The following is a 56,735-nucleotide window of genomic DNA, read 5'->3' as shown; positions in this document are numbered from 1 at the left end:
GGTGGGGGTGCTGACGGCCGGCTACCTCGTGATGGCGGTCGCGCTGGGCGGGCTCGGCCTGCTGGCGGCGAGCGGCACGCGCGCGCCGGTGCTGGTGGGGCTGCTCGCACTGGCCTGGGGAGCGAGCAGTTGGTGCCAGACGCCGCCGCAGCAGCACCGGCTGATCGCCGCTGCGCCGCAGGAGGCGCCGCTGGTCGTCGCACTGAACTCGTCCGCCATCTACGCGGGGATCGGCGCGGGCACCCTGTCGGGCGGCCTGACCGTCCACTCGGGCGCCGCCGCGCTGTACGCGACCGCCACCGGGCTGGCCCTGCTCGCCCTCCTGTACCTGCTCCTCACGGCCGCGACGCTCCCACGCGCGGACCGGCACGGATAGGCAGCTGTCGCGGCTCCGGGGCCGTGATCGTGCACTTCGTCGCCGAGGCCGTACGGCTGGACGATGTCCCGGTGGGTAGGGGCAGGTCCGCGTTCATCGACACCGGGCCGCCTTCCCCCGTCGGGTCCCGCCCGTGGTCGGGTGGCGTCGGCCTGACTATCATGTAATCCATGAATGTCGATTCCAACCCTTACGAGGTGCGGCCGGGTGTGCCGGACGTCGCGACCTTCCGGCACCTGCGCACCGCCTCCGGCATGAGCGACCGCCCGGCCGAGGCGGTGGCCGCCGGGCTGCCGAACACCTGGTTCGGCGTGACGGTGCGCCTCGACGGCGAGCCGGTCGGCATGGGCCGGATCATCGGCGACGGCGGATCGGTGTTCCAGATCGCCGACGTCTGCGTGCTCCCCGCCCACCAGGGCCGGGGCCTGGGCGCACGGATCATGGCCCGGCTCACCGCCGAGCTGGAGGACCGCGCGCCCAAGGGCGCCTACGTCTCGCTCATCGCCGACGGCGACGCCCACCGTCTCTACGCCAGGTACGGCTTCGTGGAGACGGCCCCGTACTCCGTGGGCATGCACCGCCTGGTGTGAGCGCGGCGTCCCCGGTCCGTCCCGCCGAAGGGCGGGGCGGGACGGGGCCCGCGGCCGGTCAGGCGTGGATGCCCTGGCCCGGGGTGAGGATGCCCGCCGGGTCGAAGCGGCGCTTGGCGGCCACCGCGCGCCCCCACCGGGTGCCGTAGTGGCGCCGCCAGTCGGAGCGGGTCATGTCCGGGATCGCGCCGATGAGGTACCGCGTGCCGCCCAGCGCCACCGCCCGGTCGTACAGGCGGCGGTTGCGCCGCAGCGCGGCGGCGTGGTCGGCGCCCGGGGCCGGGAAGGAGAGCAGGTCGAAGTGGAAGCCGACCGGCTCGTCCGGCATCACGGCCATCGGGCGGGTGAGCACGTCCTTCCGGTACGGGTAGAAGAGCAGCAGCCCGGAGCCCAGGTCCTCCGGCGTGAGCAGCGCGGTGGCCTCGCGCATGAACGTCGCGGTCGTCGAGGCGGGCAGGAAGAGGCTCAGCCAGGGCTTGGGCTGCGCCCAGAGGCCGGCGGCCTTCAGGTACCCGGCGAAGCCGTCCACCCGGAACGCGTACTCGCGCGCCGTCTGGTCGACCACCGTCGTCTCGGCCGCGACGCAGCGCAGGCCGCGCAGCAGGGCCGCCCGGTCCGGTACGGCGGCGCCGTCGTAGTGGGCGACGAGTTCCGCCTTGTAGCGCCAGCCGGTGCCGGCCGCGTTCCGCACGACCTCGCCGACCTGGAGGTCGAAGCGACGCTCGGCCATCAGCCTTTCCTGGTCCGCGAGGTAGGCGGACAGGTCGTCGTAGAACAGGTTGAAGACGAGCGCCCGCTCGCGCGCCCGGACCAGGCGCACGGTGGCGCGGACGATGATGCCGGCCTGGCCGCCGCCGGCGAGGACCGCCTCGAACAGCTCGCGCTCGGACGTGCGGGAGGCGGTGACCAGGCGGCCGGTGCCGGTGACCACGTCGACCGACTCGACCGTGTCCACCTGGAGCCCGAACCGCTGGACGCCGCCGCCGATCCCGCCGACGCTCAGGGTGCCGCCCACGGAGAGGTGCAGGTAGTCCGTCAGGCAGGGGGGCGTCCAGCCCTGGGCCAGTGCGGCCTCGGTCAGTCGGGCCCAGGTGACGCCGGCCTCCACCACGGCCCGGCCGGGGGTGATCCGGACGATCCGGTCCAGGCCGCGGGCGTCGATCGCGATGCCGCCGCGGGCGGACGCCTGCCCGTAGCTGGAGTGCGACTCCAGCTCCGCCGTGGCGCCGGTGCCGCTCTGGCCGTTCATCGCCACCGGGATCCGGTGCCGGCGGGCGAAGGCGACCACCTCGGCGACGTCCCGCACCGAGCCGGGGTGCAGGACGGCGCGCGGCGCGGCGGTCACCAGGTGCCCGAAGTCCCCGCCGAACCGCGCCAGCGTGCCGGCATCGGCCACCACGGTCCCGTCCAGACGCGGCAGTGCGGCCAGGGCGGAGCCGGCCGCGACGCCGGGCGCACCGGCGGCACCGGCCCCGGTGGCGGGCGTTCCGGCCGGAGCGGAGTCCCCGGCGGCGACGGCCCAGGAGCGGCCGACGGTGTTCCAGCCGATCACCGTCGCCGCCGCGCCGACGAGCAGACCGCGGCGGGGCAGGGATGACTTGCTCATTTCAGATTTCTCCGATCAATCGTCATATTGTCAGTGTTGTATCGCATTGCCGTCGGCGCGTACACGTGTCATCGGTCCCTCAAGGGCGGCGAACGGGGCCGGTGTTCGGGCGCGCTCCCGGCGGCCGCGGTCGGCTCCGGAGTGGTCTACACCACATGAGGGGGGCGAACGCATTGATCCGGACACGTACATGTCGCCACCGCCACCCGGCTGACCAGCCGGAAAGCCCCTCCGGGGCGGTGTCCGGCACGGAACGGCCGTGGCCGGAAAACCGGTTGTCGGGCCTGGCGGGGCCGGGGGAGAGTAGAGACATCGCGATCGACGAGAGAGACGAGAGCGACGAGAGAGAAACCGAGGGCGAGCTGGGCCTGGGAGAGCCCAAGGGCCTGTAAAGCCCCCGCTTCGGCTGTGGTGGTTCGAATCCATCCTCGCCCACCCTCGGGATGCCCCGGGCCCCACGGCCCGGGGCATCGTCATGTCACGGCCGGCGAATCCGGCCGAACGGCCCTGCGCCGACGGTGCGTGACGTTCCGTCGGGGAGCGGTGCCCGGTGGAGCGGCGCTCACCTGCGCCCGGCTAGCCTTGGCCGCATGTTCGTTCTGGAGCTGACCTACACCGCGTCCCTCGACCGCATCGACGCGGCCCTCCCCGCCCACGTGGAATGGCTCGGCCGGCACTACGCCGACGGCACCTTCCTGGCCTCCGGCCGCAAGGTCCCCCGCGACGGCGGCGTCATCCTCGCCACCGGCGACGACCGGGCCGCGATCGAGGCGGTCACCCGGACCGACCCCTTCGTGGTGGAGGGCCTCGTGGAGTACACGGTGACGGAGTTCCTGGCGACCACCGTCGCCCCCGTCCTCGAAGCGCACCGCCAGCGGCTCCCCGCCTGAGGTCCCGCCCGCCACCGCCGTGCCGGGGGCCGCACGGCCGGTACCGACGCCCGGTCCGGGGCCCGGAGCGGTCCGACGACGCGTCCGCCCGGTGCAGCGCGTCCGCCGGTCCCACCCGACCCGCCTCGCCGGGCGGCCCCGCCCGGGTACGGTCGGCGGTCGTCCACTGGCTACGATCGGTGAGCACGGGGCACGGAAGCGCCGGGCCGCTGGCCGGCGCACGGCGAGAAATCTGGTGGGAGAAGACGATGGCACACGTACGGGCCGGGCAGCCGGCGCAGCCGGGCGACCTGGTGGACGTGGCGCGGTTGGTGACGGCGTATTACACGCTGCACCCGGACCCGGAGGAGCCGGGCCAGCGGGTGGCGTTCGGCACCTCGGGCCACCGCGGCTCCTCGCTGGACGCGGCGTTCAACGAGGACCACATCGCCGCCACCACCCAGGCGATCTGCGAGTACCGGGCCGCGCGGGGCGTCACCGGCCCGCTGTTCCTCGGCGCCGACTCGCACGCCCTGTCCGAGCCGGCCACGGCCACCGCCGTCGAGGTGCTGGCCGCCAACGGCGTCACCGTCCTGCTGGACAGCGCGGACGGCTACACCCCGACCCCCGCCGTCTCGCACGCGATCCTGACCCACAACCGGCGCAGCCCCCGGGCGCTGGCCGACGGCATCGTGGTCACCCCGTCGCACAACCCGCCGCGCGACGGCGGGTTCAAGTACAACCCGCCGAGCGGAGGCCCGGCCCCCTCCGAGGCGACCGGCTGGATCCAGGACCGCGCCAACGCCCTGATCCGCGAGGGCCTGCGGGGCGTCAAGCGGGTCCCGTACGCGCGGGCCCTGGCCGCGCCGACCACCGGTCGGCACGACTACGTCACCGCCTACACCGAGGACCTCGTCTCCGTCCTGGACCTGGACGCGGTGCGGGCCGCCGGCCTGCGGATCGGCGCCGACCCGCTCGGTGGCGCGTCCGTCGCCTACTGGGGGCGGATCGCCGAGACGCACCGCCTCGACCTGACCGTGGTCAACCCGGTGACCGACCCGACCTGGCGCTTCATGACGCTGGACTGGGACGGCAAGATCCGGATGGACTGCTCCTCGCCCGCCGCGATGGCCTCGCTGATCGCCCGCCGCGACGAGTACGACATCGCGACCGGCAACGACGCGGACGCAGACCGGCACGGGATCGTCACCCCCGACGGCGGCCTGATGAACCCCAACCACTACCTCGCGGTCGCCGTCGACTACCTCTACCGGCACCGCGCCGACTGGCCCGCCGACGCGGCGGTGGGCAAGACGCTGGTCTCCTCGTCGATGCTCGACCGGGTCGCGGGCGACCTGAAGCGGCAGCTCGTCGAGGTGCCGGTCGGTTTCAAGTGGTTCGTCGACGGCCTGCTGGAGGGCTCGATCGCCTTCGGCGGCGAGGAGTCGGCCGGCGCGTCGTTCCTGCGCCGCGACGGCGGGGTCTGGACCACCGACAAGGACGGCATCCTGCTCGCCCTGCTGGCCGCCGAGATCACCGCCGTGACCGGCCGCACGCCCAGCGAGTACTACCGCGACCTGACCGAGCGGTTCGGTGCCCCCGCCTACGCCCGGGTCGACGCCCCGGCGGACCGCGAGCAGAAGGCGCTGCTGTCCCGGCTGTCGGCCGACCAGGTCCGGGCCGGCGATCTGGCGGGCGAGCCGGTCACCGCCGTGCTCACCGAGGCCCCGGGCAACGGCGCGGCCATCGGCGGCATCAAGGTGTGCACCGAGAACGCCTGGTTCGCCGCCCGCCCGTCGGGCACCGAGGACGTCTACAAGATCTACGCCGAGTCCTTCCAGGGACCCGACCACCTGGCCCGGGTCCAGGAGGAGGCGCGCACCCTCGTCAACGAGGTGCTCGCGGGCCAGACGGACTGACGATCCCCGCCGCACGTGCGGCCCGGCCGGTGGGCGACGACCGCCCACCGGCCGGACCGCCGGTGGCCCGCGCGCGCCGGTCCGTCGGTCGGGCGGCCGTTCCCCGGGCGGCCGTTTCCCGGGTGGGTGATCCCCGGGCGGCGGTCCCGCAAGGCCGGTCACGACCCGGACCGGCCGGCCGCCCGGGCAGCGGCCGGCGCGGTGTCGAAGGGCCCGATCAGCGCGCGGAGGCCGGGGACGGCTGCTCGGCGTCCCCGAACCGGGCCAGGGTCAGCGCACCGGCCACCGCCGTCAGGAAGCCCGCGACGGCGAGCGGCGTCGCGTCGTGGCGGGTGTGGTCGCCGAGCAGCAACACGCCGATGACGGCCGGACCGAGGGTCTCGCCCAGCACCATGGCCGCCGTCGCGGCCGTCACCGAACCGCTCTGCATGGCCCAGGTCAGCGCGCTGAAGCCGCCCAGCCCGGCGAGGGCGATCGCGTAGGCGGAGGGCTCGACGAGGAGGTCGGGCGGTCGGGCGTCCGGCAGGACCCGCACCGCGACGCCGACGACGCCGAACTGGAGGCCGGCGACCAGCCCGAGGAACGGCGCGCTGCGGCCTCCGGCGAACCGCACCACCAGCCAGCCCACGCCGATCAGCAGGACCGAGGCGAGCAGGACGCCCAGCCGCAGCGCCGGGCTGCCCCGGCCGGGTCCGTCCCGCCCGGCGGTGAGGGCGAGGACGCAGAGCCCGACACAGACCGCCGCCACCCCGGCCCACTCGCTGCGCCGCAGCCGCACCCGCAGGACGCGGGCCGAGCCGACGGCGGTGACGGCGAGGGCCGAGGCCAGGACGGCCTCGACCTCGTAGAGCGGCAGCCGTTCGAGGGCGATCAGCTCGGCGCCGAACCCCAGCATGTCCATCCCGACTCCGACCAGGAACGGCCACTGGCGGAAGGCTCCGGCGAGCGCGGCGGCCCCGCCCGGCCGCCGGCCGGCTGCGGCGCGGCGTGCGCCGACCGCCTGGAGCACGGTGGCCGAACCGGTGAGCAGGGCGGCGAGCAGCGCCGACAGCAGACCGAAGGACATGCGCAGACCGTACGGGCCGACGGTGCGGCGGGTCCTCGCGCCGCGCCGCCCGGGCCTCGGGACGGGAGGCGGGTGGGAGCCCGGGTGGGGTGGCGCGGGGCTGCCGGTCGGGGACCGTCCGGTCGGGTTCGTTCGTCCAGGGACCGTCAGCTCCGGTCGCGGGTCGGGTCGGTGTTCGCGACGGGTGGTGGCGGGGTGGGCGCGCGCCCGGCGTCGAGGTGAGGTCGCAGGCCGGATGGCCTATAGTGTGGCGATATGTCCGGTTCACCCGACTGGAGCAATTAGTCCGTCCGGTGTTTCAGGATCTCGGCGCGCAGGCGTTCGATCGAGATGCGTTGCCCCGTTCGGCTGCCGAGGGTGAGCCGGGTTCGGGCGGTGCGGTGCCGTTCGGAGTGATGCGGTCGGGAGGCCAGATGGACAGGCGTGCGGTGGTCGGCGAGTTTCTCGGAACTCTGCTGTTGGTGCTGCTGGCGGTGGGCGCCGCCGTGGTGGCCGGGGATGCGATCGGATCGGTCGGGATCGCGCTGGCGTTCGGCTTCGTGCTGCTCGCCCTGGCGTACACGTTCGGCCCGATCTCCGGGTGCCACGTCAACCCGGCGGTGACCTTCGGGTTCCTGCTGGCCCGCCGGATCGACGGGCGTACCGCCGCGTCGTACTGGGTCGCGCAGTTCCTCGGCGGGATCGCCGGCGCGGCCCTGGTGCTGGTGCTCGCCAAGCAGATACCCGGCCTCCAGACCCACGAGAAGCTCGGCACCAACGGCTGGGGCGACCGCTCCGCCGTGCACATCAACCTCGGGGGCGCGTTCCTGACCGAGGTGCTGCTGACCTTCCTCCTGGTCTTCGTCGTTCTGGCGGTCACCCACCGCCTGGCCGCCACCGGATTCGACGGCCTGCCGATCGGCATGGCGCTCGTGGTGGTGCACCTGGTCGGGATTCCGCTCACCGGGACGTCCGTCAACCCGGCGCGCAGCTTCGGTCCGGCGCTGTTCGCGGGCGGCGCGGCGCTGTCCCAGCTGTGGCTGTTCATCCTCGCGCCGCTGGTCGGCGGCGCCCTCGCCGCCGGTGCGCACCTGCTCACCCACCCGCAGCCGAACATCGCCGCCGCCGAGGCGCTCGCGACGGACCGGCGGGCGGCAGCCGCCGACCGCTGACCTCGCGGTCGCTGCCGGGGCGCCGCCCCGGCGCCCGGTGCGTGAGCCTCCCGGAAGGCCCGGCCCCGACGCTCGAACGAGCCGTCGGGGCCGGGCCTTCCGGCGTGTCCGAGGCCGGGCGCGCGGCCCGGCTTCGCCGCCCCGGCGCGCGGCGGCCATGTGGCGGGGGTCGGACGGCGGGTGCGAATCAAGCCCGGTGGCTCATTGTCATGCACAAATTGGACGGGATATTACTTCTCGGTAATCTCAGGTCGTCCCACGGGTGAACCATGAGCCACCCGTCACGCCCTGAAGGAACGTCACGTGCTCCGACCCTCCTCCCGCCGCCCCGGCCGCGTCCTGCGCGCCGCCCTCGCCGCCGCCGCGGCCACCGGCCTGCTGGCCGTCGTCCCGCCCACGTCCGCCCGTGCGGCCGCACCCGCCCCCACCGCCCGGGCCGACGGTGACACGGGCACCGCGCACCTCGACGCCGTGGAGCGCGTCCTGCGGGAGGTGTCGCCCGGGCTGGAGGGCACCGTCTGGCAGCGCACCGAGGGCAACAGCCTGGCCGGTGCCGGTGCCGGTGCCGGTGGCGGTGCCGGTATGGGTACGGGGGCGGAGCCGGCCGGCTGGCTGCTCCAGACGCCCGGCTGCTGGGGCGACGCCACCTGCGCCGACCGGCCCGGCACCCGCGCGCTGCTGACGAAGATGACCGCCGATGTCGCCGCCGCGACCCGGACCGTGGACGTCTCCACCCTCGCGCCGTTCCCCGACGGCGGCTTCGAGGACGCCCTCGTCGCCGGACTCAAGGCCGCGGTGGCCGCCGGGCACCGCCCCGTCGTGCGCATCCTGGTCGGCGCCGCGCCGCTCTACAACGCCAACGTCCTGCCCTCCCGCTACCGCGACGAGCTGGTTGCCGGGCTCGGCCCGGCGGCCGGCTCGGTCAGTCTGAACATCGCCTCGATGACCACCTCGCGCACCGCGTTCTCCTGGAACCACTCCAAGCTCCTGGTCGTCGACGGACGGACCGTCATCGCCGGCGGCATCAACGGCTGGAAGAACGACTACCTCGACACCGCCCACCCCGTCTCGGACGTCGACCTGGCGCTCAGCGGCCCCGCCGCCACCTCGGCCGCCCGCTACCTGGACACCCTGTGGGAGTGGACCTGCGGCCGGACCGGCCTCTTCGACAACGCCTGGTTCGCCTCCTCGGACGGCGGGGCCTGCCGCCCGTCGATCGAGCGCGACCTCAACCCGGCCGCCCCCGTCACCGGGACCGTCCCGGTGATCGCCGTCGGCGGGCTCGGCGTCGGCATCAAGGCCGCCGACCCGGCGTCCGGCTACCGGCCCGGCCCGGTGGTCGGGGCCGCCGACGCCAAGTGCAGCCCGCTCACCCTGCACGACAACACCAACGCCGACCGCGACTACGAGACGGTCAACCCCGAGGAGAACGCCCTGCGGGCCCTCGTCGGCAGTGCCCGGCGGCACATCGAGATCTCCCAGCAGGACATGAACGGCACCTGCCCGCCGCTGCCCCGCTACGACACCCGCCTCTACGACCTGCTGGCCGCGAAGCTCGCCGCCGGGGTCAAGGTGCGGATCGTGGTCAGCGACCCGGCCAACCGCGGCGCCGTCGGCAGCGGCGGCTACTCGCAGATCAAGTCCCTGGCCGAGATCAGCGACGTGCTCCGGGCCCGCCTCGCCACCCTGACCGGCGACCGCACCAGGGCCACCGCCGCGCTCTGCGGCAACCTCCAGCTCGCCACCTTCCGGGCCGCCCCCACCGCCACCTGGGCCGACGGGCACCCGTACGCGCTGCACCACAAGCTGGTCGCGATCGACGACTCGGCGTTCTACATCGGATCGAAGAACCTCTACCCGGCCTGGCTCCAGGACTTCGGCTACGTCGTCGAGGACCGCACCGCCGCCGCGCAGCTCGACCGCGACCTGCTCGCCCCCGAGTGGCGCCACTCCCAGGCCGCCGCGACCGTCGACTGGGCCACCGGCCTCTGCCGCGCCTGACGCCGGCGCCCCGGGCCGGTCCGTCCGGCCGGTCCTTCGGGCCGGATCTAGGAGCCGGGCCGGCCGTCGTGGCCCGCGGCGGCGTCGCGGGCGGCCCGTTCGCGGGCGCGACAGGGGAGGTGGCGGCTGAGCGCGTCACTGCAGTTGGCGGCGGCCATGCGGCGCAGCAGCTCGGCGGTGCGGGCCGTGAGCGGGCGGGCCCAGGCCCGCAGGGCGGCGTCGGCGCGCGCGTCGAGGCGCTCGACGGCCGAGCGGATCCGGGCGAGGAGACGGACGGTTGTGCGGAGCGGGTGGTTGAGGCGGTTCACGCGAATGCAACCTGACCTTCACCTGTGCGGTTCCGCCCGTCGGTCGCCCGGCCGATGGCAGGGGCCGCGTCGCGCGCCCCTCGGCCCGCGCTCGCGCCGACCGACGGCGCGGGTCGGCAGGAGAGCCGGGAGGAGCGTCGGGAGGAGGGCCGGGAGAAGGTCCGCAGGCGGTGCTGCTACCGTTCGGCCGGGCGCGGGACGTTCGGCCGGCGGCGCCAGCCGGGAGGCGGCGAGCCAGGCGGCACCGAGCAGTGCGGTCGCGGCGAGCGGCACCAGGACCTCGGGACGTGACGACGGACGCCACGGTACGAACAGCACGGCCGCCAGGGCCGAGGACCCGGCGAGCACGGCGGCGTAGCCCGGACCGGACGTCCAGGCGGTGGCCCGCCGGCCGATCCGGTCGGGCGGCGGCCGGTGTTCCACCGGCGGCCGGTCCGGCTCGTTCAAGGCACCCCCCGCGCCCGTCGGTCCCGCGGGGCCAGGCCAGGCGTCGACCGGGGGTGGCGCCAGGTGCTGTCCGGGCTCTGAACCGCCGTCTCCGTGCGGAGGGACGCAGGCCGGTTCACGGTTCCACGCCCTGACCGAGGCGGTGCCGGATCAGTGTGGTGGCGACGGCGACCTGGGACGGCTCCAGGGCGGTCCGGCCGTCCTCGACGTCCCAGAGGGCGTTCTGCAGCACGCGGCCGAGCGTCCAGCCGGCGGCCCGCGAACGGTCCAGGCCGAGCGTGCCGGTCAGCAGGTCGAACCGCCGGAGAACGGTCCGTTCGGTGGCGGAACCCCGGTGCGCGGCGTCCCACCGTTGGTCGATGGCCGGGAGCAGGTCGAATCCCGGGTCGCCCGAGAGGGGTTCGGGATCGATGGCGAGCCACGGGTGGCGCTCGCCGGCGAGCACGTTGCCGTCGTGGAGGTCCCAGTGCAGCAGCCGATCACCGGGCTCGTCGAGCAGTGCGGCCACCGTCGAGGCGCAGGTGCGGAGGAGGCGTCGCTCGTCGGGGTCCCGGAGGGAAGGGACGGCCCGGGGTGCCTCGTCGACCATGGCGGCGGCGAGGTCCCCGAGGCGGCGGAGCCCGGCCGGGGCGGGGACGGCCGTCAGCCGGGCCATCAGGCCGGCGAGGACCGACAGCGCGGTGTCGTCGTCGGCCACCACGCCGAGCGGCCGGGCCGCGTCGAGTCGTTCGAGCAGTTGGGTGCCGGTGGCGGGGTCGTCGTCGAGCAGCAGGACGGCGCCCTCGCCCCGCCAGGCGCGCAGCCCGGCGGCGACGCCGGCCGTCTCCTCGCGCACCTGTTGCAGCCGCAGGACCGCGGGGGAGCCGTCGGCCCGCAGGACGGGAAGGACCAGCGAGGCCATGCCGTGGGCGGGCGGGCCGTCCGGTCGCAGGGTCCAGCGGTCCAGGAACTCGGCTGCGAGGGAGGGGAGTTCCCCGATCCAGGCGCGCTCGGCGACCCCGTGTGCGCCGTAGGCGGCGGCGAACTCCTCGGGGACACGAACGGGGGCGAGGGCGCGAACGGGGACGGGGGCTGTATCGGGGGCGGCGTCGCGGCTGCTCAAGGGGGCCTTCCTCGTCGGGGCCGGGCAGGTTGTGCCCGGCGGGTCGTGCCGGTTCGGTCGCTGCACGGGGTTCCGCCGCGCAGTGGTTCCGACTCTCGCACGTCGGCCGGGAGGGTCGGCCGCCGGGTGTTCCGTCCCCATTCGGTCACCTGACGGAGTTTCGGCCTCCGGGTGCGCGGAGACTGGGGGCCGACGCCCCGGTCCCGGGGGCCGAGGTGCCGTGCCCGTGCCGTGCCGCCGATGCCTCGGCGCCGAAGCGGCAATGTGCATGCCATTGTTACAAAATGTCCCGACCCGCTTCAGAGTCGCCCGTGGGGGCCTAACATCCTGCGCGGGACACCTGGGGCTGCTGCCCCGGCTGTGCTCCGCCGCGCACTCTCGTGCCGCAACTGCCTTGTGAGGAAACGTGTCTGACTGGTCGTTGGCCATAGATTTCGGTACCTGCTTCACCACCGCGGCGGTTCGCGTGGCGCAGGCCGGTCCGGTGGTGGCGGTCGAGATCGAGAACAGCCGCTACCTTCCCTCGCTGGTCTGCCTGGACGACGCCGGGGCGCTGCTCACCGGCCGCGCCGCCGTCCAACTCGCCGCCCAGCGGCCGGAACGGGCGGAGCTCGGCCCCAAGAGGGCGCTGCTCCGCCAGCGGGCCGTCCTGCTGGACGGCCGCGAGGTGGCCACGGTCGACCTCGTCGCCGCCGTACTGGCCCGCGCGGCGGCGGAGGCCCGTGCGCAGAACGGCGGCGGCGCCCCGGCGCGCACCGTGCTCACCCACCCTGCGGACTGGTCGCCGGTCGATCTGGGCCGGCTCGTCGAGGCGGCCGTCCGGGCCGGTATCGACGACCCGGAGCTGCTGGCCGAGCCGGTGGCGGCGGCCCGTTTCCACGCCGCCGCGGCGGCCCTCGGGGCGGACGCCGGTGAGGCCGGGCACGCCGACGGCTCCGCGCCGTACGAGGACCGCCCGATCGCCGTCTACGACCTCGGCGGCGGGACGGTGGACATCGCCGTACTCCGCCGGGAGGGGGGCGGGTTCAGGGCCGTCGCGGTCGCCGGCAACCCGGACTTCGGCGGCCGGGACCTCGACCAGGCCCTCTTCGAACTGCTCCGCGACCGCGCGTTGGACGTGGACCCGGCCCCCTGGTACCGGCTCTGGCCCGATCCGGCGTCCGCTGCCGCTTCCGATTCCGCCGACGCTTCCGACGCGTCCGACGCTGCCACCGCCCACCAGCGTTTCCAGCTCGCACGGGAGTTGACCCTCGCCAAGGAGTCCCTGTCGAGCACCGGGACGGTCTACCTCGCGGTGCCCGGCTACCGCGACCCGTTCGTCGTCCAGGGCGGCGAGTACCGGGCGGCCGTCACCCCGGCGCTCACCGCCTCCGTCGAACTGCTGGAACGGGCGCTGGCCCGGGCCGGAGTGTCCCCGGAGGACCTCGCCGCCGTCGTCCTGTGCGGCGCGGCCGGCCGGACTCCGGTGGTCGCCGACCTGATCGCCGCCCGTCTGGGCCGGCTTCCCGAACTGGCCGCCGATCCCAAGGCCGTGGTCGCGCTCGGTGCGCTCACCGACCCGCCGGCTTCGCCCGGACCGGCGGACGGCGCCGGCGGTGCCCACGACGGCGCAGACGCCGGCCAGAGTGCCAAGCGCTGGGCCGTCACCCACTATCCGGACGAGGACGACCCCCGTCTGGACGGGCGCCGGCCCCTCTGACCCCTGATCCGAACCGACCCGCCCCGGAACGAACTGCCGGGCCGGGACCGGACACCGCACCCCCAACTCCGTGTCCCGCCCGTCGGGAGCACTCCGACCGGACCCGCCCGCCTCCCGAGGAGCCGCGAGGAATCGCATGGACATCGTGATGCTCGGCCACCATGCGGCCGGGAAGACCAGCTACCTCTCCCTGATGTACGCGGCCATGTGCGACGGCGTCGAGGGCATGACGCTGAGCACCGCCGACACGACCGCCCACCGCGTGCTGACGTCCGGCGCACGGGACATCCTGAGCGGCCGCTACCCCCGGCCCAGCGACCGGCCCCGCGCCTACGACTTCGTCCTGCGCCACGACGGGGCCGACGTCTTCCCGTTCCGCTGGAAGGACCACCGCGGGGGAGCGCTCACGGAGCACCGCAGCGACAGCCGGCAGGCGGCCGACCTGCACGACGACCTGGTCGCCGCCGACGGCATCGTGCTCTTCGTCGACGCCCTCCGGCTGGACACCGACCCGGAGGCGGCCGAAGCCGTCCGGCGGCTGACGGTCCGGGTCCACCAGGCCCTCGCCGACCGGGAGGAGACGCTGACACCGCTGGTGATCGCCCTCACCAAGGCCGATCTGGTCGACCTCGGGGCCGACGACGCGGAGGACCGGTTCGTCGGACCGTTCCGGCCGCTGATCGAGGCGGTCGCCGAAACCCGCCACATCCAGGGGGCGTTCATCCCGCTGGTCTGCGGACCGGAGCCGGAGAACGTGGCGCTGCCGGTGCTCTGGACGCTCCGCTTCGGCATCATCGGGCGGGCGATGCGACTGTCCGCCTCGATCGACAGCCTGATGGCCTCCGCCCAACTGGCCGATCAGCGCGACACGTTGTGGGACCGGGTCAGCAGCTGGTGGGACGACGTGCCGTCCTGGGCGGCCCTCCGGGACCGTGACCGGGCCCTCGCCGCCTCCGAACTCTCCCTCCTGCAACCACTGGTGGAGCCGGCCGACCGGTTGGGTGAGCTGTTGGAGGACATCCTCTCGTTCTGAGCCGCGGTCCGCCCCCGCCACCGTGGGACCCCGCCCCGACTCCCGATCCGATCCCTCCCAGGCACCACCGGCAGCGCCACCACCATCGGAAGCACCGTGACCCTCGACCTCGCGAACAGAGGACCGCGTCCATGGACGTTCCCAGCATTTCCGTGACCATGATCGGAGCCGCCGGCTCCGGCAAGACGGCCTACCTGCACGGCATGTACAACCGGTTGTCGTCCGGTCTGAAGGGCTACTACCTCTACACCACCGACCCCGACCGGGACCTCGACCTCGCCGAGCACTGGGCCAGGCTCCGCCGCACCGGCGAGATGCCGAAGCCCACCCCGGACGACGTGCCCGTCACCTACGAGTTCGTGTTCCGCCGTGGCATGCGCGACCTCATGCAGGTCGACTTCGTGGACTTCCGCGGCGACTCCTTGGCCGCCCCCCGCGGCTCGGCGCCGGACGTCTCGCGGCTTGCGGAGCGGCTGGAGGCCACCGACACCATCATTCTCGCGCTGGCCTCCGAGCACGTGGCCGAGTGGGTCAAGGCCGGGGCCCCGGGCAGCCTCGAACGGGCCGGAGACCTGATGGAGATCCCCCGGTGCAGCATCGCGATCTCCAGGGTCTTCAGCAACCGCTTCCGCGCCCGCCAGCCTCCCCCCGGTGTGGTCGTGCTGCTCACCAAGGTCGACCTGTTGGCCGCGCGCACGGGGATGAGCGCCGCCGAGGCGCTCCAGGTGGTGGCGAGGAACCTCGGGAACCTCGTCCCCGCCCTCGCCGGGGAGGAGGCCGAGGGCGTCACGGTGGCGCTCTGCCCGATCCAGCTGGGCGCCTTCGGCGAGGGCGATAGGACCATCGTCGACGCGACCCGGATCAGCCCCAAGAACCTCCACCTGCCGATCGTCTTCAGCCTTCGCCACTACCTCAGCGAGGGCATCGCCCGGAACGAGCACGAGATGGCGAGGCTCTCCGCCGGCCTCGACTCCTCCCGCGGCGAACTCGCCGCACTCAGCCAGGGGCTGTTCGGCGGCATCTTCAGGGGAGACCGGAAGAGTTCCGCCCGGCAGCAGATCGAGCGGCTCGTGGCCGACAGCCGGGCGACCTCGGCCGACCTCCAACGGGCCCAGGACCGGTGCGCCGAGCTGGACCAGGAACTGCGAGGGATCGCCATCTACCGCGACGGCCGATTGCTGACGGACTGACACCATGACGAATCCTCCGTACGGGCCGTTGCCCGACCACACCTCCGACGCCACACCGGCGGCCGACCCCCGGCCCGCCGGAGCCGATGTGTCCGCCACTCCGCCCGGCGGCTGGTCCGCCGTCGTCTACGGCCGCACCCTGCGGATCGACCAGTGGTGGCGGGCCCTGCCCGCCGGCGTCGACCGGCAGGGCCCGCTCGCCGAGGCCGTCCGCACCGCGGTGGCGGGCGGGGACCGCCTGGAGGACGGGCCGCGCTTCGTGCTCCACCGCGACGAGCACGGCGTGCTGCTCGGCGCGGCCTGCGAGTTCGGACTGATCAGCGACACCATGGTCCGGGACAAGTTCGACCGTTTGCTCTACGGCTTCGTCGGCTGGTACAGCGCGGCGCCGGTGCCCGGGCGACTCCCCGAGCTCGCCGAACTGGAGGACCATCTGGTCCCCTGGGGCGGCCGGGTGTACCGCGACTGGACGGCGCCGACCTGGGAGGCGGCCGACCGGCGGGAGGCCGAGCCGCGGGCGACCGTGCCGGTGGCCGCCCCGTGGCCCGACGGGGCCCCCGGGACGGTCGGCGAGCTGCCGCCGACGGGCCGATGGCTCCCCGCCCGCGCGGACGGGGCCCACCTGCTGCCCGAGTCGGAGGCGGGGGCGCTCTGGTCGGCGGCGGCGTCCGTGCCCGATCCGTGCCTCCTGGTCACCGGCTGGCGCCGCCGCACCGACGCCGACCTCGCTCGGCTCACCCATCTGACCAGCCGGGACGGCCGGGCCTACGAGCTGTTGTTCCGCCCGCCGCCGGCGCCGCCGACGGCCACGCGGTTCACGCCGAACCAGGCCGCGGGGGATTCCGCCGGTCCGGCGGCGTCCGGCTCCGGCCGGTCGAAGCGCGGTCCGTCGAAGCCGGGTCGGTCGAAGGCGGGAACCTTCGGGCCCGGGGCGCCGCACCCGTCGGGCCCGGGAACCGTGGATCCGGCGTACGGCGGACACGGCGGGTACGACAGATACGACGGGGGGCGACGCGGGGCCGTCCACGGGGCGGGAGGCGCCGGACACGACGGCCCGCGCCCGGGAAAGGGCCCGGACCCGGCGGAACCGCCCGGGCAGTCGGTCCTCGGCCAGCTCCTGGGCCAGGCCGGTCGGTTCCTGACCGAGGTCGGCCGCAAGGTGGACTCCGCGCTGGCCCCGCGGAGGAGGAACGGCGGGCGCCCGGCCGACCCGTACCCGGACACGGCACCCCGTGACCCGTACGCCGAGGTGCCGCAGCACGGCGCGCCGCACGGCGCTCCGGAGGGGGAGGCCCACGACGACGGGAGGCCGTACACCGGGAGGGCGAGCGGGGACGACTACGTCTCTCCCGGCCCCAGCGTCGAGCGCCCCCTGTTCGGGCAGACCCGCTCCGTCACGCCCCAGGATGCCGACTACTCCGGCAGGTTCGGCGGATTCGACGACCCGGAGCCGCCCGCCGCGCCGTCGGGTCCGGCTCCCGGGCCGGACGCCTCCGGTGCCCCGTCGTCCGTCCCGACGTCAGGCTCGGTGCCCGCTCCGCCGACCGTCCCGCCGTCCGTTGCGTTGCCCGACCCGCCGGCCGACCCGCCGCCTGCCCCGCCCCGCCGGCCGTCCGACCCGCCGACCGGCGGTTCCGCAGGGCCCGCCGGGCGGCGCGCGAACCCGCCGGCCGACCCCGGCGACCGGACCGACTCCACCACGGGAGAACCCTCATGACCACGCCCCGGGCCGAAAGCCCCTCCCGCGCCCGCGTGCTGGACTTCGCCGGCCGCACCGCGGACCTCCTCGAACGCGCCTCCAGGGCGGCCGCCGCCGAGCCTGCGGAACCCACCGACGACGCCGGAGCGGGCGGTGCCGGTTCGACCGCCGAGCACGCCGCCCGACGGGTCCGGCAGGAGGCCGCCCGGGCCGCCGACGGCGCCGCCTCGCTGGTCGTGGTCGGGGAGAAGAAGCGCGGAAAGAGCTCCACGATCAACAGCCTGGTCGGCGTCTGGGACCTCCTCCCGGTCGACGCCGACGTCGCCACCGGTGTGCACGTCGTCGTCCGCCACGGCGAGCGCCCGCGCGCCGAGGCGTTCCTGCTGCCCGCGGCGGGGTCCACCACCGGGGCCGGGGCCGGGCCCTCCGACGGCACCGACCCGCTCGGGAACCCGGCCCCGGCGGGGGAGCCGGACGGGCGGCCGAGCCCCGAGCCGATCCCGCTGGAGCGGATCGCCGAGTACGCCGCGGTGGACCCGCTCACGGGCCGGCCGCACCGCCTCGACGTCCACCACGTGGAGGTGGAGCTGCCTGTCCCGATGCTCGCCGCCGGCCTCGAACTGGTCGACACTCCCGGTGTCGGCGGGCTGGTCAGCGGTCACGCCGAACTCGCCCTCGCCGCCCTTGAGTGGGCCGACGCACTGGTCTTCGTGGTCGACGGATCCGGCGAACTCACGAGCTCCGAGCTGGAGTTCCTGGCCCGCGCGACGGAGCGCACCGTCGAGACGGTGTTCGTCCTCACCAAGACCGACAGCCACGACGCGTGGCAGGCCGTCCTCGCCCGCAACCACGAGCTGATCGCCCGGTACGCACCCCGGCACTCCGGGGCCTCCTGGTTCCCGGTCAGCAACCGGGCCCGGCGGGACGCCGCCGAGGCCGCCGACTCGGGCTCGCTCCAGGAGGCCGCCGAACTGCTCTCGGAGAGCGGCTTCGAGCCGTTGGAGGAGCTGCTGCGCCGTCGGGTCGCCGCCCGGGCCGCCGAACTGCGGCTCGCCAACCTGGTCCACGTCGCCCTCACCGCGATCGCCGGTCCGCTGGCCGAGCAGGAACAGCGCCTCCGCTCGCTCCAGCAGGACCCGACGCTGGCCGCCGAGGTGCAGGGTGCGGAGGAGGCGCTGCGGCTGCTCCAGCCGGAGAGCGCCCAGTGGCGGCGGGTCCTGTCGACCGGTGCCCGCGATCTCAAGAACGCCCTCCAGCTCGGCTTCCGGCGGAGCGTCAACGACGTCCGGCAGTACGCCGAGGGGCAGATCGCGACCTCCGAACCGGGGACGCTCGCCCAGGAGTTCCCGGCCGACCTGGAGGCCCAGGTGGAGGCGGTCTGGCTGCAGCTCGACAATGCCGCCCGGAGGGGCCTGGCGGTGCTGGAGGAGAAGGTCCGGCAGGAGTGCGCGGCCGTCCTGGACGCCGCCGCAGGTTCCGGTCCGGAGGGGGAGGCCCCCGGCGCCGAGCTCGTGCCCGTGGACGGCTCCGCGGTCGTCCTCCGGTCCGAACGAGCCGGCCTGCTACCGGAGATGGTGCACTCCAAGCACCGCGAGGGCGGTCCGCTCGGGGTGATCGAGAGCGTCGCGCCCTCGCTCGGCACCGCCGCCACCTTCGGCACCGTGCTCAGTCTGCTGACCGGCGGCATCCTCGTCCCGGCCGTCGCCAGCTACGCGATGCTGGCCGTGCTCACCCGTCGGCGCCGCCAGCGCACCGAACTCGGCCGGGTGCGCGGCGACGCCACCCGCCACCTCAACCGGGTGCTCACCGAGCTGAGCACCGAGATCCCCGCGCAGATCACCAGCCACGTCGACGAACTCACCGACCGGCTCGGTGTCGTCCTCGACCGGGCCATCGCGGACGAGCGGGTCCGGCTGGAGAGGCAGCTCGCCGACCACCGCCGCAACCTGGCCGCCTCCGCGGCCGACCTCGCCGCCGCCCGGGACCGCACCCGGCGGCGGATCGCCTCGCTCGTCGTCCTGCGGGACGAGGGCGCCGCCCTGGCCCGGTCGCTGGGCACTCCCGGCGACCCCGGCGCGTCCGGTGCCGACGGCGCGTCTGGTGCCGACGGTGCGTCCGGCTCCCCGGGCCCGGGACGGAGCTGATTTCGTGGACCTGATGAACCTGCGGCTGGTCGCCCTCGGCCACAGCAACGCGGGCAAGACCACCTACCTCTCCTCCATGTACGCCCAACTCGCCACCGGGTACAAAGGGTTCACCCTGCGCGACGTCAGCGAGGAGGACGGGCACGATCTGCTCCGGGCGGGCCGGGCGGTGCGCCGCGGCGTCTACCCGCCGATCTCCTCCCGCCGCACGGACCACCGATTCCTGCTCACCCACGGCCGCCGTGACGTTGCGGCCTTCGACTGGACCGACTACCGCGGCGGTTCGCTCACCAGCACCGCCGCGGACGATCCCGAGACCACCGGACTGCTGGCCCGGCTCACCCGGGCCGACGGGCTGATCGTCTTCGCCGACGCCCAGCGCCTCGCGGCCGACGTCGGCAGCCACGAGGAGCTCCGTCGCACCGTCGTCCTGCTCCAGCGGGCGGTGCAGCCGCAGTCGGCGCCGCTCCCGATCGTGCTCGCCTTCACCAAGGCCGACCTGGTCACCGACCCTGCCGCGTGGGCCCTGGCCAGGGAGGCGACGGCCCCGCTGGCGGACCTGATCGCCGGTGAGGAACGGATCCTCGACCTGTCGGTGGCGGTCTCCTGCGGGTCCAGGCCGGCCGGAGTCCTCGTCCCGGTGCTCTGGTGCCTCTCGGGCCTGCTCACCCACCGGGTGCAGGCGGTGGAGTCCGAACTCGCCGACTCCCGGCGTCTGATCAAGGAGACCCGCACGGACGCGCACGCGGTGAACAGCATGGTGTCCTGGCTCAAGGGCGTCGAGAGCGCCACGGCCAAGCTCAAGCGGTACGAGGAGTGCGCGCGGATCGAGAAGGAGGAGCTCGGACGGCTCCGCCGGCCCGCCCAGCGGCTGGCCAGGGTGCTGGCCCGCGTGCAGCGAGGGACCGTACCGCCGGTCGGCGACCTCCTCCCGGCGGAGGCGCGGTGACCGGAGTCCCCCCGCCCGGGCCCGCGTCGACGGGCGGACCGAGGTCCGTGGAACTCGCTCCCCTCGTGGGCGAGTTCTGCGCGGAACTGGCGGCCGGGTTGCCGCCGGGTCCGGCCGTCGGGGCGGTGCGCGCCGTGCGGGAGCGCCTCGACGAGCGGACCCTGCGGATCGCCGTCGGCGGCCGGATGAACGCGGGCAAGTCCACCCTGGTGAACGCCCTGCTCGGGCGCCGGCTCGCCGCCTCGGCCGCGACCGAGTGCACCACCGTGGTGGCCTGGTTCCGGCCCGGCCCGCTCAACCGCGTCCAGGTCCGGCGGCTCGACGGGACCTCCCACTGGCTGGCCGGCGGCCTGCCGCGCGATCCCCGCGGCCTCGGGACGCCGACCGGGGAGATCGCCGAGGTGGTGGTCGAGGCCGCCGGACTCCGGCCGGCCGGGGACTGCGTGCTGGTCGACACCCCCGGTCTCGACTCGCTCAGCGGTCTCGACGCGCCCGCGCTGGCCGCGCTCGCCCGCGCCGACGCCGTGATCTACGTCATGCCGCACCCGGGCGCCGGGGACGCGGAGGCGCTCGGCGCCCTACGCGCGCAGGCCGACAGCCGGATGACCGCGCTCAACGCGGTGGGCGTGCTCAGCCGGATCGACCTGCTCGGCGACGGCCACGGTGACCCCTGGCCCCGGGCCCGGCAGGTCGCCGACCGCAACGCCGAACGGCTCGCCGGGCTGGTGGACTCCGTGCTCCCGGTGGTCGGCCTGCTCGCGCAGACCGCCCTCGGCGACGACTTCACCGAGTCGGACGCCGCCCTGGTCCGCCGGCTCGCCGAGACCCCCGCGGCCGAACTCCGCCGGGCCCTGTACACCGGCAGCCGCTTCCTGGGCTGGGACGACGCCCCGCTCACCCGGCCCGAACGCGAACGGCTCCACGGCCTGCTCGGCGTCTACGGCATCGACGTCGCGCTCCGGACCGCCGACCGGGCCAGGGCGACGGGCGGTCACGTCGGCGCCGCCGTCCTGCTGGAGGAGTTCCGGAGGACCTCCGGCATCGGTGCCGTCGTCGACCACCTGCGACGGCAGTTCGTCGACGCCGCCGACGTCCTGCGCGCCGCCGCCGCCCTCGGCGCGGTCGAGGCCGCGCTCGGTGCGGGCGACGGCCTGCCCGCCGACCTGGTCCGCCGGGCGCGCACCAGGATCGGCGAGCTCCGGCAGCATCCGGTGCTGCGCCGACACGAGTTGGCCCGGGCGCTGGCCGCCGTCGCCTCCCGGCGGCTCGAACTCGCCCCGGACGCCGTCGACGCGCTGATCGCCCTGGCCACCGGGCGCACCCCGGCCGCCCAGCTCGGGCTGGAGGCCGGGGCCGGGCCGGAGGACCTGCGCCGGGCGGCGGCGCGGGCGGCCGGGTACTGGCGCCGGCTGGAGGACGGCCCGCTGCGCGACGCCGGCCGGTACGCGCGGATCGCGCGCGAGCTGTGCGAGGCGATCTACTTCGCCGCACCGCCCGGGCCGCCCGCCTGACGTCCGACCGGGTCCGACGTCCGGCCGGGTCCGACGTCCGACCGGGGGTCCGACCCGGTCGGGAACCGGTCCGGACGGTGTTCGGGCCGGTGGAGAGAAGGGAACACCGCCGTGACCGACCCCGAGCAGACCTGGGACGACGGCCGCCTGCACCCCGACGACGTGATCGAGGCGGCCGACCACACCGCCTACGAGTCCCCGTCCGACTACTACTCCGGCCAGAACGGCCACGAGCCCGACCCGGCGGCGGTGCACGATGCGGGCGACGACGGCTGGTGACGCCGTCAAGGCCCCGCCGGGACGACTCGTCGACGTATGTGAGTTCTTCTCAAGTCGGATTCCTGTACCGGAGTTCGGCACGGTCGGCCTCCGACTTGAGGAGGGCCGACACGCCGGAGGGGCATCCACCCGTGGGTGGAGCCGCTGTGCCCCTGTGGGTGGACGACCGGTTCGTGCCCGGCTGACAAAGTGTCAACCCCTCACACTTTTCGGGTGTTGCGAAAGCCGTCGGCACGGACACAGGAGGACTCATGAGGGTAGCGGAGCGCCGGGGCGCGTCGCGGACGGCGAGGGGCGTGCGGATCGTCGCGCTCGCGCTGGCGGGGGTGGGCCTGGTGGGCGTGACCGCCCCGACGGCCGGTGCCTTCGGCACCGGGCCGGGCGGAGCGACGGCCGTCGGCGAGGAGCAGCCGGGGAGCGGCCCGGAGGCGGCCGGCCGCGGCCCGCACCGGGGTGGCGTGGACGCCCGGGCGCTGAACGAGGCGCTGGAGGGCGTGATCGAGGTCGGCGGGGCGTCCAGCTCCCTCGCCCGGGTGACCGAGTACGGGCGCACGGTGTGGAAGGGCGCGAAGGGCGTGGGCGACTTCTCGACCGGCGCCGAGCCCTCGGCGAGCGGCCGGTTCCGGATCGCCAGTGTGACCAAGACCTTCGTGGCGACTGTCGTCCTCCAACTGGTCGGCGAGGGGCGGTTCGGGCTGGACGACAGCGTGGAGAGCCTGCTGCCGGGTGCCGTCCCGGGCGGCGGCTCCGTCACCGTGCGCCAGCTGCTCAACCACACCAGCGGGCTGTTCGACTACACCGCGGACCCGGCCGTCGACGTCGACAACGCGACCTGGCTCCGCGAGGGGCGCTGGCGGAGCTGGACGCCGCAGCAACTCCTCGCGGTGGCCAACAGCCACCCGCCGTACTTCGCGCCCGGCACGGGCTGGCACTACGCGAACACCAACTACCTGCTGGCCGGCATGATCGTCGAGCGGGTCACCGGCCACGACTGGCGCCGGGAGGTGGAGCGCCGGATCATCGACCGGCTGGGACTGAGCGGGACGTCGATGCCGGCCCACGCGACGGGGATCCGCGGCCCGCACGCGCACACCTACCTCGATCTGCCCGGCGGCCCGGTGGACGTCACCGAGATGGAGCCGAGCGAGATGGACGCGGCGGGCGTCGGCATCTCGACCACCGGGGACCTCGGCACCTTCCTCCGGGCCCTGCTCGGCGGGCGGCTGCTCCCCGCACCGCTGCTCGCCGAGATGCTGACGGTCGCCCCGCTGAGCGGCGACGCCCAGTACGGCCTGGGGATCGGCCGGCTGACCACGCCCTGCGGCGAGGTCTGGGGAAACAACGGCAGTACCGGCCGCGGGCACAACAGCGCCCTCTACGGCACCCTGGACGGCCGCCGACTGGTGGCGGTCTCGACCAACGGCTACCGCAACACCGGCCAGGGGTGGAAGACCTCGCAGAAGCTGCTGGCGACCGCCTTCTGCGGCCGTCAGCAGGCCACCGCAACCGCCGCCCCGACCGGCTGACCGCCGCCGTCCCGCCGTCCCGCCGTCCCGCCGTTCCGCCGTCCCGCCGTTCCGCCGTCCCGCCGGACACCGGACCGGCCGGGCGGCGGGCGTGCCGTTCCGCCCCCGCCGGGCAGTCGCCACGAGGAGGGGCGAGCAACGCCGGGGCCGTTGACCGCCGAGGTGGTCGACGCCGTCCACGAGGCGTCCTGCCCGCCGTCGACCGGGGGTGTTCGTCCCACTGAACGGCGCCCGGATCGGCGCCGGTTCGCCGGCCGAAGCCGAAGGCGAAGCCGGCGCCCTCGGCCCGCCGGGCATGCGGGTGCCGCCCGGCTCGCCGGTCGCCGGCGTCCCGGCCCGGATCCGCCGCGAGCTGACCGCGGAGGAGCGGACCGGCATCGAGGCCGGCGCCGAGGGCTATCTGTTGCCGGCCGTCGGCGCCGGCGTAGCCGGACGGTGTCTCTTCGAGATGCTCCCGAACGCGTGGGGGCCGCCGCATCGTCGGTGGCGAATCCGGCTTCCGGGCGAACGGCCCCGTCCGGGGCGGCTGTGTAGAAGTCGATGACGTCGCGCCCGAGTCCGGGACCACCGACACCGGGCCGCCTGCCAGGACGTGATCCGGAACGGCGAAACGCCCGGAGCGTCGCCTCGTCGTCATCCTCGACTCCCGGGCACCCGCCACCGCCCTCGCCGACCTCAGGCGGCGGATCGCCGACCTCCCGGGCGTCGAAGGCGTCGGACTCTGCGACCCACCCGCCGAAAGCTGTCGATGAACCCCCACCGGCGCACCATCCGCGCAGACCTCCGGGCGGGCCTCGGGCCTCCGGTCCCGGCGGCCCGCGCGGCCGACGAGTGCGCGAGGGCCATTCCGGAGGGCCGGTGACACGACCCACGGAATCGGACTTTCCGCTTCCGTTCTCACCTGTCGATCACTGTCCAATTTGGTCTAGACAAGATCTGAATATTTCAGTTACGTTTCCCCGCACGAGATCTCGTCAGTAAGTGCACAGCCACTCGTATCCATCTGCCCAGTGTGGAGGAACAATGGTTCAGGCGATGCTCAACCTGGTCGACCGGGCGTTCTCGCGCGGTCTCCGGACGGAGACCGCGGAAGCGGCCTGCGCGTGCCCGGCGGGTACGTTCTACACCTGTGTCGGGGAGACGCTCTACGTGAAGACGTGCTGTTCCTGGAACTGCGCTTCCGCCCCCACCTGTGAGACGTACGCCATCCGGGGCGGTTGCTGACCGTCCGGGTCTGACCGGGCGGGCCTCCGTGGCCCGCCCGGTGCCCGGCCGGGAGTCCCGGCCGACAGAGTCCGCCGGCATGCCCGCTCGCCCGGGGTGCCGGCACGGGGGAGGAACCATGCACGCCTGCCTGCTGCTCGGCGGCCGCTGTGTCGTCGCGCTCGTCTTCGCCGTCTCCGCGCTGGCCAAGCTGCGCGCGCCCGGGGACTTCGCCTCGGCGCTGCGCGCGATGGCGGTTGTCCCGCGCCGGCTGAACCGCCCGGTCGTGATCGCCGTCCCGCTCGTCGAGGCGGCCGTCGCCCTGCTGGTCTGGCTGCCCGGACCGGTCGCCACCTGGGCGTTCGCGGCGGCGGGCGGACTGCTCGCGCTGTTCGCGGCGGTCCTGGTCTCGGTGCTGTGGCGCCGGATCGACGTCTCCTGCCCCTGCTTCGGTGCGGCCGGCGTGCCCGTGGGGCGGGCGCACGTGGTGCGCAACCTGCTCCTCGCCGGCGTCGCCGCGGCCGGTCTGGTGGCGAGCACCGCGCCGGACCCGGGGGGTCTGGAGCCGGCGGCCGTCGCCCTGGTCCTGCTGGTCGCCGTCGGCGCGAGCGCGCTGGCCATCGCCACCGACACCCTGGTCGAGCTCTTCTCTCCCGCGCGCTGAGTGCCCGCCCGGGCGGCTGCGCGCCGAGCACCCGGCCCCGGCGGAAGCGCCCCGGCGACACCGTTCCGCCGGCCCCTCGAAAGCTCCCCGAACGCCCCTCGAATTCGTCCTTCCCCAGTGTCCGGAACGAGGCCCACTGCCATGTCAACGGTATTCACCGTCGTGATCGGCTGTCTTTCCGTATTCAATCTGCTGCTTACCCTGGCACTCGCCAGAAAGGTGACCGGAAACTCCGGTCACGGTTCCCACGGTGACATCGTCAAGGGCGTGTCCATCCCGGAGAACCGAATTCCGGACGGAACTCCCGTACCGGAATTCCGGGCCGTCTCCCGGCAGGACGGACCGGTGTCCCGCGCGGACTTCTCCGGGGGCCGCGCCGTCGTCGGATTCTTCTCCGCGAGCTGCGGGCCCTGCCTCGAACAGGCTCCGGACTTCGTCAAGGCCGTCACCGACCACCCCGGGGGCCGCGACCGGGTCGTGGCCGTCGTCAAGGGCGGCGGCGCGGTCGCCGAGGAACTGGCCGCCATGCTCGCGCCGGTCGCCAAGGTCGTGGTCGAACCCGCCGGGGTGGTCGAGGGCTCCGTGGCCGAGTCCTTCGGCGTCGTCCGCTGGCCCAGCTACGTCGAGGTCGGCGCCGACGGGCGGATCACCAACCGCCTGCTGCCCGGAGAGCTCGACGTCCAGCCCGCCGTTCGGTGACGGCGACCCCGACGGCGGGCACGGCCGGAGCCACCGGCACCGCCGGAGCGGCGGGTGCGGTCCCGCCCCCGACGGCGGGCACCGCCCCGGCGCCGCGTCCGCCCGGCGAAGGCCGCCAGGCCCTGCGCTCGGCCGCCGCCGCGACCGCGCTCGCCTGGCGGTCCGGGCCCGGTGCGCTGCTGGTCTCCCTGCTCTGCGGCCTGGTGGCCGGACTGCTCCCGGCCGCCACCGCACTGCTGGTCAGCGACCTGTTCGACGCGCTGACGGCCCCGCCCGGGGCGCCCGGCGGCGGCTCCGGCGTGCCGGTCGGCACCTGCGTCCTGCTGGTCGCCGCGAGCCTCGGACTGGCCCTCGCCCCGGCCGCCAGCGAGTACGCCCGGGCCCGCAGCAGCCGGGCCATCCGGCTGCGGGTGCAGGACGAACTGTTCGAGGCGGTCAACCGGCTGCCCGGGCTGCGCCCCTTCGAGGACCCGCGGTTCCAGAACGAGCTGCGCCTCGCCCAGCAGGCCGGCGGCGTCGCCCCGGACCTGCTGACCGGCTCGGCGTTCAGCAGCCTCCAGGCGCTGGCGACGGTCCTCGGCTTCCTCGGCACCCTGTTCGCGGTGAACCCGCTGCTCGGCGGCGTCACCCTGCTGCTCACGCTCCCACTGGTGCGCGTCCAGCTGGTCGCCGGCCGCCGGCGGGCGGCGGTGCTGCGCGACACGATGGCGCACAGCCGCCGGCAGATGTTCTACGGCAGCCTGATCGCCGACGTCGACGCGGTGAAGGAGGTCCGGCTGTTCGGCCTCCAGGACTTCTTCCGGAAGCGGGCCCGCACCGAACTGCTCACCGTCTCCGGCGCGGAGGAGCGCACCGACCGGCGCAACCTCGCCCAGCGGCTGCCCGCGTCCCTGCTGGGTGTGGGCGTGTACGCGCTGGGTCTGGTCTGGGCGGTGCGCGCCGCCCGCAACGGTGAACTGTCGCTCGGGGACGTCTCGGTGTGTCTCGCCGCCGTCGGCGGCATCCAGAGCGGGGTCGCCCAGCTCGCCGCGACCGGATCCGCCGCCTACCAGGCGGCCATCACCTTCGACCACTACCGCGCGCTCGGCGCGGCCGAGCCCGACCTCGCCCTGCCCGAACGGCCGGTGTCCCCGGACCGGCTCACCGGGACGATCGAGCTCCAGGACGTCTGGTTCCGCTACCACGAGGACGCCCCCTGGACCCTGCGCGGCGTCGACCTCGTCCTCCCGGCGGGCTCGGTCACCGCCCTGGTCGGCCTGAACGGCGCGGGCAAGAGCACGCTGGTCAAGCTGCTCTGCCGGCTGTACGACCCGACCCGCGGCCGCATCCTCTGGAACGGCACCGACATCAGGGATTTCACCCCCGACGCGTACCGCGAGCGGGTCGGCGTGGTCTTCCAGGACTACGTGCGCTACGACCTCACCGCCGGCGAGAACATCGGCCTCGGCCGCCTGGACCACCTCGGCGACGCCGGCCGGATCACGACGGCGGCCCGCGCGGTCGGTGTGCACGAGCGGATCTCCCGGCTCGACGCCGGCTACGGCACGCTGCTCAGCCGGATCTTCGCGGCCGACGGGCCGGGAGCCGGCCGCGGGCACGCGCTTTCCGGTGGCGAATGGCAACGCCTCGCGGTGGCACGGGCGTTCATGCGGAGCGACGCCGACCTGATGATCCTCGACGAACCCAGCTCCGGCCTCGACGCCGAGGCCGAGAAGGAGGTGCACGACAGCCTGCGCGGCCTGCGGCGCGGGGCGACCAGCGTGATCGTCTCGCACCGGCTCAGCGCCGTCCGGGACGCCGACCGGATCGTCGTCCTCGGCGCCGGGCAGGTGGTGGAACAGGGCACCCACGAGCGGCTGTTGGCGCGCGGTGGCCGGTACGCCGAACTGTTCGCGCTGCAGGCGGCCGGGTACCACGACACGCCGGTCGGGCCACCCGCAGGACCGCCGACCCCGGCACCGCTCGGCCGCACCGCCCCGTAGCCGTACTGCGCCGTAGCCGTACTGCCCCGTGGCGCCCACTGCCCCCCGTGGCACCGTTCCGTCACGACCCCGTAGCACCAGGAGGTTCCACCGTGCCGCTGCTGCTCGCCGCCGTCGCCGGCGTCCTCGTTCTGGCCGCGCTCGCCGCGCTGGCCCGCACCGTGTTCTCGGTGATCGTGGTGTCCGGGCCGAGCATGAGCCCCGCACTCCGCCCCGGCCGCCGGGTGCTGGTCGTGCGACGGGGCCTGGCCCGGCTCCGGACCGGCCGGATCGTCGTGGTCGTCTCGGACGAGGACGGCCGCCCGACCGCGTCGCCGGTCGGCGCCGGCCCGCGACGGCTGCTGATCAAGCGGCTCGCCGCGCTGCCGGGCGAGCCGGTTCCGGACCAGGTCCGCGACGCCGTCCCCGGCCCGGCCGTGCCCGGCGGCCGGCTGATCCTCCTCGGCGACAACCCCGGCCTCAGCACCGACTCCCGGGTCTGGGGCGCGGTGCCGGTCGCCGGCGTGGTGGGCGTCGTCCTGGAGGGCGTCCGGCTCCGGGACGCACCCCTGGGCCCGGGGCGGCCGGTCGGTCGCTGACCCCCGGGCCGCCGGGAGCCGCCAGGGCCGGTGCGGGCCCTCAGCGGTGCGGTCCGTGCCAGCCGTCCCCGTGGGTGTCCTGGCCGAAGTGGACGTCCGGTGGGTCGTGCCCTTGGTAGCCGTCGTATGCGTCGTACCCGCCGTGCTCGTGGTGCGGCTCCGGGACGTCGTGGCCGTGGGTCGTGTCGTGCACGCCGTGTCCCTCGTGCACGTCGAACGGGTCGTGCACGTCGTGCACGTCGAACGGGTCGTGCACGTCGTGCACGTCGAACGGGTCGTGCGGGGCACGACCGTCGTACGGGTCGTGCGGGTCGCCCGTGCGGGACGGGTCCACGGCGTCGCCGTGGTAGGGGTGACGGCCCTCGCCGCCGTACGCGCCGGACTCGTGGGAGTCCTGGTGCCGGGGGTGCGACGCCTCCCACGGATCGTGCGGGTCCGAGCCCCCGTACGTCGCCCCGGTGCCGTTCGGGTGCCACGGGTCGTCGTGGTGGACGGCGTGGTCCACCGGTCCGTGCGGGCCGTGTCCGTCCCCGTTCGGGTGTGCGCCTCCGTGTCCGTGTCCTCCGTCGTGCCCGGCGCCGTGGCCGTCGGTGTCGCCGTGGTGGCTCGGAGCCTCCCACGGGTCGTCGCCGTCGTGGTGTGCGGACGGGCTCGCGTTGCCGCCGGCCTCCTGCCCGCCGCCGTGTCCGTGACCCGGACCGCCGTCCCCGCCGTGGTGGACCGAGGGGGTGACGCCGAGTCCGGCGCCCGCGAGGAGGTCGAGGGCGCCCTGGAGCACCGCCGAGGTCGCCGCGCGGCGCCGGGTCCCGGGTGTCCGCGGAGGGGGCAGGGCGACGAGTTCGCCCCGCCGGGGCGTGGCCAGCCAGGCGTGTGCCTCGAAGCGCTTGTCCTTGATCCTCACCGTGGTCCGGGTGAACTCCCCGGCGGCCAGCCCGCCCACGCCCGCCTCGAAGACGTCGGTGTACAGGTCGTCCGTGACGACCAGGACCAGGTCGGCCTCCGGGGTGTCCTTCAGCGCGGCCCGGGCCTGCGCGCAGTCCAGCAGCCGGCAGGCCGTCTCGACCGAGCGGGCCGTGAAGCCGAGCGCGGCCCGTTGCACCCCGCCCTGGGCGAGCGCCACCCTGATCCGCAGCCGTCCGGTGGTGCCGGGGGAGCGGTTGAGCGTGTGCACCGCGTCCCGCAGGCCGAGGACCAGGCCCGGCAGCGCGACCGCCTCGTTCGTTCCGGGGGGCAGCAGGAGCAACTGGCCGTCGCCCCGGTCCTGCGCCTCGCACCGTCCGCGTTCGACCCGGGCCCGGACGAACGCGTGGTCCAGTGCCCGGTGGAGGCGGTCCTGGATGTCCCCCTGCACCGGGTACAGCCGGCCGCTGTAGGCCTCGATGTCGACCACCAGGCAGACGCGGCGCTGCCGGGCCGGGGTTCCTTTCGCGCTCATCGTCCGTCACCTCCGTGCGGGGGGAGCGGGAGGCCGGCCGCCTTCGAGAGCAGCGTCCGGTCCTTGACCACGAGTTGGCGGTAGCTGGTGCGGACGGCGCCCTGGTTGCGCAGGGTGCGCAGGGAGCGTTCCACACTGGCGGGGGAGAGCTGGGACAGGGCGGCGAGGTCGGCGTGGCTGAGCGGTATGTCGATCCGCAGGCCGTCCTCGGTCGGGGTGCCGTAGGAGCGGAGCAGTGTGGTGAGGGTGCGGGCGAGGCGGACCAGGACGGTCCCGCAGCCGGCGTCGACCCGGTAGCGGGTGGCGGCGCGGAGCTTGTGGCTGAGCGATCGCTGGACGGCGAGGGCGGCCGCGGGCCGGTCGGCCAGGAAGGCGAGGAAGGCCGGGCCCGCGATCTCGCGGGCGGTACTGGTGCGGACGGCGAGCACCGTGGCCGAACGCGGATCGCCGTCCAGCACCGCCATCTCGCCGAGCAGTTCGCCGGGGAGGCGGACGGCGAGCAGGGCCTCGCTGCCGTCCTCGGTGGCGGCCACGACCTTGACGCAACCGGTCAGGAGGAGGGCGACCCGGTCGCCCGGCTCGCCCTCGATCATCAGGGCCTCACCCGGGGAGTAGATCCGCCGGGTGCCCAGGCGGCCGAGTTCCCGCAGGTCGGTGTGGTCGAGCCCGGCGAACGGGCCTCGTGGGAACGGGGTGGGCGGGGGTCCCGGTGGCCGGGCCCCCGGGGTTCTGCCGGATTCGGGTGCGCTCCGCGACGCGCTCTCCATGGTGCCTGCCCCCACAGGTCGGCGGCCCTGCCCCGAACGGGGCGATTCCGTACGGAAGATAGCGCACGGCCCGAGGTGCTGTCAGTCTCCGGGAGCCGGGGCCCGGCCTGCCGCGTTGGGTCGTCGGCGAACGGCAACCCGAGCTGATTGCACGTGATCTGACGATCAGTCAGGCTTGTCGTCCGGGGGACTCGACATCGGAGGGGCGGGCGGGCATGCACGGTGGAGGGCGACTGCGCAGGGTGTTCGCGGTTCTCGGAACGGCCGCGGCGCTGGCGATCGGTGCCGGAGGGGTGTTCCCTGCGTCGGCGGCGGCGCCGGAGGGGGTGGTGCAGGGCGCCCGGTCGCCGGACGCCCTGCCCGGGAGCTACCTCGTCATGCTCAAGTCGCTTCCCGGGGGCGACCGTCCGGCGGCCGGCGCGGGCGAGGTGGCGGACGCCTCGGCCACCCTGGCCCGGGCGTACGGGGGCACCGTCCGCCGCACCTACGACGCGGCGCTGCACGGTTTCGCCGCGGACCTGACCGAGCGGCAGGCACGCCGGCTGGCCGCCGACCCGTCGGTGGCGCTGGTCTCGGCGAACCGCCGGGTCCGGGTCGACGGGGAGCAGACCTCCCCGGAGGCCTGGGGCCTGGACCGGGTCGACCAGCGGCGGCTCCCGTACGACGACCGCTACACGTACCCGGACACGGCCGGGGCGGGCGTGACGGTCTACGTCGTCGACACCGGGGTGCGGATCACCTCGGAGGAGTTCGGGGGCCGCGCCTCCCACGGCTACGACGCGGTGGACGGCGACGCGGTGGCGGACGACGGCCACGGCCACGGCACCCACGTCGCGGGGACGGTGGCCAGCACCACGTTCGGCGTCGCCAAGGCGGCGAAGGTCGTCGCGGTGCGCGTCCTGGACGACAACGGCGAGGGCACCACCGAGCAGGTCGTGGCGGGCATCGACTGGGTGACGCGGAACGCCGCCCGTCCGGCCGTCGTCAACATGAGCCTGGGCAGCGACCCGGATCCGGTGCTGGACGCGGCCGTCGCCCGCTCGATCGCCGCCGGGCTGACCTACACCGTCGCGGCGGGCAACCAGGCCGTCGACGCGAACGAGCACTCGCCCGCCCGGGTGCCCACGGCGATCACGGTCGGGGCGACCGACTCGGCCGACGCGCAGGCGTCGTTCTCCAACTACGGCCCGCTGGTGGACCTCTACGCACCAGGCGTGGACGTCACCTCGGTGTGGTACGTGATCGACTTCGAGGGGATCGGCGTCACCATGTCCGGCACCTCGATGGCCGCCCCGCACGCGGCCGGCGCCGCCGCGCTGTACCTGTCGACGCACCGCACCGCCACGCCCGCGCAGGTCACCGCGGCGCTGACCGGCGCGGCCACCGTCGACTCGCTCTACGAGCTGGGTCCGGGTTCGCCCGACCGGCTGCTCTACACCGGGACGGTGCCGAACCGGCCGCGCGGTCCGAGGTTCGCCGCCCCGGCCCCGGTGGAGTTCGACGGGATCGGCACGGTCGAGGCCCCGATCACCGTCACCGGCGTGCCCGGGAAGGCGCCGCGCGATCTCGACGTCGGCGTGGACATCGGCTACTGGTGGCGGAGCGACCTCAACGTCGAGGTGGTGGCGCCGGACGGCGCGGCCTTCCTGCTCCACGCGGCGGGCAACTACGACATCGCCACGGACCTCGTCGCCCTCTACGGGGTCGACGCCTCCGGGCACACCGCGAACGGTGTCTGGCGGCTGCGGGTGACCGACACCGGGGGCTACTTCCCCGGCACGATCAGGGGCTGGTACCTGAGGTTCTGACGGCGGGGGAGCGTCCGCGCGGCTCAGCAGGTCTCCAGCGCGGACGCCTCCTCCCGGATCAGCTCGCGCAGCGCGGCGAGTCCGGGCCGGCGGTCGTCCAGGCGCCACTGGAGCTCCAGCGGCAGGGTGGCCCGGTCCGTGAGCCGGACGGTGACCACGTCCTCGGTGAGGTGGCCGGTCATCGAGGCGGGGAACAGCGAGAACGCCCGGCTCTGCGCCAGCAGGTAGAGCCGGGAGCCGACGATCCGGGCCGGGCCGACCAGCACCGGCGGCTCGACCCCGCGCTCGGCGCAGAGCGCGAGCACGTGGTCGTAGTAGCGCGGGTTCTGCTCGCGGGGCCAGAGCAGCAGCGGCAGGTCGCCCAGCTCGTCCAGCCGGACGGACGCGCGCCCGGCGAGCGGGTGGTCCCGGCTGAGGGCGATGTGCACCGGCTCCTCGGCGATCCGCTCGCGCCGGTAGCCGGGCACGTCGTCGAGGAACCGGCCGAGGCCGATGTCGGCCAGTTCGGCGGCCAGCGTCGGGGACACCCGGCCGGTGTCCACGGACAGTTCGGCCAGGAGCAGGTCGGGCAGCTCGCGCTCGGCCCGGCTGACCACGGCGGGCAGCAGCCGGTTGACCACGGTGGGGGAGGCGACGATCCGGGCCGTACCCGTCCGGGTCTCCTCGTGCAGCCGGACCCGGGCGAGCAGGGTGTCGGCCTGGGCGAGGAGGCGGGCGGACTCGGCGGCCGTCACCTCCCCGGCGGAGGTGAGCCGGACCGCCCGCCGGCTGCGGTCGAACAGCTGGACGCCGACGGTCCGCTCCAACCGGGCGACCTCCTGGCTGACCGTCGGCTGCGAGATGTGCAGGCGTTCGGCGGCCCGGCCGAAGTGCAGCGTGTCGGCCACCGAGAGGAAGACCTCCAGCTGGCGAAGCGTGAGACTCATAGCCGGGAGTCTATGAGATGGCCCAGGACTCATTCTGGATCCCGATGTGACCCCTCCCTAGGCTGAGGACACCGCTGCCACACCGTGGTGGCAACGGCCCCCGAGAGAGAGCCTCTGCCATGACCGGACTGCCCATCCGTATCTCCGACGAGGTCACCGAGGCCGTCGCCGCCGGGACCCCCGTCGTCGCGCTGGAGTCGACCATCTTCACGCACGGGCTGCCCCGGCCCCGCAACCTGGAGGTCGCCCTGGAGGCGGAGGAGCGGCTGCGGGCCACCGGCGTCGTCCCCGCGACCATCGGCGTCTACGCCGGCGTGCCGACGGTCGGCCTCTCCACCGACCAGATCAGCGAACTCTCCGGGACCGACGACCTGGACAAGGCCAGCCTCCGCGACCTGCCGGTGGTCGCCGCGCTCGGCCGGCACGGCGGCACCACCGTCGCCGCCACCGCCTTCCTCGCCCACCGCGCGGGCATCCGGGTCTTCTCCACCGGCGGCCTCGGCGGCGTCCACTTCGGGGCGTCCGAGAGCTTCGACGAGTCCGCCGACCTGACCACCCTGGCCGCCACCCCGGTCACCGTGATCAGCGCCGGGGTCAAGTCGATCCTCGACATCCGGGCCACCCTGGAGCGGTTCGAGACCCTCAACATCCCGGTCATCGGCTACCGCACGCGCCAGTACCCCGGCTTCTACGTCACCGACTCCGGCCACGAGATCGCCTACCGGGTCGACACCCCCGAGGAGGCAGCCCGGGTGATCGACGCCCGTGACGGACTCGGCCTGCCGCAGGCCGTCCTGATCGCCAACCCGGTCGACCCGGCCAGGCAGCTCCCGCCGCAGGAGCTGGAGGCGCTGCTCACCCGCGCCTGGGCCGAGGCCGAGCGCCAGGGCGTCACCGGCAACGCCTCGACGCCGTTCCTGCTCGACTTCATCCAGCGCGACACCCAGGGCCGCAGCCTGGAGGTGAACGTCGAGGTGTACCGGGGCAACGTCCGGCTGGGCGGCGAGATCGCCACCGCGCTGGCCGCCGCCCGGAACGGGGCCTGACCGGTGCTCGGGGTCCTCGGTGACCTCGTGGAGGACGTCGTCGTCTGGGTGGACGGCCCGCTGAGACACGGCACCGACTCCGACGCCCAGGTGTTCCGGCGGCGCGGCGGCAGCGCCGCCAACGTCGCGGCCTTCGCCGCCGGCCAGTGTCCGACCCGCTTCCTCGGCTGCGTCGGCGACGACCCGGCCGGGCACGGGCTGGTCGCCGAACTGACCGGCCACGGCGTCGACGTGCGGGTGGCGCGCCGGGGCAGGACGGGCAGCATCGTGGTGCTCATCGACGACGCGGGGGAGCGCACCATGCTTCCCGACCGAGGTGCGGCCACCCTGCTGGAGGGCGTTCCGGACGCCTGGCTGGACGGTCTGACGCACCTGCACGTGCCCGCCTACTCGTTCGACGGCGAGCCGGTCGGGAGCACGGCGGTCGAGGCACTCCGGCGGGTGCGCGCGGCCGGCGGCACCAGCTCGCTGGACGCGTCCTCGACCGGGATGCTCGACCGGTTCGGCCGCGAGCGCTTCCTCGCGCTCGCCGCCGATCTCGCGCCCACCCTGCTGTTCGCCAACCGGGAGGAGTCCGCGTACCTCGGACTGCTGGTCGACGGTCGCCCCGGCCCCGGCCGGGCCCGGCTGGCGGCCACCACGGTGGTCACCAAGTCCGGTGCCGAGGCGACCACGATCGACGTGCCGGGGGAGGCGCCGTTCACGGTGCCCGTTCCGCCGGTCGGCGAGGTCCGCGACCTCACCGGGGCCGGCGACGCCTTCGCGGCGGGCTTCCTGGCGGCCTTCCTCGACGGCCGGCTCACCGGTGGCGGGCTGCGTGAGGCCGCCGCCCGCGGTCACCGGTGCGCCGCCCGGGTCCTGGCCTCGCCGGGTGCCTCCTGCGCGTCGGACTGACCGCCCCCGGAGCGGCTCCCGGGGCTGGCTTCCGGGGGCCGGCTCCACGGCACCCGCCGCCCGCCGCCCGGACCGGACCGCCCACCCCCGGGGCGGTCCGGTCCGGCCCGTTCGGTGCCCCGGTCGTGCCCCCGTCGGCGCCCCGCCCGGGGCCCGGTGCGCCGCGTCCGTCCGTCCGCTTCCCCTCGCCCGGCCCCGCGTACGCTCCGGACACGCCCTCGAACGGCGCAGCGTCCGGCCGCCGGGCCTCCCCGTCCGGTAGGGAATGGCTCGTCCATCGCCTACCCGAAGGGGTCGTCATGAAGATCGTCGAGTCCGCCGTCCGCGCGGTCTGTTCCGCCCTGCTCCTCGCCGCACCGCTGGTGGCCGCGCCACTGGTCGTCGCCCGGCCCGCCGCCGCCGAGGGGCCGCACAACGCGCAGGAGGCCGCCGTCTGCCGACAGGTCCTCGGCACGCTGCTCGGCGGGGCACTCGGCCTGGGCGGCCAGTCCGGCGGGGCGGTCTGCGCCGTCCAGCCGGAGAAGGAGGCGCCCGCCGAGGGCGCGCCCGCCAGGATGTCCTCGGCCGCCGTCACCTACGATCTCCCGGCGATGCGTCAGCAGGTGGCGGACCTCCGTCAGAAGGCCGTCGCGCTCGACCTCCTCGGCGAGCACGCCGCCGCCCGGGAGGCCCGCGCCCAGGCCGACGCGCTGCAGCGGAGGATCGACCGGATCGTCGAGGTCGAGGAACGCGTCTGATCCCGCCCCGCCGGCCGCCGACCCGCCGCCTGCCGCCCGCTCCACACCGCCGACCCGCCGCTCGAGGTCCGGGGCGGGTGTCCGGGGTGGGCGGCGAGGTCCGGTCACTCCTCCAGGAGCGGTGCGAGGGCCCGCCGCAGATCGGCCGGCTCCCGGAAGTCCACCGCCGTCATGCCGAGCCGGGCCGCCGCCGCGACGTTCGCGGGGCCGTCGTCGACGAACAGGCAGCGGTCCGGCGCGACCCCGGCCCGGCGGGCCGCGACGCGGAAGATCTCCGGGTCGGGCTTCGCCACCCCGACCCGGGCGCTGTTGACGGCGCCTTCGGCGAGGTCGCCCAGCCCGGCCGCCGCGAGGTCCTCCTCCAGCCAGAGCGTGGCGTTGCTGACGAGGAGGACCGGCACCCGCTTCCGGGCCTTCCGCAGGAGCCCCACCACGGTCGCGTCCACGCGGGCGGGCGCCCGGGTGAGCGCGGCGGCCAGCGCCCGGGCCCGGGCGGCCGGCACCGTGGCCGTCAGCCCGTGGGCGACCTCGGTGGCCCACTGGTCCCGGGTCAGCGCACCGAGGACCAGGCGCAGGGCCGTGCCGTCGGCGAACGCCACCGCGGCGGTGGTGCCGGGTGACAGCCCGGCCTCCTCTTCCAGACGCCGCACCTCGCCGTGGTCGACGAAGCGGATCACACCGTCGACGTCGCACAGGACGGCTTCGGGTTGCCGAGGGATCGTCATGGACTCTGCGTACCAGCCCGGGGCGGCCACCGCCAGAGGGCCGGTTCCGTGCGGTCCGTGCGAGGAGGTCCGGAGCGCCGGCCGGTCTCGGCACCGGGAGCCAGCAGGAATCGTCGGGAGGCACCGGCAGGTGCCGGACCGGGGCGCGAACAGGCCGGCGCCACCCCGGGGATCCGGCCCGGGCGGCACGCGACGGTTCGTGCCCTTCCCGGGCATGCCCCGCCGGTCCTCCCGGCGGATCCGGTCCCGCCGTGGCGGCCCCCCGCATGGGGTAGGGTGGCGGGCGCCGCAGAAGAACGCGCTCGAACGGGAGGTGAGACCCATGACCGCTGTGCCGGAACGGGTGCTCCCCGGCCGTGACCGCGACGCCTCCGCGTCGTACGCCTAGCAGTACCATCGCAGGCCGTACCACGTGGAGCAGGTCGCCGTACGGCGACGGATGCGCGGGTAGCCCCGAGACGGATGTCCTCACACCTGTTCTCCGAGGGGTTTCCTTGTCTGTCGTTTCCTCCGCCTCGCTGCGCTCGTCCGTGACCGCCCGACTCCGGGCCGCCGGCTGCGTGTTCGCCGAGGACGAGGCGCGCATCCTGCTCGCCGCCGCCGGGTCCGCCGCCGAACTGGCCGTGATGGTCAGCGACCGGGCCGCCGGCCGCCCGCTCGAACACGTCGTCGGCTGGGCCGAGTTCGCGGGTCTGCGGATCGCCGTCGACCCGGGCGTGTTCGTGCCCCGGCGGCGCAGCGAGTTCCTGGTCCGCACCGCCGTCGCACTGACCGCCCCCGCACTGACCGCCCCCGCACTGACCGGCGAGGACGCGCTGGTGGTCGACCTCTGCTGCGGCAGCGGCGCCCTCGGGGCGGCGCTGGCCGCCTCGGCGGGCCGCCCCGTCACCCTCCACGCCGCCGACCTCGATCCGGCGGCCGTCCGCTGCGCCCGCCGCAACCTCGCCGCGGCCGGGGCCGAGGTGTACGAGGGCGATCTCTTCGAGGCGCTGCCGGCCGACCTGCGCGGCCGGGTGGACGTCCTGCTCGCCAACGTCCCGTACGTGCCCACCGCCGACGTCGAACTCCTCCCGGCCGAGGCCCGGTTGCACGAGGCCCGGCCCGCGCTCGACGGCGGCACCGACGGGCTCGACGTGCTGCGCCGGGTGGCGGCGGACGCCCCGCACTGGCTGGCCCCGGGCGGCACGCTGCTGTTCGAGACCAGCGACCGCCAGGCGGCGACCGCCCTCGACGTGGTCACCGCCGCCGGTCTGACCGCCGCCCTCGCGTTCGACGACGACCTCGACGCCACCGTGGTCACCGCCACCCGCCCGGCGGCCGGCTGACACCGCCCCCAGGTGCCCCGGGACCGGACGCCGGCCGGTCCCGGGACACCTGGGGAACGGAGGAGCCAGGGGCACCGGGGCACGGGAGGCCGGTGCGGGCGGGGCGCACGGTGCGGGAGGGGCGTAGACGCGCGCACATGCGACTGAGACCGGCGGCCATGTTCCGTCGCTTCCGGGCGGAGTTGACTGATGGCCATGAGCGAAGACACCAAGAACACGCAGACCACCACCCCCACCGCCCCCACCACCTCCGGCACCACGGTGCTGGTGACCGGCGGCACCGGCAAGACCGGCCGACGCGTCGCCGACCGCCTGACGGCCCTCGGCCACACCGCCCGGATCGGCTCGCGCACCGCTTCGGTCCCGTTCGACTGGAGCGACGAGTCGACCTGGGACGCGGCACTCGACGGCGTCACCGCCGCCTACCTGGCCTACTACCCGGACCTCGCGTTCCCCGGCGCGGTCGAGACGGTCGGGGCCTTCTCCCGCCGGGCTGCCAAGGCAGGGGTCGAGCGACTGGTCCTGCTGTCCGGCCGCGGCGAGGAGGCCGCCCAGGCAGCCGAGGAGGCCGTCGCCGGGGCCGGCACCGGCTGGTCCGTCGTCCGGTGCGCCTGGTTCAACCAGAACTTCTCCGAGAGCTTCCTCCTGGAGGCAGTCCTGGCCGGCGAACTGGCGCTGCCGGCCGGGGTCGCGGACGAGCCGTTCGTCGACGTGGACGACATCGCCGACGTGGCGGTGGCGGCGCTCACCGAGGACGGCCACCACGGCCAGGTCTACGAGCTGACCGGACCGCGCCTGCTCTCCTTCGCCGACGTCGCCGCCGAACTCTCCGCGGCGTCCGGGCGGGAGATCCGCCACAGGGCGGTCACCCCGGACGAGTTCCGCGAGGTCCTGGCCGGGATCGGCCTGCCCGGCGAGTTCGCGGACCTGTTCACGATGATCCTGGACGGCCGCAACGCCTTCCTGGCGGACGGGGTCCAGCGGGCGCTCGGCCGCCCGCCGCGTGACTTCGTGGACTACGCGCGCGCCGCCGCCGCGTCGGGTGTCTGGAACACCTGAGCCGGCCCCGGGCCCGCCCGGTTCCTCCGCAGCCCGGTCCCGGCCCGGTCCGGGGATCCCACCGCGATCCCCGGGCCGCCGCCCGCCGGTCCGCCGCTCCCGCCCGTAGTCCTGATGGCACCCCCACCCGTAGTCCTCACCACACCCCCCGAGGAGTCCCCGTGCCCGCCGCCGCCCCGACCCGTGTGAACGCCGCCGCCGCGGCCACCGCTGCGCCGACCACCGGCGCCTCCCGCGCCACCGGCCCGGTGCTGGTGGCCGCCACCGCAGCCATGGGCCTGATCTCCGGCCTCCTCTTCGCCTTCGACGTCGCCGTCATGCCCGGCCTCGCCGCCGGCGACGACCGCACCTACGTCACCGCGATGCAGAACATCAACACCGCGATCACCAACCCGGTGTTCGGCGCGGTCTTCCTCGGGGCCCTCGTGGTGCCGGCCGTGGGCACCTGGCTGCTGCGCCGCTCGGGACAGTCCGCCGCCGCGCTCTGGACGGCCGTCGCGACCCTGCTCTACACCGCCGCCGTGGTGGTCACCGCGGTGGTCAACGTCCCGCTCAACGACCGGCTGGCGCAGGCCGGGGACCCCGCCGGGGGCATGGACACCACGGCCGCGCGCGCCGCGTTCGACTCCGTCTGGACCACCGCGAACATCGGCCGCACCCTGCTCTGCACGGCCGCCGTCGTCGCCCTCTCCCGCGCCCTCCTGCTGCACCGCCGCCCCGCGTCCCGCTGACCGGTCCGGTCCACCGGACTGACGTGTGATCAACCCGCGCCCTCCGTCTAGGCTTGATCCTCATGGACACCCTGACCGGGCTGCTCGACGGCCCCAAGGCCCGTGGCGCGTTCCTGCTGCGCTCCGTCCTCAGCGCCCCGTGGTCCCTGCGGATCGAGGACCGCGCGCCGCTGTCGGTGATCACCGTGCTGCAGGGCGCGGCCTGGATCCGGCCCGACGGCGGGGATCCGGTGCTGGTCCGGCCCGGTGACCTCGCGCTGCTGCGCGGGCCCGACGCGTACCGCCTCACCGACGGCGGCACCGACGGCCTCCCCGCCGGCCCCGCCGGTGTCCCCACCGCCGGCGCCGTGCTCGCCCCGCCGGCCCCGGGGGAGGCGGCCGAGATCGTGATCGGCCCCGGCCAGGTCTGCTCGCGCGACGGCGTCAGCGTCGCCACCGAGATGGCCCTCGGCCTCCGGACCTGGGGCGAGACCCGGCCCGGTGACGAGCAGCCCTCGGTCCTGCTCACCGGGACGTACCAGGAGGAGCACGAGATCGGCCGCCGGCTCCTCGCCCACCTGCCGACCCTGCTGGTCCGCCCCGCCGGGGTGAACACCACCGAGGACACCCTGGTCCGCCTGCTGGCCGCCGAGGTCACCCGCGCCGAGCCCGGCCAGGAGGTGATGCTGGACCGGCTGCTGGACCTGCTCGTGGTCGGCGCGCTGCGCGGCTGGCTCTCCTCCCCGGACGGCGGCGCGCCCGCCTGGCTGCGGGCCGAGCACGACGAGGTGGTCGGACCGGCGCTGCGCCTGCTGCACGACGACCCCGCCCGGGCGTGGACGGTCGCCGGGCTGGCGGCGGAGGTCGGGGTCTCCCGCGCCGGGCTGGCCCGCCGGTTCACCTCGCTGGTCGGCGAGCCGCCGATGGCCTATCTGGCGAACCGGCGCCTGGCGACCGCCGCCGACCTGCTGCGCGACCCCGGGCACACGATCGCCTGGGTGGCCCGCCGGGTCGGCTACAGCGACGCGTTCGCGCTCAGCACCGCGTTCAAGCGGGTGCGCGGCCTGACCCCGCAGGAGCACCGCCGGCTCGCCGGGGCCGTGGCGCCGGCCGGCGGATCGGACTCCGCCCCGCCGCAGCCGGCGGTGACGACCGTCGTGCTGGCCGGCTGACACGAACACGCCGGTGGGGCCCGCCCCCCGGGGGGGCCGGGCCCCCCCCGGGCCGGGCCCCCCCCGCCCCCCCCCCCCCGGCGGGGGGGGGTGCGGCGGGGGGGGGGGGGGGGGTCCCACCACCCGGGGGGGGGCGCGGCCGGGGGGGGGGGACGGCGCCACCGGCGTGCCGGGCTTGTGCCGACCGACCTCCCCGGAGCGGGGGCGGTCTCAGTTCGCCGTGGTGTGGCAGTGCAGGACCAGGGCCCAGCAGAGGAACCCCAGCGCCGCCGTGCAGAGCAGCGCCCGCGCGGTGTTCCACCGCACCCACCGCGCCTCGAACCGCCCGCGGACCCGCACCGGATCCGCGATCCGCTCCGGGTCCCCGGCGGCGGCCAGTGCGTTGTTCAGGGGGATGTTGACGATCCTCGTCACGGCCAGCGATCCCGAGTAGCAGACCAGTGCGCCCAGGGTGGCCGGGAGCACCCGGTGCCCGTCGGCCGGCAGGTGCAGCGCCACCGCGAGCGCGGTGAAGACCAGCGCGCCGAGGAACCCCAGCAGGAACCAGCCGTTGAGGATCGCCACGTTGATCCGCTGCATCACCTGGATGAACGTCAGGTCGTCGGTCGTGCGCAGCCCGGGCATCACCGAGCAGGCGTAGGCGTAGAACAGCCCGGCGCTCAGTCCGGTGGTGATGGTCGCCGCCACCAGGGTGAACACCCGGATCGCCTCCATACCGCCCCTTCGTCCGTCGGTCACTCACCGCCACCGCCCGGTCGGCGGTCGCGCCCCGGCCCCGCGGGCCGGTGTCCAGGCCGATCATCCGGCATCGAACGGCCGTTTGCCCACCGAATTGTTCGATCTTCCGGCCGTGGTGACGTGCAGTCATCTCCGGGTTCGTGCGGGCCGGCGCGGTTCACGGGGTCGGACCGCTCGGACGGTGCAGTTCAACCAGGCGACCGAACTCTGCCCGATCGGCCAGACCACCGCGCAGACCGTCCTCGGGGACTCCTTCCGTGCCGACGGGTCCCCGCCCACCGGCCTCCGCTTCCGGACGGCCGTCGACGACCGGCGGGCCGATCCCCGGACCCGACCGGGGTCACCCCGCCCCGGCCGGGTCGCCGGCCAGCGCCGCGAGGAGTCCGGCGGCGGTCCAGTGGTCGGCGGCGCCGGGGCGGCTGCTGAGATAGGCGGCGGCCCGCTCGGGCGGCCAGCCGTGGGTTTCGGCGAGTCCGGCGGCGAGGTGGCGCAGGTAGCCGACGCGCGGAACGTTCAGCGCCGCCCCGGCGAGCGTCCACGGAGCGGTGAAGGTCAGCACCGGGACGCCCCCGAGGGTGCCCGGGCAGACCAGCGTCTCGTACCGGCCGGACCCGAGCCGGTCACGGCCGGAGCGCAGGACGGTCGTCAGGTCGAGGTCCGTACCCGTCGGACGGCCCATCTCCTGGGCGGCGATGTCGCTGAACTGCCCGACGGTCAGCAGATGGGCCCGGGCGGGTGTCGCGTCGGGCTGCTCCGCGTCGTAGAAGCCCATGCCGCCGCCCCAGACCCCGGACTCCAGGGCGAAGTAGAGCAGGCCGGGCAGGTGCACCGGCGCCGACCGCCGGGGCGGTCGGGTGTCCCGGCAGCCGGGATGGCGGTGTGCGTCGCCGTGGGCCCGGCCGCCCCGCAGGTAGTGGGTGAGCCGGTCGACGCTCATGTTCGAGCCGTAGGCGGCGTACCAGATCCGGTCGTCCGGGCCCGGAGCGGCGGCCGGCGGACCGGCGAGCGGTCGGATCTCCTCCACGCGCGGTGACGCTACCCGATCAACGGGCCAGGCACCGCCGCCTCTTGCTCCGGTGCCGGCCCGTTCCCGGGCGGTCGGGAACGCCTCACGGGGGGCGCGGGCCGGGGTGCGTGCGGGCTCAGCGCGGGCCCGGGGGAGCGGCGGGCGGCGTCGGGCAGTGGCCGACGCGCGGCCCCGCCGGGTGCGGGCGGCTGAGGAAGGACCAGAGGACCCAGCCGGTCAGGCCGGTGCGGCCGACCACCACCCGGCTCCAGCGGGCGCCGAGCGGTGAGATCCAGGTGTCGACGATCTCGACCCGGTCGCCGCACCGGGCCAGCCCCAGGACGGTCTCGTTGACCGAGTGGTCACGGCGCACGTTGACGGCGCTCGCGGCCACCTCCCAGGTGCCGGAGCCGCCCGGTGGCGGGGTGTCGGTCCGTCCCGCCGCCGGGTGGTGACCGGTTCCGGCGGCCACCGCCGGGAGGGAGAGGACCAGCAGGGAGAGCGCGGCCCAGGCGGTCTTCCCGACGTGTAGAGGCATACCGGGAGAACGAGCCCGCCCGGCGTGCGCGGACCGTGACGCGCCAGTGCCACCCGGACGGCGGTTGCGGCTCGCCCACCCGGGTGCAACAACGACGACCGCCGCCGCTCCCGCGGCGCCCCGGGCCGGGAGCCGGCCGGTCGGTGGGCCGGTGCGTCAGCGGGGCGGACGGCCGGTCCGGAGCAGGTCGGACAGCAGGTGGGACCGGGTGGTGGGCACGGTCGGGCCGTGGGCCCCTACCATGTGCGCCATGAACACTGGGGGGCCGGAGACACGGCTCATCGACGACCGCTTCGAACTGCTGGAACGCCTCGGTGGCGGGGGCATGGGCCTGGTCTGGCGGGCCCGCGACACCATGCTGCACCGCGAGGTCGCGCTCAAGGAAGTCCGGCCGCCCGACCCGGCGATGGCTGCCGCGGACCCGGCCGGCGCCCTTGAGCTGCGCGAACGCGTCCTGCGCGAGGCCCGCGCGCTCGCCCGCCTCCAGCACCCCAACGTCGCCGTGATCCACCACATCGTGGACACCCCGGGCCACCCCCACCCCTGGCTGGTCATGGAACTGGTCAGCGGCGGCAGCCTCGCCGACCGGATCGGCCGGGGTCCGCTCAGCGTCCCCGAGGCGGCCCGCATCGGCCGGGGCGTCCTCGCCGCACTCCGCGCCGCCCACGCCGCCGGCATCCAGCACCGCGACGTCAAACCCGGCAACGTCCTGCTCCGCCCGGACGGCACCCCCGTGCTCACCGACTTCGGCATCGCCGCGGTGCAGGACTCCACCGCCCTCACCGCCACCGGCGCGCTCATCGGCTCACCCGAGTACATCGCCCCCGAACGCATCCGCGGTGAGGAGGGCAACCCCTCCTCCGACCTCTGGTCGCTCGGCATGATGCTCTACGTCGCCGTCGAGGGGCACCACCCGCTGCGGCGCGCCACCACGCTCGCCACCCTCGCGGCCGTCCTCGACGAACCGCTGCCCCCGGCCACCCGCTCCGGCGCGCTCGGCCCGGTCCTGGCCGGACTGCTGGCTCGCGACCCCGGACTCCGGCCCGACGCCGACCAGCTCGACCGGGCCTTCGCCGCCGCCGAACAGGGGGCCGGCCTGGGGGTCGGACACGGTCCGGGACCGGTGCTGTCCGCTCCCACGGCCGGCTGGGCGCCGACCCACATGGACACCCCGCACCCCTCGGCGGGCGGGCCCCTCCCCACCGGTCCCGCGGTCGCGGGGACGGACGCCACCGGATTCGCCGTCAACGGGTTCGGGGTCGACGGCTCGGGCACAAACGGCTCCGGTACCGGCGGCTCGGGCACAAACGGCTTCGGTACCGACGGCTCCGGTACCGACGGCTTCGGTACCGGCGGGCTCCACCGGAGGGACTTCGCCACCACCGGCAGCCACCCCGGCCCGACGTCCACCCACTACCTCGGCGGTACCACCCGGGCCGGCCTCTCGACGACCGCACCGGAGCGGCCCGCCCGCCGCCGCACCGGCGCCGCGGTGACCGTCGCGGTGGTGGGCGTCGCGCTGGCCGGAGTCCTCGCCTGGTCGCTCCGGCCGCACGGCAACACCGTCGGCGGGTCGAACACCACCCCCAGCGCCTCCGGCGTCCCGGGCGCGTCCCCGACGTCGACGGGCTCGGCCGCCCCGGTGGACCCGCCGCCCGCGGCGACCACCCCCGCCGCGCCGACCACGAAGCAGACGGCCAAGAACACCCCGGCCCCCAAGGACCTGATGACCCCCGACGGCGTCCGTACGGTGGTCGCCGCGGTGACGGCCCAGTCCGGCAGCACCAAGGTCAAGCAGCTCACCGTCTACCCCAACTACGCCAGCGCCCAGGTGCCGACCGCCGACGGCCGCGGCTACGACTGGATCGACTACCGCGACGGCGCGACGACCCGGCGGGTCGGCGGATCGATGGGCAAGGACAAGCCGGTCGACCTCGCCCAGTACGACTGGGACGTCATTCCGGCGCTGCTGAAGAAGGCCGACGAGTCGCTCAACGTCAAGAACCCGACCAGCCGCTACCTGATCATCGACGCCTGGTCGAGCGACGGTGTGGCGAGCATCCGGGTCTACCTCTCCGACGCGTACAGCAACGGCGGCTACCTGTTGGCGGACAGCAAGGGCAACGTCCGCCGCGCCTACGCGGCGGACTGAGCGCGGGCGGCCCCGGACGGTGGACCACCGCAGGGCGGGCCGCCCGGGGCTGGACCAAGCTGGACTGGCCCCACCCCGCCGTGAGAGGAGCCGTCGAGGCCATGAGCGAGAACCACCACGTCCTGTTGCTCGACTTCACCGACCGGGAGTCCTGCCGGGCCGCCTTCGAGGACGCCGAGCACCTCCCGGGCCTGCGCCAGTCCGCGATCGTGGAGCGGCTGGCGGACGGCACCCTCGACTTCCCCGTCAGCCAGGTCCGCGGCGCGGGCGCGTCGACCGTCGGTGCGGGTGTGGTCGGCGGCCTGGCCGGCCTGCTGGCCGGACCGATCGGCGGGCTGCTGGGCTGGGCGGCCGGAACGGCGCTCGGCAGCGCCGCCGAGAACCGGCGGGACACCGACGGCGGCGCCGGACTGATCGTCCTCAGCGAGCAGGTGGAGAACGGCCACAGCCTGCTGGTCCTCGACGTGGTCGAGACCTCGCCGGAGCCGGTCGACCGGCTCGCCGAGCGCCACCACGTCCAGGTCCGCCGGATCCCGGCGGACGAACTGGCCGAGCGGGTGAAGCAGGCGCAGCGCGCCGCCGAGGAGTCCTGAGCCGACCGGCCCGTCGCCCCGGGCGGGGCCGGCCGGGGCCCGGGCCCCCGTCAGGACGGTTCCGGCCCGGCCGGGCAGGCGTCCAGCAGGACCCGGCCCGCCGCGGTGAGGACGTACGGCACCGAGCGGCCGACCCGGCGTCGGTGCGCGAGGCCGGCCTCGCGCAGGATCCGGAGGTGGCGGCCCACCGAGCCCAGCGGGAGCCCGGTGAGCGCCACCAGCTGGGTGGTGGTCCTGGGTACGTCGAGCTGGGTGAGGAGCCCGGCCCGGGCCGGGCCGAGGAGTGCGGCCAGCGCCTGCGGCACCGGGCGCCGCCCCTCCTCGGCGAGGACGCCCGCGCAGGGGTAGACGACCGCGTACCGCCGGCCCGGACGGGCCCGCCGGCCGTCGACCGGCGGGACGTCCCAGCAGACCCAGCTCCGGCTCGGGGTGACGGGGACGAACAGCAGCTGCGCACCGGCGAGTTCCAGCGGAGGGCTGTCGGACGGGGTGACCTGCAGGCGGCTCCCGCCGAGCCAGCGCAGGCCGGGGCGCATCCCGTCCAGGGCGGCGGCCCACCCGTGGGTGCCGTGTCGGGCGGTCCGGGCGAGGGCGTCGGCCTCGATGATCCGCCTGCGGTGCGGCCAGGACGGCCGGACCGTCTCCGTCCACACCCACGCCAGCAGGTCGGCGGCGCGCTCCGCCAGGTCGTCGCGGCGCAGCAGCTCCGGCACCGGACCGCCCAGGGCCTCGGCGAGGTCGGCCCGGACGACGCCGGGCGGGGTGGCCCGGACCGGCTCCAGCTCCCGTGCGAAGGTCGCTCCGCCCCGGTCCCCGCCCCCGCTCTCGCTCTCGGCGGCGGGCGTCGGGGTGAGGAAGGTGGCGTTCCACCGGGGGCCGAGGGCCGCGCCGACCAGGGCGGCGGTGACCGGGTCGGCGGCCGAGCGTTCCCGGTACCGGGGCAGGTGGGCGTCCAGCCACCGGCGCTCGCCGGGGTGCGCGGCGGTGCCGTGCCGCAGGGTCTTGAGGGCGGCGACGGTCTCGGCGAGCGGTGAGACGACGAACCGGCTCTGCGCCAGCGTGTCCGCGTCGACCTGCCACCACCCCATGCGTTTTCGCCTCCCTGCGAAAACCTAACGCCCCGCACGCCGGGCCGACGAGACTCCCCGGCATGCGTACCTACCGAGAGCTCTTCCGGGCGGGGGAGTTCACCCCGCTCCTGCTGGCCTCGGCCGGGCAGACCGCGGCCCAGACGCTGGGCGGTCCGGCACTGGGCCTGCTGGTGTTCCGGCGGACGGGCTCCCCGTTCCTCTCCTCGCTGGCCATGTTCGGTCCGGCCCTCGGGCAACTGGTCGGCGCGGTCACCGTGCTCTCGGCGGCGGACCGGCTGCCGCCGCGCGCCGCGCTGACGGGGGTGGCGCTCCTCCTGGGTGCGGGCACGGCCGCGCCGGCCGTCCCCGGGATGCCGCTCTGGGCGCTGTTCCCGGTCCTGCTGGCGCTCGGCGTGGCCGGCGCGGTCGGCGGCGGTGCGCGGTACGGGCTGCTCGACGACATCCTGGCGCGCGACGGCCGCCTGCTCGGGAGGTCCGTCCTCGGCATGTCGGCCGGCGTCCTCCAGATCTGCGGATTCGCGGCCGGGGGCGTCCTGGTGACGGTCCTCTCCCCACGCGGCACCCTGCTCGTGGCAGCCGCCCTCCATCTGCTGTCCGCGGGGGTGGCGCGGTTCGGGCTGGGGCGGCGGCCGGCCCGGGCGTCCGGACGGCCGTCGGTGGCCGAGACCTGGCGGACCGACGTGCTCCTCTGGTCCTCGGTGCCGCGCCGGTACGTGTACCTCGCGCTCTGGGTGCCGAACGGTCTGATCGTCGGGGCGGAGGCCCTCTACGTGCCGTACAGCCCGCACGGGTCCGGCCTGCTCTTCGCGTGCGGCGCGCTCGGGATGCTGGCCGGGGACGCGGTCGTCGGACGCTTCCTGCCGGCCCGCCGGCGGGAGGGCTGGGCCGTGCCGCTCTGCGTCCTGCTCGCCGCCCCCTACCTGTTCTTCCTCCTGGAACCGGGCCTGCCGGTCGCGGTGGCGCTGGTCACGGTCGCCACGTTCGGGTACGCGACGGGCCTGCTGCTCCAGGACCGGCTGATGGAGCTGACCCCCGGGCGGCTCGCCGGGCAGGCACTCGGGCTGCACACCTCGGGCATGCTCGCCATGCAGGGGGTGGGGGCGGCCGTCGCCGGAGCCCTGGCCGAGTCGACCTCCCCGGCCACCGGCATGGCGGCGACCGCGGCCCTGTCGCTGGCCGTGACCCTGCTGCTGGCACCGGGGCTGCGCAGCGGCGGCCGGACCGGCGGCCGGACCGGCGGCCCACGAGGAAGGCTGCGGCGGATCCCGAGGTGGAACCCGCAGCGAGACCTGCGGCGCGAACCGTCCGGGTGAGGTCGTGGACCCGGCCGCCGAGCCACTCCCCGCCGAGCCGCCCCCTGGTGAGCCGCTCCCCGCCGCGCCGCCCCCTGGTGAGCCGCTCCCGGCGACGGCGGAGGTGGCCCGGGCCGGGAGGGCCCGGCCGGCCCCGGGCGGGGTCAGGCGTCCCGGCGCGGCTCGACCCGGAAGTCGAAGGCGGTGGTGCCCGGGTCGAGGGCGGTGACCCCGCCGTCGACCGTGAGCACCGCGCCGTTCACGTAGCTCGCGGCCGGTGACAGCAGCCAGCCGACGGCCGCGGCGACCTCCTCCGGTTCGCCGGGCCGGCCCGCCGGGCTCAGCCGGGTCGCCACCTCGTAGGCCTCGTCGACGCCGCCCGCCAGTCCCGCCCGCTCCGCGAGGCGTGCCATCGGGCGGTCGGCCATCTCGGTGCGGACCCAGCTGGGGCAGACGGTGTTGGCCCGCAGCCCGAGCCGGCCGTAGTCGACGGCCAGCGAGCCGCAGAGCTGCAACAGCGCGGCCTTCGAGGTCGCGTAGGCGGCGTTGGCGGCGCCGTTGCGCAGGGCGGAGACCGAGGCGACCGCCACCACCGCCCCGCGCGACTCCAGCAGGTGCGGCAGCGCCGCCCGGAGGAGGAGGAACGGGCCGGTCACGTTGGTCCGCATGACCAGCTCCCAGTCCTCCGGCGTCACGTCGCCGACCGAGCCGGGCCGGCCCACTCCGGCGTTGAGCACCAGCCCGTCGAGCCGTCCGAAGGCGGCGACGGCCGCCGCCACGAGCTCCCGGACGCCGTCCGGGTCGGTGGTGTCGGACACGTGGGCGAGCGCGCCGGTCTCCCGGGCGACGCGCTCCAGCGGCTCGCCGCGCCGGCCGGAGACGACCACCTGGTGGCCCTCGTCGCGCAGCAGCCGGGCGGTGGCCGCGCCGATCCCGGTCCCGCCGCCGGTGACGATGACAACGCGCTGTTCCGCCATGGGCCGGCGCCTCCGTGGACTTCGATGATCATCGGACCGTCGGATCCTACGCCGACGGCCCGTCAGCTTCGGAGTCGGGCCGCCCGGGCCGGCGGGGGCGGTTCACACGTCGGCCGGCCGTTCGCCGCGGCCGGGCCCTGCTGGACCCGGGTGCCGGGGCCGGGCCGGCCGGAATTGCGGGGCGAGGTGTGCCGCCCGCGCCACGGCGGCCCCCACGCCGATCCCCCCGCCTCGTCGCCGGGACCGGGATCGCGTGAGGGCCGCGCGGGCGTCCGGGGAGCTCCCGGACGGGTGGTGCCGCCGACCGGCCGTTCGGGGCCGGGTGCCGAGCGACCCGTCAGGCGATCGGCACGACCTGCTCCGCCTGCGGCCCCTTGGGCCCCTGGGTGACGTCGTATTCGACCCGGGCCCCCTCGGCCAGCTCCTTGAAGCCCGTGGTCTGGATCGCGGAGAAGTGGACGAACACGTCCGGGCCGCCGTCGTCCTGCTGGATGAACCCGAAGCCCTTCTCGCCGTTGAACCACTTCACAGTGCCTGTTGCCATCAGTGCCGATCCCTCGTCGCATCCTGCGGCGCGACCCGCGCGCCGGCCGGGCCCATGTACGGGCGACGGCGTCTGAAGCATGCATTCCTGAGGTGCTCCGAGAACCCGTTTCGACTCCGTGTCAACGAAGCTCACCCGTTCGTGCGACCGGGAGAACGGCGGCTCCGTCGGGCGAGGCCGACGGCGAACCGCTGCTCCGGGGGAGGGGCACGGCTCCTGACTCCGTTCGGGGCCGGTGTGCACGGACGGTCAAACGCTGTGCGCGCCGGGCAAAGCCGGTCGGTGACCCCTGGCCTACGGTCGGTTGTGCCGCCTCCCGCCGAGGTCGGCGCACCGATCCCCCCGCACCGAAGAGGCCGCACCATGACCGATTCCGCCCCCGTCACCCCCGTCCTGGAACCCGCCGCCGCGGCGTTCGCCGCGGACACCGCCAAGCCCCCGTTCCTCTTCCAGCTGCCGCCCGAGGAGGGCCGGGCCGCCGTCGACGAGGTCCAGTCCGGCGGGAGCGCCCGCCCGGACGTGGACGACGAGTGGGTGACCGTACCGGGCGGCCCGACCGGCGAGGTCCGGGCGCGGATCGTCCGCCCGGCCGGTGCGGTGGGCGAACTGCCCGTCGTCCTCTACGTCCACGGCGCCGGCTGGGTCTTCGGCAACGCCCACACCCACGACCGGCTGGTCCGCGAACTGGCCGTCGGCACCGGCGCGGCCGTGGTCTTCCCGGAGTACGACCGGGCCCCGGAGCACCGTTACCCCGTCGCCCTCGAACAGAGCTGGACCGTCGCCCGCTGGGTCGTCACCGAGGGCGCGGCCAAGGGCCTGGACGCCACCCGGATCGCCGTCGCCGGCGACTCGGTCGGCGGCAACATGAGCGCCGCCCTCACCCTGCTCGCCAAGGAGCGCGGCGGGCTGCCGCTGGTCCACCAGGTGCTCTTCTACCCGGTCACCGACGCGGCCTTCGACACCGCCTCCTACCACCAGTTCGCCGAGGGCTACTTCCTGCGGCGCGACGGCATGCAGTGGTTCTGGGACCAGTACACGACCGACGAGGCCCAGCGCGCCGAGATCACCGCCTCGCCGCTGCGCGCCACCCTCGAACAGCTCGCGGACCTGCCGCCGGCCCTGGTCGTCACCGGCGAGGCGGACGTCCTGCGCGACGAGGGCGAGGCCTACGCCAACAAGCTGCGCGCGGCGGGCGTGCCGGTGACCGCCGTCCGCTTCCAGGGCATCATCCACGACTTCGTGATGCTCGACGCGCTGCGCGGGACGCACGCCGCCGAGGCGGCGATCGCGCTCGCCGTGGCCACCCTGCGCGAGGCCCTCGCCGAGCGCTGATCCTCCTCCCCGTCCGCCTTGTGACGTGGGCGTCCGGGCGTGGCTCCGCCTCCGGTCCCGGTGCCTGCCCCGGTGCCGGCCTGGCGCCGGGGCAGGGGGCTCGGGGCAACCCGCCGGCAGCTTCGTCCGGCTGCTCCCGGTTCTCCCGTCCCCCGTCCGCCGTCCCCCGGACGCCCGGAGCTCGGGGCGGGGGCCGTCGGGGCGGAACGCGGTGGTTCCTTGGGGTCGACTCCTCCGCCCGCCTGGCGCGCCGTGCCCGCCGGATCCGGGGCGGTGCGTCAGCATGCCGGACAGGCCGCGGCGGCAGGTCCGACGCCTCCCGGTCCCAGCCGTCCGTCCACGCATCGGGGTGCCGCCGGTGGGGCGGCTCCCGCGCGGCGGCCGCCCCGAGGATCCGGAGTTCCAGAAGATGATCACAGTGTTCCGTATCGACGCGCCCCCGACCGGCATCGAGACCGGGGAGGACGGGGCCGAGGTCACCCCCGAGCAGATCGAGGAGGAGATCCGCGCGCGACAGGCTTTCGTGGACGCGGTCTCGCCCTACCTGGCCGCCCTGCCGGACCGGCCGATCAGCCACTCCGGCAACGTCGAGAAGGTCGAGCTCCTCGGTGCGGACGTGACCACCCGGCTGAACCGGTACCTGCTGCTGGTGACGGTCGACGTCGGCGACCCGCGGATCGACTTCGACTCCTTCGTGCCGGCCGGCACCACCGTCACCCCGGTGATCGAGGGTCTCCGTCCGGTCGCCCAGTGGCCGGCCGCGGGCCGGTCCTGAGCTCCTCCGCAACTCCTCCGTCACTCCTGAGCACCTCTGACCGATCCTGACCGGGGCCGGCCCGGCGGTATCCGGCCGTACCGGCCGGTCCCGAGACTCCCGGCCGGTGCGGCCGAACCTCCGGCCCCCTGTGGAACACGGCCCGGTGCGCGGCACGACCGCGCACCGGGCCGTGCCGCGTCTCGGGCCCGAACGACCCCCGATAGGTCAGTCGTCGACATATGACGCCCGATGTCCTATGGTCAGTGCACGGCGGGCCGTCGGGGGTTGGAAGATCCGATGCGCCTGGTGCTGCATCGCGCCGGCCCGCCCCGTTTCGCCCTCCCGGCAGCCTGTCGGCCGGGCGTGAGCCGGCGTGCGGGCCCGTCTCCCGCCGGCCGTTTCCACTGAATCGTGGTCCAGGGGAGGATCCGTAGTGCTTCACCGTTCCCGCATGCCCAAGGTGCTCGGCGTCGGCACCGCCGTCGTGCTCGGCCTGGGGCTCGGCGTCCCGCCGGCGTTCGCCGGACCGGCCGCCGAACCCGACCCCGTGCCCGGCCTGGTCGCCGGTCGGGACACCGCCGCGCCCCAGCTCGTCACCGGCCTGTCCGAGCCCGCCGTCGGCGCCGACCCGGCCGGCGCGGCACTGGCCCACCTCGCCGCCCACCCGGACCGCTACCGCGTGGACCCCGCCCAGCTGGCCGAACTCGGCACCGAGCGGGCCTCCGACGGCCGGCGCACCGTCAGGTTCGAGCAGCGGTACGGGGGAGTCCCGGTGCTCGGCGGGCAGTACCTGGTGCACCTCACCGGCGACGGAGCCGGGCAGCGGGTCGAGTCGGTCGGCGGGAAGTACTTCACCGGCCTGTCCGCGCCGACCGCCGCCACCGTCCCGGACGCGGTGCTGCGCGAGCTTGCCCTCACCTCGGTCGACGACCCGGGCGCCCGGGCCGGAGCCACCGCGGAGGACCGCGGCCTGGTGATCCTGCCCGGCGACACCGGCCGCCTGGCACGGCACTTCACGGTGCGCGGCGCCGGACCGGACGCCGCAGGACGCCCGGCCCGCGAGGTCTACGTGGACGCCACCGCCGGCGTGATCGCCCTCGCCCACGACGCCCGCTCCCCGTACCCGGCGGGCGGCGCCGCCGCCCGGGCGGAGAGCGCGCCCGGCGCCCCGGCGACCTCCCCCGAGGCCGCCACCGGCACCGCCCCGGACGTCCTCGGCCGCTCCGCCAAGGTCAACATCGTCCGCCTCCCGGACGGGAGTTACCAGCTCGTCGACGTCACCCGGTCCGCCTCGCTCACCACCTACGACGCGGCCGCGCGCGACGAGTTCGACTTCAACGGAGGCATCCCCGCAGGCGTCCTCCCGCCGGTCTCCCCGACGCCGGACTTCCCGGCCGGCACCGGCACCAGCGGCGCCACCGACGCCCATCTCAACGCGGGCGCGGTGTACGACTTCTACCGTGACCGGCTCGGCCGGGAGGGCCTGGACGGCAAGGGCGGCGCGATCACCTCCGTCGTCAACCTGACCTCCGGCGGCAAGCCCATGGTGAACGCCTACTGGGACGGCTCGAAGATGCTCTACGGCGCCGCCAGCGACAAGCGCCACCCGTTCTCCGTGGCGCTCGACGTGGCCGGCCACGAGATGACCCACGGCGTCATCGGGAACACCGCGAACCTCGTCTACCTCGGCCAGTCCGGCGCGATGAACGAGGCGCTCGCCGACTACTTCGGCAACGCCATCGAGGTGACCACGCGCGGGACGGCGATGAACGACCCGCGCGCCGCGCTCCTCGGCGAGAGCCTCTGCCTGACCGGCACGCCCGAGGACTGCGCGGACCGCCGGATGGACGACCACCGGACCACCGTCGACGACTACCTCGGCGTCTCGCCGTCCCTCGACAGCGGCGGCGTCCACCTCAACTCCACCATCTTCTCCGGCGCGCTGTGGGACATCCGGCGCACCCTCGACCCGCTCACCGCCGACCGGCTGGTCTACCGCGCGCTCGCCGAGTACCTCACCCCGGTCGACGACTTCGTGGACGGCCGCAACGCGGTGCTCGCCGCCGGCCGGGCCCTCGGCCTCGGCCGGGCCCAACTCCGCACCGTGGCCGACGCCTTCGACGCACACGGGATCCGGGCCGGCTGGCAGCAGCGGATCGGCCTGGACAGCCGGGTGCTGCTCCGCGACGCCTCCACCGTGAGCATCGCCCCCGCCGCGGCCAAGGGCCGCTGGGTGGCGGCGACCGCCGAGAAGGGCGGCAAGGGCTTCCTCTCGGTCTTCACCGGCGCGGTCACCGGCGGCGGCACGCCAACCAGGATCAGCCCGGCCGACGGCCGTTCGCACGGCTGGCCCGCCACCGACGGCACCTCCGCCGCCTGGGCCTCCATGGGGGCCGACGCGCAGGGCAGTTGGGGGATGGAGGTCTTCGCCCGCCCGCTGAACGGCGGCGAGCTCCGCAGCGTCCACCGCGGCGCCAACCAGTACATCTCCGAGGTCCAGGTCTCCGGCGGGACCGTCGCCTTCCGGGTGAACGACTTCGGGTCCGGCCGGACGTGGATCCAGCTCCACCGCGACGGGGCCCCCGCCGTGGAACTCCCCGTGGCGGACGACCACGACGTGACCGCACTCAGTCTCAAGGACGGCCTGCTCGGCTGGAGCGAGGACTGGACGACCGGTGAGACCCGCTCCTCGGCGGCCACCGTGTACTCGGTCGCCGAGGGCAAGGTCGTGGCCCGGTACCCCGCCGCCGGCGGGGCGTCGGTCTCCTCCACCGTGCTCGCGGGCGGCCGGGTGCTCTGGGTCGAGACCCCCGCCGACCGGACCGGGCGCAGCTCGATCCGCTCCGGCGCGCTGGACGGATCCGGCGTGACGGAGCTGCTCCCCGGCGACTCGACGTACGCGAAGCTGCGCCCCACCATCACCGCCTCCGACCGCGCCGTCACCTTCGGGTACCGGGACGGCGACCGGCCGGCCGGTGGCTGGTCCAACGCCGCGCTGTCCAAGATCTGGCAGATCCCGATCACCGGCGGCACCCCGCAGCGGGTCTCCTGCAACCGGGGCGGCCAGTACCTGCCGGCCGCCGACCAGGGCACCCGGGTGGTCTGGCTGGACGGCTCGGCGGGCCGTACCGACCTGGTGGTCCGCGACCGCCCGGCCGGGTCCTGCTGACCCGACCCACCCGATCCACCTGACCGGGCGATCCACCTGACCGGGCGACCCACCTGACCGGGCGACCGCCCGACGACGGCAGATCCCGATCTGCCTCCCGGAACCGCCGGCTCGCGCCGGCGAACGGCCGGCCACCGGACCCCCGCGGTGGCCGGCCGTTGCCGTTGCCGTTGCCGCTACCCAAGGGTGTTGATCCACTATTAGTTGAATGATAAATTAGATGCATCGACCACTGAGCGAGCCCAGGAGGAACGATGTCGACCACCAGTGTCGCCGACAACCCCGAGAAGTCCCGCTACGAAATCACCGCCGACGGCGAACTCGCCGGCTTCGCCGAGTACCACCGCTACGAGGGCGAGATCGCCTTCATCCACACGGAGATCGACGAGCGGTTCGGCGGCCGTGGCCTCGCCGGTGCCCTCGCCCGCGCGGCCCTCGACGACGCCCGGGCCCGGGAGCTGGCCGTGCTCCCGTACTGCCCCTTCATCCGCGGCTGGCTGGGCAAGCACCCGGAGTACACCGACCTGGTGCCGTCCGCCCAGCACGAGCGGTTCGGCCTGTGACCGCCGCACCGGCCGCCGGCACCCCGGACGCCACCGCGGGTGAGTTCGTCCGGTCCGCCGCCGCCGTGGCCACCAGCACCGGCGACGACTACCGGGTCGACATCCGCTCCGGCCGCCACCGCCTGTCCGCCGACGAACCGGAGTCGGCCGGCGGCGCCGACACCGCCACCACCCCCGTCGGCCTGCTCCTCTCCGCCCTCGGCTCCTGCACCGCGATCACCCTGCGGATGTACGCCCAGCGCAAGGACTGGCCGCTGACGACCGTCCGCGTGCACCTCGGCTACGAGAAGGGCCCCGAGAAGGCGGTCCGCATCACCCGGCGCATCGACCTCGTCGGCGACCTCGACGACGCCCAGCGTGCCCGGCTGCTCGACATCGCCGACCGGACGCCCGTCACCCGCGCGGTCTCCGCCGGCACCCCCATCGTGCCCGCCGCCCGGCACTGACCGAGCGCCGAGCCCTCGGCACCGTCCGACCCCCGGCGCCTCCCGCGCCCCGACCCAGGGAGTACGGCCCACCATGGCTGAACCCGTCCGCGACCCCGCCGCCCCATCGTCCGCTCCCGCGCCCGCGCCCGCCGTCCGGGGCGGGCACGAGTCCACCCCCGGCGGCCCGGTCCACGAACTGCTGGCCCCGCGCGAGACCGCGCTCGGCGGCAGCACCGTGGTGCGCCGGCTGCTGCCGAACATGGGTCGCCGGATGGTCGGTGCGTGGTGCTTCGTCGACCACTACGGGCCGGACGACATCGCGGAGGAGCCCGGCATGCAGGTGCCGCCGCACCCGCACAT

The 56,735-nt window shown here is 75.4% G+C and carries 49 protein-coding genes, 1 tRNA gene and 2 pseudogenes (1 of these 52 running past the window's edge); 38 read left to right on the top strand and 14 right to left on the bottom strand.

The features are described from left to right. Together ACFWIC_RS04405 and ACFWIC_RS04400 are read left to right on the top strand one after the other, a co-directional pair. A protein-coding gene (locus ACFWIC_RS04405; protein WP_380515703.1) for an MFS transporter crosses the window boundary here: on the top strand, positions 1-376 show its final stretch. The gene continues 809 nt to the left of window position 1, outside the view; 376 of the gene's 1,185 nt are visible here — the last part of the coding sequence; the start codon falls outside the window, past its left edge; it ends in the stop codon at positions 374-376. A 170-nt stretch (positions 377-546) separates the two neighbouring features. Beyond that, entirely contained in the window at positions 547-966 is a 420-nt protein-coding gene (locus tag ACFWIC_RS04400) for a GNAT family N-acetyltransferase (RefSeq protein WP_380353786.1), read from the top strand. Positions 967-1,024: 58 nt separating this feature from the next. On the opposite strand, the gene ACFWIC_RS04395 is transcribed toward ACFWIC_RS04400, so the two are convergent. After that, positions 1,025-2,572: an FAD-binding protein gene (locus tag ACFWIC_RS04395; protein ID WP_380515700.1), complete on the bottom strand. Its 1,548-nt coding sequence runs from the start codon at positions 2,570-2,572 to the stop codon at positions 1,025-1,027. A gap of 355 nt (positions 2,573-2,927) precedes the next feature. Here ACFWIC_RS04395 and ACFWIC_RS04390 point away from each other — a divergent pair. The 3 genes from ACFWIC_RS04390 to pgm all read left to right on the top strand — a co-directional run bounded on the left by ACFWIC_RS04390 (position 2,928) and on the right by pgm (position 5,360). Next, positions 2,928-3,007, top strand: a tRNA-Tyr gene (locus ACFWIC_RS04390). 155 nt (positions 3,008-3,162) lie between these two features. Next, the gene (locus tag ACFWIC_RS04385) at positions 3,163-3,462 is read left to right on the top strand and encodes a YciI family protein (RefSeq protein WP_329881047.1); all 300 of its coding nucleotides are present in this window, start codon (positions 3,163-3,165) and stop codon (positions 3,460-3,462) included. A 248-nt stretch (positions 3,463-3,710) separates the two neighbouring features. Next, positions 3,711-5,360 carry a phosphoglucomutase (alpha-D-glucose-1,6-bisphosphate-dependent) gene (gene pgm, locus ACFWIC_RS04380; protein WP_329881046.1) on the top strand — a complete coding sequence of 550 codons (1,650 nt, stop codon included), beginning with the start codon at positions 3,711-3,713 and terminating at the stop codon, positions 5,358-5,360. 217 nt (positions 5,361-5,577) lie between these two features. Here the strand turns inward: pgm and ACFWIC_RS04375 are convergent, their stop codons facing one another. Continuing rightward, on the bottom strand, positions 5,578-6,426 hold the full coding sequence (locus tag ACFWIC_RS04375; RefSeq protein ID WP_329952750.1) for a hypothetical protein: 849 nt from the start codon (positions 6,424-6,426) through the stop codon (positions 5,578-5,580). A gap of 413 nt (positions 6,427-6,839) precedes the next feature. Here ACFWIC_RS04375 and ACFWIC_RS04370 point away from each other — a divergent pair, with 413 nt between their 5' ends. Both ACFWIC_RS04370 and ACFWIC_RS04365 read left to right on the top strand, forming a co-directional pair. Continuing rightward, entirely contained in the window at positions 6,840-7,577 is a 738-nt protein-coding gene (locus tag ACFWIC_RS04370) for an MIP family channel protein (protein ID WP_380515695.1), read from the top strand. A 303-nt stretch (positions 7,578-7,880) separates the two neighbouring features. Further along, entirely contained in the window at positions 7,881-9,578 is a 1,698-nt protein-coding gene (locus ACFWIC_RS04365) for a phospholipase (protein WP_380515692.1), read from the top strand. A gap of 47 nt (positions 9,579-9,625) precedes the next feature. Here ACFWIC_RS04365 and ACFWIC_RS04360 read toward each other — a convergent pair whose 3' ends face one another. Beyond that, entirely contained in the window at positions 9,626-9,886 is a 261-nt protein-coding gene (locus ACFWIC_RS04360) for a hypothetical protein (RefSeq protein WP_329881041.1), read from the bottom strand. Between the two features lie 562 nt (positions 9,887-10,448). Next, complete coding sequence (locus ACFWIC_RS04355; RefSeq protein WP_380515689.1) at positions 10,449-11,435, bottom strand: aminoglycoside phosphotransferase family protein; 987 nt, start codon at positions 11,433-11,435, stop codon at positions 10,449-10,451. Between the two features lie 421 nt (positions 11,436-11,856). Here ACFWIC_RS04355 and ACFWIC_RS04350 point away from each other — a divergent pair, with 421 nt between their 5' ends. The 14 genes and pseudogenes from ACFWIC_RS04350 to ACFWIC_RS04285 all read left to right on the top strand — a co-directional run bounded on the left by ACFWIC_RS04350 (position 11,857) and on the right by ACFWIC_RS04285 (position 28,591). Continuing rightward, positions 11,857-13,134: an Hsp70 family protein gene (locus ACFWIC_RS04350; protein ID WP_380515686.1), complete on the top strand. Its 1,278-nt coding sequence runs from the start codon at positions 11,857-11,859 to the stop codon at positions 13,132-13,134. A gap of 136 nt (positions 13,135-13,270) precedes the next feature. After that, complete coding sequence (locus ACFWIC_RS04345; protein ID WP_380359747.1) at positions 13,271-14,167, top strand: hypothetical protein; 897 nt, start codon at positions 13,271-13,273, stop codon at positions 14,165-14,167. 131 nt (positions 14,168-14,298) lie between these two features. After that, the gene (locus ACFWIC_RS04340; RefSeq protein ID WP_380359749.1) at positions 14,299-15,357 is read left to right on the top strand and encodes a hypothetical protein; all 1,059 of its coding nucleotides are present in this window, start codon (positions 14,299-14,301) and stop codon (positions 15,355-15,357) included. Positions 15,358-15,361: 4 nt separating this feature from the next. After that, positions 15,362-17,074: a hypothetical protein gene (locus ACFWIC_RS04335; protein WP_380515682.1), complete on the top strand. Its 1,713-nt coding sequence runs from the start codon at positions 15,362-15,364 to the stop codon at positions 17,072-17,074. Continuing rightward, entirely contained in the window at positions 17,071-19,200 is a 2,130-nt protein-coding gene (locus tag ACFWIC_RS04330) for a dynamin family protein (protein WP_380359753.1), read from the top strand. The genes ACFWIC_RS04335 and ACFWIC_RS04330 overlap by 4 nt, the downstream gene beginning before the upstream one ends. A 13-nt stretch (positions 19,201-19,213) precedes the next feature. After that, positions 19,214-20,149: a hypothetical protein gene (locus ACFWIC_RS04325; protein ID WP_380359780.1), complete on the top strand. Its 936-nt coding sequence runs from the start codon at positions 19,214-19,216 to the stop codon at positions 20,147-20,149. A gap of 47 nt (positions 20,150-20,196) precedes the next feature. After that, the gene (locus ACFWIC_RS04320) at positions 20,197-21,660 is read left to right on the top strand and encodes a GTPase (protein WP_380515679.1); all 1,464 of its coding nucleotides are present in this window, start codon (positions 20,197-20,199) and stop codon (positions 21,658-21,660) included. A gap of 111 nt (positions 21,661-21,771) precedes the next feature. Then, positions 21,772-21,939 carry a hypothetical protein gene (locus tag ACFWIC_RS04315; RefSeq protein WP_329881031.1) on the top strand — a complete coding sequence of 56 codons (168 nt, stop codon included), beginning with the start codon at positions 21,772-21,774 and terminating at the stop codon, positions 21,937-21,939. A 251-nt stretch (positions 21,940-22,190) separates the two neighbouring features. Beyond that, complete coding sequence (locus ACFWIC_RS04310; protein ID WP_380515675.1) at positions 22,191-23,465, top strand: serine hydrolase domain-containing protein; 1,275 nt, start codon at positions 22,191-22,193, stop codon at positions 23,463-23,465. A 220-nt stretch (positions 23,466-23,685) separates the two neighbouring features. Then, a pseudogene (locus tag ACFWIC_RS04305) lies at positions 23,686-23,868 on the top strand (gamma carbonic anhydrase family protein); the annotation flags it as partial. 939 nt (positions 23,869-24,807) lie between these two features. Further along, the gene (locus ACFWIC_RS04300; RefSeq protein WP_329952739.1) at positions 24,808-25,332 is read left to right on the top strand and encodes a MauE/DoxX family redox-associated membrane protein; all 525 of its coding nucleotides are present in this window, start codon (positions 24,808-24,810) and stop codon (positions 25,330-25,332) included. A gap of 141 nt (positions 25,333-25,473) precedes the next feature. Next, a complete protein-coding gene (locus ACFWIC_RS04295; protein WP_380359761.1) occupies positions 25,474-26,031 on the top strand; it encodes a TlpA family protein disulfide reductase in 558 nt (185 codons plus the stop codon). Beyond that, the gene (locus ACFWIC_RS04290; RefSeq protein ID WP_380359763.1) at positions 26,028-28,013 is read left to right on the top strand and encodes an ABC transporter ATP-binding protein; all 1,986 of its coding nucleotides are present in this window, start codon (positions 26,028-26,030) and stop codon (positions 28,011-28,013) included. The genes ACFWIC_RS04295 and ACFWIC_RS04290 overlap by 4 nt, the downstream gene beginning before the upstream one ends. Positions 28,014-28,105: 92 nt before the next feature. Next, positions 28,106-28,591, top strand: a complete 486-nt coding sequence (locus ACFWIC_RS04285) for a S26 family signal peptidase (RefSeq protein ID WP_380359765.1) — start codon at positions 28,106-28,108, stop codon at positions 28,589-28,591. A 40-nt stretch (positions 28,592-28,631) separates the two neighbouring features. Here ACFWIC_RS04285 and ACFWIC_RS04280 read toward each other — a convergent pair whose 3' ends face one another. After that, on the bottom strand, positions 28,632-30,026 hold the full coding sequence (locus ACFWIC_RS04280; protein ID WP_380515670.1) for a hypothetical protein: 1,395 nt from the start codon (positions 30,024-30,026) through the stop codon (positions 28,632-28,634). Continuing rightward, positions 30,023-30,793: a Crp/Fnr family transcriptional regulator gene (locus ACFWIC_RS04275; RefSeq protein WP_329952734.1), complete on the bottom strand. Its 771-nt coding sequence runs from the start codon at positions 30,791-30,793 to the stop codon at positions 30,023-30,025. The genes ACFWIC_RS04280 and ACFWIC_RS04275 overlap by 4 nt, the downstream gene beginning before the upstream one ends. Positions 30,794-31,035: 242 nt before the next feature. Here ACFWIC_RS04275 and ACFWIC_RS04270 point away from each other — a divergent pair, with 242 nt between their 5' ends. Continuing rightward, positions 31,036-32,601 carry a S8 family serine peptidase gene (locus ACFWIC_RS04270; protein ID WP_380515667.1) on the top strand — a complete coding sequence of 522 codons (1,566 nt, stop codon included), beginning with the start codon at positions 31,036-31,038 and terminating at the stop codon, positions 32,599-32,601. Positions 32,602-32,624: 23 nt separating this feature from the next. On the opposite strand, the gene ACFWIC_RS04265 is transcribed toward ACFWIC_RS04270, so the two are convergent. Next, positions 32,625-33,527 (bottom strand): LysR substrate-binding domain-containing protein, encoded by a 903-nt coding sequence (locus ACFWIC_RS04265; RefSeq protein ID WP_380515664.1) that lies wholly within the window; start codon positions 33,525-33,527, stop codon positions 32,625-32,627. A gap of 119 nt (positions 33,528-33,646) precedes the next feature. Between ACFWIC_RS04265 and ACFWIC_RS04260 the strand changes: the two genes are divergently transcribed. The 3 genes from ACFWIC_RS04260 (at position 33,647) to ACFWIC_RS04250 (ending at position 36,204) form a co-directional block, all read left to right on the top strand. Continuing rightward, positions 33,647-34,573 carry a pseudouridine-5'-phosphate glycosidase gene (locus tag ACFWIC_RS04260; protein ID WP_329952731.1) on the top strand — a complete coding sequence of 309 codons (927 nt, stop codon included), beginning with the start codon at positions 33,647-33,649 and terminating at the stop codon, positions 34,571-34,573. 3 nt (positions 34,574-34,576) lie between these two features. Further along, positions 34,577-35,467, top strand: a complete 891-nt coding sequence (locus tag ACFWIC_RS04255; protein ID WP_380359771.1) for a carbohydrate kinase family protein — start codon at positions 34,577-34,579, stop codon at positions 35,465-35,467. Positions 35,468-35,766: 299 nt separating this feature from the next. Further along, positions 35,767-36,204 carry a hypothetical protein gene (locus ACFWIC_RS04250; RefSeq protein ID WP_329881019.1) on the top strand — a complete coding sequence of 146 codons (438 nt, stop codon included), beginning with the start codon at positions 35,767-35,769 and terminating at the stop codon, positions 36,202-36,204. Between the two features lie 104 nt (positions 36,205-36,308). On the opposite strand, the gene ACFWIC_RS04245 is transcribed toward ACFWIC_RS04250, so the two are convergent. Continuing rightward, positions 36,309-36,929, bottom strand: a complete 621-nt coding sequence (locus ACFWIC_RS04245; protein ID WP_380515661.1) for an HAD-IA family hydrolase — start codon at positions 36,927-36,929, stop codon at positions 36,309-36,311. Positions 36,930-37,423: 494 nt separating this feature from the next. Between ACFWIC_RS04245 and ACFWIC_RS04240 the strand changes: the two genes are divergently transcribed. From ACFWIC_RS04240 to ACFWIC_RS04225, 4 genes are all read left to right on the top strand, one after another. Then, the gene (locus ACFWIC_RS04240; RefSeq protein WP_380515659.1) at positions 37,424-38,254 is read left to right on the top strand and encodes a putative protein N(5)-glutamine methyltransferase; all 831 of its coding nucleotides are present in this window, start codon (positions 37,424-37,426) and stop codon (positions 38,252-38,254) included. Positions 38,255-38,449: 195 nt separating this feature from the next. Beyond that, positions 38,450-39,313: an NmrA family transcriptional regulator gene (locus tag ACFWIC_RS04235; protein WP_380515656.1), complete on the top strand. Its 864-nt coding sequence runs from the start codon at positions 38,450-38,452 to the stop codon at positions 39,311-39,313. Positions 39,314-39,474: 161 nt separating this feature from the next. Further along, positions 39,475-40,044, top strand: coding sequence for an anthrone oxygenase family protein (locus ACFWIC_RS04230; RefSeq protein ID WP_329881013.1), 570 nt, complete (start codon positions 39,475-39,477; stop codon positions 40,042-40,044). Between the two features lie 62 nt (positions 40,045-40,106). Beyond that, on the top strand, positions 40,107-41,195 hold the full coding sequence (locus ACFWIC_RS04225) for an AraC family transcriptional regulator (RefSeq protein WP_380515653.1): 1,089 nt from the start codon (positions 40,107-40,109) through the stop codon (positions 41,193-41,195). Positions 41,196-41,405: 210 nt separating this feature from the next. Here the strand turns inward: ACFWIC_RS04225 and ACFWIC_RS04220 are convergent, their stop codons facing one another. The 3 genes from ACFWIC_RS04220 to ACFWIC_RS04210 form a co-directional block, all read right to left on the bottom strand. After that, on the bottom strand, positions 41,406-41,909 hold the full coding sequence (locus tag ACFWIC_RS04220) for a DUF1772 domain-containing protein (protein ID WP_329881011.1): 504 nt from the start codon (positions 41,907-41,909) through the stop codon (positions 41,406-41,408). Between the two features lie 364 nt (positions 41,910-42,273). Further along, the gene (locus ACFWIC_RS04215) at positions 42,274-42,957 is read right to left on the bottom strand and encodes a histone deacetylase (protein ID WP_380515650.1); all 684 of its coding nucleotides are present in this window, start codon (positions 42,955-42,957) and stop codon (positions 42,274-42,276) included. Positions 42,958-43,075: 118 nt separating this feature from the next. Then, complete coding sequence (locus tag ACFWIC_RS04210) at positions 43,076-43,477, bottom strand: SH3 domain-containing protein (RefSeq protein WP_329881010.1); 402 nt, start codon at positions 43,475-43,477, stop codon at positions 43,076-43,078. Between the two features lie 250 nt (positions 43,478-43,727). Here ACFWIC_RS04210 and ACFWIC_RS04205 point away from each other — a divergent pair, with 250 nt between their 5' ends. Together ACFWIC_RS04205 and ACFWIC_RS04200 are read left to right on the top strand one after the other, a co-directional pair. After that, entirely contained in the window at positions 43,728-45,629 is a 1,902-nt protein-coding gene (locus tag ACFWIC_RS04205) for a serine/threonine-protein kinase (protein WP_380359116.1), read from the top strand. A 101-nt stretch (positions 45,630-45,730) separates the two neighbouring features. Beyond that, positions 45,731-46,222 (top strand): histidine kinase, encoded by a 492-nt coding sequence (locus ACFWIC_RS04200; RefSeq protein WP_380359119.1) that lies wholly within the window; start codon positions 45,731-45,733, stop codon positions 46,220-46,222. A 50-nt stretch (positions 46,223-46,272) separates the two neighbouring features. Here ACFWIC_RS04200 and ACFWIC_RS04195 read toward each other — a convergent pair whose 3' ends face one another. Continuing rightward, complete coding sequence (locus ACFWIC_RS04195) at positions 46,273-47,310, bottom strand: ArsR/SmtB family transcription factor (RefSeq protein ID WP_380515646.1); 1,038 nt, start codon at positions 47,308-47,310, stop codon at positions 46,273-46,275. 62 nt (positions 47,311-47,372) lie between these two features. On the opposite strand from ACFWIC_RS04195, the gene ACFWIC_RS04190 reads away from it, so the two are divergent. Continuing rightward, positions 47,373-48,626, top strand: coding sequence for an MFS transporter (locus tag ACFWIC_RS04190; RefSeq protein ID WP_380515644.1), 1,254 nt, complete (start codon positions 47,373-47,375; stop codon positions 48,624-48,626). Positions 48,627-48,769: 143 nt separating this feature from the next. Here the strand turns inward: ACFWIC_RS04190 and ACFWIC_RS04185 are convergent, their stop codons facing one another. Next, positions 48,770-49,582, bottom strand: coding sequence for an SDR family NAD(P)-dependent oxidoreductase (locus ACFWIC_RS04185; protein ID WP_380515641.1), 813 nt, complete (start codon positions 49,580-49,582; stop codon positions 48,770-48,772). Between the two features lie 337 nt (positions 49,583-49,919). Then, the gene (locus ACFWIC_RS04180; RefSeq protein ID WP_380359129.1) at positions 49,920-50,126 is read right to left on the bottom strand and encodes a cold-shock protein; all 207 of its coding nucleotides are present in this window, start codon (positions 50,124-50,126) and stop codon (positions 49,920-49,922) included. 363 nt (positions 50,127-50,489) lie between these two features. Between ACFWIC_RS04180 and ACFWIC_RS04175 the strand changes: the two genes are divergently transcribed. The 6 genes and pseudogenes from ACFWIC_RS04175 to ACFWIC_RS04150 all read left to right on the top strand — a co-directional run. Next, positions 50,490-51,458: an alpha/beta hydrolase gene (locus tag ACFWIC_RS04175; protein ID WP_329881001.1), complete on the top strand. Its 969-nt coding sequence runs from the start codon at positions 50,490-50,492 to the stop codon at positions 51,456-51,458. A gap of 409 nt (positions 51,459-51,867) precedes the next feature. Then, a complete protein-coding gene (locus ACFWIC_RS04170) occupies positions 51,868-52,233 on the top strand; it encodes a hypothetical protein (RefSeq protein WP_329881000.1) in 366 nt (121 codons plus the stop codon). A gap of 433 nt (positions 52,234-52,666) precedes the next feature. Then, the gene (locus ACFWIC_RS04165; RefSeq protein ID WP_380515636.1) at positions 52,667-55,384 is read left to right on the top strand and encodes a M4 family metallopeptidase; all 2,718 of its coding nucleotides are present in this window, start codon (positions 52,667-52,669) and stop codon (positions 55,382-55,384) included. A 254-nt stretch (positions 55,385-55,638) separates the two neighbouring features. Next, positions 55,639-55,947 (top strand): GNAT family N-acetyltransferase, encoded by a 309-nt coding sequence (locus tag ACFWIC_RS04160; protein WP_329880997.1) that lies wholly within the window; start codon positions 55,639-55,641, stop codon positions 55,945-55,947. Next, the gene (locus ACFWIC_RS04155) at positions 55,944-56,393 is read left to right on the top strand and encodes an OsmC family protein (protein ID WP_380359138.1); all 450 of its coding nucleotides are present in this window, start codon (positions 55,944-55,946) and stop codon (positions 56,391-56,393) included. Before ACFWIC_RS04160 ends, ACFWIC_RS04155 begins: the two co-directional genes overlap by 4 nt. A gap of 73 nt (positions 56,394-56,466) precedes the next feature. Beyond that, a pseudogene (locus tag ACFWIC_RS04150) lies at positions 56,467-56,735 on the top strand (hypothetical protein); the annotation flags it as partial.

The sequence above is a fragment of the Kitasatospora sp. NPDC127035 genome (genome assembly GCF_042726075.1).
GTDB lineage: Bacteria > Actinomycetota > Actinomycetes > Streptomycetales > Streptomycetaceae > Kitasatospora.
Note: the sequence above shows the minus strand (reverse complement) of the source record. Positions and strands in the feature narration are given on the sequence as shown.

Coding starts and splice junctions, on each gene's coding strand:
- ACFWIC_RS04400 (WP_380353786.1), top strand. CDS start 547: ATGAATGTCGATTCCAACCCTTACGAGGTGCGGCCGGGTGTGCCGGAC.
- ACFWIC_RS04395 (WP_380515700.1), bottom strand. CDS start 2,572: ATGAGCAAGTCATCCCTGCCCCGCCGCGGTCTGCTCGTCGGCGCGGCG.
- ACFWIC_RS04385 (WP_329881047.1), top strand. CDS start 3,163: ATGTTCGTTCTGGAGCTGACCTACACCGCGTCCCTCGACCGCATCGAC.
- pgm (WP_329881046.1), top strand. CDS start 3,711: ATGGCACACGTACGGGCCGGGCAGCCGGCGCAGCCGGGCGACCTGGTG.
- ACFWIC_RS04375 (WP_329952750.1), bottom strand. CDS start 6,426: ATGTCCTTCGGTCTGCTGTCGGCGCTGCTCGCCGCCCTGCTCACCGGT.
- ACFWIC_RS04370 (WP_380515695.1), top strand. CDS start 6,840: ATGGACAGGCGTGCGGTGGTCGGCGAGTTTCTCGGAACTCTGCTGTTG.
- ACFWIC_RS04345 (WP_380359747.1), top strand. CDS start 13,271: ATGGACATCGTGATGCTCGGCCACCATGCGGCCGGGAAGACCAGCTAC.
- ACFWIC_RS04340 (WP_380359749.1), top strand. CDS start 14,299: ATGGACGTTCCCAGCATTTCCGTGACCATGATCGGAGCCGCCGGCTCC.
- ACFWIC_RS04335 (WP_380515682.1), top strand. CDS start 15,362: ATGACGAATCCTCCGTACGGGCCGTTGCCCGACCACACCTCCGACGCC.
- ACFWIC_RS04330 (WP_380359753.1), top strand. CDS start 17,071: ATGACCACGCCCCGGGCCGAAAGCCCCTCCCGCGCCCGCGTGCTGGAC.
- ACFWIC_RS04325 (WP_380359780.1), top strand. CDS start 19,214: ATGAACCTGCGGCTGGTCGCCCTCGGCCACAGCAACGCGGGCAAGACC.
- ACFWIC_RS04310 (WP_380515675.1), top strand. CDS start 22,191: ATGAGGGTAGCGGAGCGCCGGGGCGCGTCGCGGACGGCGAGGGGCGTG.
- ACFWIC_RS04300 (WP_329952739.1), top strand. CDS start 24,808: ATGCACGCCTGCCTGCTGCTCGGCGGCCGCTGTGTCGTCGCGCTCGTC.
- ACFWIC_RS04295 (WP_380359761.1), top strand. CDS start 25,474: ATGTCAACGGTATTCACCGTCGTGATCGGCTGTCTTTCCGTATTCAAT.
- ACFWIC_RS04280 (WP_380515670.1), bottom strand. CDS start 30,026: ATGAGCGCGAAAGGAACCCCGGCCCGGCAGCGCCGCGTCTGCCTGGTG.
- ACFWIC_RS04275 (WP_329952734.1), bottom strand. CDS start 30,793: ATGGAGAGCGCGTCGCGGAGCGCACCCGAATCCGGCAGAACCCCGGGG.
- ACFWIC_RS04265 (WP_380515664.1), bottom strand. CDS start 33,527: ATGAGTCTCACGCTTCGCCAGCTGGAGGTCTTCCTCTCGGTGGCCGAC.
- ACFWIC_RS04260 (WP_329952731.1), top strand. CDS start 33,647: ATGACCGGACTGCCCATCCGTATCTCCGACGAGGTCACCGAGGCCGTC.
- ACFWIC_RS04250 (WP_329881019.1), top strand. CDS start 35,767: ATGAAGATCGTCGAGTCCGCCGTCCGCGCGGTCTGTTCCGCCCTGCTC.
- ACFWIC_RS04245 (WP_380515661.1), bottom strand. CDS start 36,929: ATGACGATCCCTCGGCAACCCGAAGCCGTCCTGTGCGACGTCGACGGT.
- ACFWIC_RS04235 (WP_380515656.1), top strand. CDS start 38,450: ATGAGCGAAGACACCAAGAACACGCAGACCACCACCCCCACCGCCCCC.
- ACFWIC_RS04225 (WP_380515653.1), top strand. CDS start 40,107: ATGGACACCCTGACCGGGCTGCTCGACGGCCCCAAGGCCCGTGGCGCG.
- ACFWIC_RS04220 (WP_329881011.1), bottom strand. CDS start 41,909: ATGGAGGCGATCCGGGTGTTCACCCTGGTGGCGGCGACCATCACCACC.
- ACFWIC_RS04210 (WP_329881010.1), bottom strand. CDS start 43,477: ATGCCTCTACACGTCGGGAAGACCGCCTGGGCCGCGCTCTCCCTGCTG.
- ACFWIC_RS04205 (WP_380359116.1), top strand. CDS start 43,728: ATGAACACTGGGGGGCCGGAGACACGGCTCATCGACGACCGCTTCGAA.
- ACFWIC_RS04200 (WP_380359119.1), top strand. CDS start 45,731: ATGAGCGAGAACCACCACGTCCTGTTGCTCGACTTCACCGACCGGGAG.
- ACFWIC_RS04195 (WP_380515646.1), bottom strand. CDS start 47,310: ATGGGGTGGTGGCAGGTCGACGCGGACACGCTGGCGCAGAGCCGGTTC.
- ACFWIC_RS04190 (WP_380515644.1), top strand. CDS start 47,373: ATGCGTACCTACCGAGAGCTCTTCCGGGCGGGGGAGTTCACCCCGCTC.
- ACFWIC_RS04185 (WP_380515641.1), bottom strand. CDS start 49,582: ATGGCGGAACAGCGCGTTGTCATCGTCACCGGCGGCGGGACCGGGATC.
- ACFWIC_RS04180 (WP_380359129.1), bottom strand. CDS start 50,126: ATGGCAACAGGCACTGTGAAGTGGTTCAACGGCGAGAAGGGCTTCGGG.
- ACFWIC_RS04175 (WP_329881001.1), top strand. CDS start 50,490: ATGACCGATTCCGCCCCCGTCACCCCCGTCCTGGAACCCGCCGCCGCG.
- ACFWIC_RS04170 (WP_329881000.1), top strand. CDS start 51,868: ATGATCACAGTGTTCCGTATCGACGCGCCCCCGACCGGCATCGAGACC.
- ACFWIC_RS04165 (WP_380515636.1), top strand. CDS start 52,667: ATGCCCAAGGTGCTCGGCGTCGGCACCGCCGTCGTGCTCGGCCTGGGG.
- ACFWIC_RS04160 (WP_329880997.1), top strand. CDS start 55,639: ATGTCGACCACCAGTGTCGCCGACAACCCCGAGAAGTCCCGCTACGAA.